This window comes from Synechococcus sp. PCC 7335, from assembly GCF_000155595.1.
Classification (GTDB): Bacteria; Cyanobacteriota; Cyanobacteriia; order Phormidesmidales; family Phormidesmidaceae; genus Phormidesmis.
In genome coordinates this window covers 539,679-595,821 of sequence record NZ_DS989904.1, presented here as the reverse complement: position 1 = coordinate 595,821, position 56,143 = coordinate 539,679, and the positions used below count along the sequence as shown (strand labels likewise).

Annotated in this window: 62 protein-coding genes (2 of these 62 only partly in view); 32 read left to right on the top strand and 30 right to left on the bottom strand. The window is 48.6% G+C overall.

Features of this window, described 5'->3' with window-relative positions:
- The 3 genes in view from S7335_RS02700 to S7335_RS27640 are tightly spaced (at most 54 nt apart) and all read right to left on the bottom strand, a layout consistent with a single transcriptional unit that may run on beyond the window.
- On the bottom strand, positions 1 to 220 hold the start of the coding sequence (locus S7335_RS02700) for an ATP-dependent Clp protease proteolytic subunit (protein ID WP_038015503.1). 455 nt of this gene lie to the left of the window's left edge; the window shows 220 of its 675 coding nt (coding positions 1–220); the start codon lies at positions 218 to 220; the stop codon falls past the left edge of the window.
- A gap of 3 nt (positions 221 to 223) precedes the next feature.
- A complete protein-coding gene (locus tag S7335_RS02695; RefSeq protein WP_006454154.1) occupies positions 224 to 916 on the bottom strand; it encodes an ATP-dependent Clp protease proteolytic subunit in 693 nt (230 codons plus the stop codon).
- A gap of 54 nt (positions 917 to 970) precedes the next feature.
- Positions 971 to 1,144: a hypothetical protein gene (locus S7335_RS27640; RefSeq protein ID WP_157620055.1), complete on the bottom strand. Its 174-nt coding sequence runs from the start codon at positions 1,142 to 1,144 to the stop codon at positions 971 to 973.
- A gap of 93 nt (positions 1,145 to 1,237) precedes the next feature.
- Between S7335_RS27640 and S7335_RS02690 the strand changes: the two genes are divergently transcribed.
- Genes S7335_RS02690 through S7335_RS02675 form a run of 4 tightly spaced genes read left to right on the top strand, consistent with a single transcriptional unit; the run spans position 1,238 to position 5,012 of the window.
- Positions 1,238 to 2,470, top strand: a complete 1,233-nt coding sequence (locus S7335_RS02690; RefSeq protein ID WP_006453693.1) for a VWA domain-containing protein — start codon at positions 1,238 to 1,240, stop codon at positions 2,468 to 2,470.
- A gap of 20 nt (positions 2,471 to 2,490) precedes the next feature.
- Positions 2,491 to 2,907, top strand: coding sequence for a VOC family protein (locus S7335_RS02685; protein WP_006456555.1), 417 nt, complete (start codon positions 2,491 to 2,493; stop codon positions 2,905 to 2,907).
- A gap of 22 nt (positions 2,908 to 2,929) precedes the next feature.
- A complete protein-coding gene (locus S7335_RS02680; RefSeq protein ID WP_006456495.1) occupies positions 2,930 to 3,982 on the top strand; it encodes a dipeptide epimerase in 1,053 nt (350 codons plus the stop codon).
- A complete protein-coding gene (locus S7335_RS02675) occupies positions 3,969 to 5,012 on the top strand; it encodes a DUF1611 domain-containing protein (protein ID WP_006453853.1) in 1,044 nt (347 codons plus the stop codon). The genes S7335_RS02680 and S7335_RS02675 overlap by 14 nt, the downstream gene beginning before the upstream one ends.
- Positions 5,013 to 5,107: 95 nt before the next feature.
- Here S7335_RS02675 and infA read toward each other — a convergent pair whose 3' ends face one another.
- From infA to rplC, 21 genes are all read right to left on the bottom strand, one after another.
- Positions 5,108 to 5,335 carry a translation initiation factor IF-1 gene (infA, locus tag S7335_RS02670; protein ID WP_006455294.1) on the bottom strand — a complete coding sequence of 76 codons (228 nt, stop codon included), beginning with the start codon at positions 5,333 to 5,335 and terminating at the stop codon, positions 5,108 to 5,110.
- Between the two features lie 192 nt (positions 5,336 to 5,527).
- On the bottom strand, positions 5,528 to 6,082 hold the full coding sequence (locus tag S7335_RS02665) for an adenylate kinase (RefSeq protein WP_006455226.1): 555 nt from the start codon (positions 6,080 to 6,082) through the stop codon (positions 5,528 to 5,530).
- Positions 6,082 to 7,395 (bottom strand): preprotein translocase subunit SecY, encoded by a 1,314-nt coding sequence (gene secY, locus S7335_RS02660; protein ID WP_006453956.1) that lies wholly within the window; start codon positions 7,393 to 7,395, stop codon positions 6,082 to 6,084. Before secY ends, S7335_RS02665 begins: the two co-directional genes overlap by 1 nt.
- 226 nt (positions 7,396 to 7,621) lie before the next feature.
- Entirely contained in the window at positions 7,622 to 8,062 is a 441-nt protein-coding gene (rplO, locus tag S7335_RS02655; protein ID WP_006455397.1) for a 50S ribosomal protein L15, read from the bottom strand.
- A 39-nt stretch (positions 8,063 to 8,101) separates the two neighbouring features.
- Entirely contained in the window at positions 8,102 to 8,638 is a 537-nt protein-coding gene (gene rpsE / locus S7335_RS02650; protein ID WP_006457474.1) for a 30S ribosomal protein S5, read from the bottom strand.
- A 13-nt stretch (positions 8,639 to 8,651) separates the two neighbouring features.
- A complete protein-coding gene (gene rplR, locus S7335_RS02645) occupies positions 8,652 to 9,008 on the bottom strand; it encodes a 50S ribosomal protein L18 (protein WP_006454858.1) in 357 nt (118 codons plus the stop codon).
- Between the two features lie 89 nt (positions 9,009 to 9,097).
- Positions 9,098 to 9,634, bottom strand: a complete 537-nt coding sequence (rplF, locus tag S7335_RS02640) for a 50S ribosomal protein L6 (RefSeq protein WP_006456930.1) — start codon at positions 9,632 to 9,634, stop codon at positions 9,098 to 9,100.
- A 42-nt stretch (positions 9,635 to 9,676) separates the two neighbouring features.
- Complete coding sequence (gene rpsH, locus S7335_RS02635; RefSeq protein WP_006455427.1) at positions 9,677 to 10,078, bottom strand: 30S ribosomal protein S8; 402 nt, start codon at positions 10,076 to 10,078, stop codon at positions 9,677 to 9,679.
- Between the two features lie 22 nt (positions 10,079 to 10,100).
- On the bottom strand, positions 10,101 to 10,646 hold the full coding sequence (rplE, locus tag S7335_RS02630) for a 50S ribosomal protein L5 (protein WP_006454631.1): 546 nt from the start codon (positions 10,644 to 10,646) through the stop codon (positions 10,101 to 10,103).
- Positions 10,647 to 10,820: 174 nt separating this feature from the next.
- Positions 10,821 to 11,174, bottom strand: coding sequence for a 50S ribosomal protein L24 (gene rplX, locus S7335_RS02625; protein ID WP_038015498.1), 354 nt, complete (start codon positions 11,172 to 11,174; stop codon positions 10,821 to 10,823).
- Positions 11,175 to 11,540, bottom strand: coding sequence for a 50S ribosomal protein L14 (rplN, locus tag S7335_RS02620; RefSeq protein ID WP_006457367.1), 366 nt, complete (start codon positions 11,538 to 11,540; stop codon positions 11,175 to 11,177).
- 34 nt (positions 11,541 to 11,574) lie between these two features.
- Positions 11,575 to 11,823 carry a 30S ribosomal protein S17 gene (rpsQ, locus tag S7335_RS02615; protein ID WP_006457043.1) on the bottom strand — a complete coding sequence of 83 codons (249 nt, stop codon included), beginning with the start codon at positions 11,821 to 11,823 and terminating at the stop codon, positions 11,575 to 11,577.
- 6 nt (positions 11,824 to 11,829) lie between these two features.
- Complete coding sequence (gene rpmC / locus S7335_RS02610) at positions 11,830 to 12,081, bottom strand: 50S ribosomal protein L29 (RefSeq protein WP_006455452.1); 252 nt, start codon at positions 12,079 to 12,081, stop codon at positions 11,830 to 11,832.
- Positions 12,082 to 12,087: 6 nt separating this feature from the next.
- Entirely contained in the window at positions 12,088 to 12,507 is a 420-nt protein-coding gene (rplP, locus tag S7335_RS02605; RefSeq protein ID WP_038015495.1) for a 50S ribosomal protein L16, read from the bottom strand.
- A gap of 138 nt (positions 12,508 to 12,645) precedes the next feature.
- The gene (rpsC, locus tag S7335_RS02600; RefSeq protein ID WP_006457533.1) at positions 12,646 to 13,377 is read right to left on the bottom strand and encodes a 30S ribosomal protein S3; all 732 of its coding nucleotides are present in this window, start codon (positions 13,375 to 13,377) and stop codon (positions 12,646 to 12,648) included.
- 87 nt (positions 13,378 to 13,464) lie between these two features.
- Positions 13,465 to 13,827 (bottom strand): 50S ribosomal protein L22, encoded by a 363-nt coding sequence (gene rplV, locus S7335_RS02595; protein ID WP_006455538.1) that lies wholly within the window; start codon positions 13,825 to 13,827, stop codon positions 13,465 to 13,467.
- A gap of 26 nt (positions 13,828 to 13,853) precedes the next feature.
- Positions 13,854 to 14,132 carry a 30S ribosomal protein S19 gene (gene rpsS / locus S7335_RS02590; RefSeq protein WP_038015492.1) on the bottom strand — a complete coding sequence of 93 codons (279 nt, stop codon included), beginning with the start codon at positions 14,130 to 14,132 and terminating at the stop codon, positions 13,854 to 13,856.
- Between the two features lie 53 nt (positions 14,133 to 14,185).
- Entirely contained in the window at positions 14,186 to 15,049 is an 864-nt protein-coding gene (gene rplB / locus S7335_RS02585; protein WP_006454128.1) for a 50S ribosomal protein L2, read from the bottom strand.
- A 132-nt stretch (positions 15,050 to 15,181) separates the two neighbouring features.
- On the bottom strand, positions 15,182 to 15,487 hold the full coding sequence (locus S7335_RS02580) for a 50S ribosomal protein L23 (protein ID WP_071776900.1): 306 nt from the start codon (positions 15,485 to 15,487) through the stop codon (positions 15,182 to 15,184).
- Positions 15,480 to 16,112 carry a 50S ribosomal protein L4 gene (rplD, locus tag S7335_RS02575; RefSeq protein ID WP_006453697.1) on the bottom strand — a complete coding sequence of 211 codons (633 nt, stop codon included), beginning with the start codon at positions 16,110 to 16,112 and terminating at the stop codon, positions 15,480 to 15,482. Before rplD ends, S7335_RS02580 begins: the two co-directional genes overlap by 8 nt.
- Before the next feature lie 129 nt (positions 16,113 to 16,241).
- A complete protein-coding gene (gene rplC / locus S7335_RS02570; protein ID WP_006454874.1) occupies positions 16,242 to 16,880 on the bottom strand; it encodes a 50S ribosomal protein L3 in 639 nt (212 codons plus the stop codon).
- A gap of 706 nt (positions 16,881 to 17,586) precedes the next feature.
- Here rplC and ndhN point away from each other — a divergent pair.
- The 16 genes from ndhN to S7335_RS02495 all read left to right on the top strand — a co-directional run bounded on the left by ndhN (position 17,587) and on the right by S7335_RS02495 (position 30,907).
- Positions 17,587 to 18,054: an NAD(P)H-quinone oxidoreductase subunit N gene (gene ndhN / locus S7335_RS02565; protein WP_006457216.1), complete on the top strand. Its 468-nt coding sequence runs from the start codon at positions 17,587 to 17,589 to the stop codon at positions 18,052 to 18,054.
- 138 nt (positions 18,055 to 18,192) lie between these two features.
- A complete protein-coding gene (gene ldpA / locus S7335_RS02560; protein ID WP_038015489.1) occupies positions 18,193 to 19,293 on the top strand; it encodes a circadian clock protein LdpA in 1,101 nt (366 codons plus the stop codon).
- Positions 19,294 to 19,416: 123 nt separating this feature from the next.
- Positions 19,417 to 21,414 (top strand): R3H domain-containing nucleic acid-binding protein, encoded by a 1,998-nt coding sequence (locus tag S7335_RS02555; RefSeq protein ID WP_006455914.1) that lies wholly within the window; start codon positions 19,417 to 19,419, stop codon positions 21,412 to 21,414.
- 155 nt (positions 21,415 to 21,569) lie between these two features.
- Positions 21,570 to 21,974, top strand: coding sequence for a photosystem II protein Psb27 (psb27, locus tag S7335_RS02550; RefSeq protein WP_006457555.1), 405 nt, complete (start codon positions 21,570 to 21,572; stop codon positions 21,972 to 21,974).
- A gap of 310 nt (positions 21,975 to 22,284) precedes the next feature.
- Positions 22,285 to 22,398, top strand: coding sequence for a 50S ribosomal protein L36 (gene rpmJ, locus S7335_RS26580; protein ID WP_071776899.1), 114 nt, complete (start codon positions 22,285 to 22,287; stop codon positions 22,396 to 22,398).
- 218 nt (positions 22,399 to 22,616) lie between these two features.
- The gene (gene rpsM / locus S7335_RS02545) at positions 22,617 to 22,997 is read left to right on the top strand and encodes a 30S ribosomal protein S13 (protein WP_006454555.1); all 381 of its coding nucleotides are present in this window, start codon (positions 22,617 to 22,619) and stop codon (positions 22,995 to 22,997) included.
- Between the two features lie 332 nt (positions 22,998 to 23,329).
- The gene (rpsK, locus tag S7335_RS02540) at positions 23,330 to 23,722 is read left to right on the top strand and encodes a 30S ribosomal protein S11 (protein WP_006455253.1); all 393 of its coding nucleotides are present in this window, start codon (positions 23,330 to 23,332) and stop codon (positions 23,720 to 23,722) included.
- A gap of 173 nt (positions 23,723 to 23,895) precedes the next feature.
- Positions 23,896 to 24,843 (top strand): DNA-directed RNA polymerase subunit alpha, encoded by a 948-nt coding sequence (locus S7335_RS02535; RefSeq protein WP_006456731.1) that lies wholly within the window; start codon positions 23,896 to 23,898, stop codon positions 24,841 to 24,843.
- Positions 24,844 to 24,924: 81 nt separating this feature from the next.
- Entirely contained in the window at positions 24,925 to 25,275 is a 351-nt protein-coding gene (rplQ, locus tag S7335_RS02530) for a 50S ribosomal protein L17 (protein ID WP_006453419.1), read from the top strand.
- Between the two features lie 79 nt (positions 25,276 to 25,354).
- Positions 25,355 to 26,203 carry a tRNA pseudouridine(38-40) synthase TruA gene (gene truA, locus S7335_RS02525; RefSeq protein WP_038016846.1) on the top strand — a complete coding sequence of 283 codons (849 nt, stop codon included), beginning with the start codon at positions 25,355 to 25,357 and terminating at the stop codon, positions 26,201 to 26,203.
- Positions 26,204 to 26,222: 19 nt separating this feature from the next.
- Positions 26,223 to 26,675, top strand: coding sequence for a 50S ribosomal protein L13 (rplM, locus tag S7335_RS02520; protein WP_006455937.1), 453 nt, complete (start codon positions 26,223 to 26,225; stop codon positions 26,673 to 26,675).
- Positions 26,676 to 26,678: 3 nt separating this feature from the next.
- Complete coding sequence (gene rpsI / locus S7335_RS02515; RefSeq protein ID WP_006455840.1) at positions 26,679 to 27,086, top strand: 30S ribosomal protein S9; 408 nt, start codon at positions 26,679 to 26,681, stop codon at positions 27,084 to 27,086.
- A 40-nt stretch (positions 27,087 to 27,126) separates the two neighbouring features.
- A complete protein-coding gene (rpmE, locus tag S7335_RS02510; protein ID WP_006455459.1) occupies positions 27,127 to 27,378 on the top strand; it encodes a 50S ribosomal protein L31 in 252 nt (83 codons plus the stop codon).
- Positions 27,379 to 27,535: 157 nt separating this feature from the next.
- The gene (gene prfA, locus S7335_RS02505; protein ID WP_006456389.1) at positions 27,536 to 28,639 is read left to right on the top strand and encodes a peptide chain release factor 1; all 1,104 of its coding nucleotides are present in this window, start codon (positions 27,536 to 27,538) and stop codon (positions 28,637 to 28,639) included.
- 84 nt (positions 28,640 to 28,723) lie between these two features.
- Positions 28,724 to 29,575: a hypothetical protein gene (locus S7335_RS25625; RefSeq protein WP_006455315.1), complete on the top strand. Its 852-nt coding sequence runs from the start codon at positions 28,724 to 28,726 to the stop codon at positions 29,573 to 29,575.
- Between the two features lie 66 nt (positions 29,576 to 29,641).
- Complete coding sequence (locus S7335_RS02495) at positions 29,642 to 30,907, top strand: exonuclease SbcCD subunit D (protein WP_006456956.1); 1,266 nt, start codon at positions 29,642 to 29,644, stop codon at positions 30,905 to 30,907.
- 173 nt (positions 30,908 to 31,080) lie between these two features.
- Here the strand turns inward: S7335_RS02495 and S7335_RS02490 are convergent, their stop codons facing one another.
- Positions 31,081 to 31,836: a sulfite exporter TauE/SafE family protein gene (locus S7335_RS02490; RefSeq protein WP_038015486.1), complete on the bottom strand. Its 756-nt coding sequence runs from the start codon at positions 31,834 to 31,836 to the stop codon at positions 31,081 to 31,083.
- Between the two features lie 130 nt (positions 31,837 to 31,966).
- Between S7335_RS02490 and S7335_RS02485 the strand changes: the two genes are divergently transcribed.
- Complete coding sequence (locus S7335_RS02485; RefSeq protein ID WP_006453901.1) at positions 31,967 to 34,438, top strand: zinc metalloprotease HtpX; 2,472 nt, start codon at positions 31,967 to 31,969, stop codon at positions 34,436 to 34,438.
- Between the two features lie 981 nt (positions 34,439 to 35,419).
- The gene (locus S7335_RS02480; protein WP_006457309.1) at positions 35,420 to 35,863 is read left to right on the top strand and encodes an RNA-binding protein; all 444 of its coding nucleotides are present in this window, start codon (positions 35,420 to 35,422) and stop codon (positions 35,861 to 35,863) included.
- Between the two features lie 313 nt (positions 35,864 to 36,176).
- Here S7335_RS02480 and crtB read toward each other — a convergent pair whose 3' ends face one another.
- Positions 36,177 to 37,112, bottom strand: coding sequence for a 15-cis-phytoene synthase CrtB (crtB, locus tag S7335_RS02475; RefSeq protein ID WP_006456130.1), 936 nt, complete (start codon positions 37,110 to 37,112; stop codon positions 36,177 to 36,179).
- A gap of 446 nt (positions 37,113 to 37,558) precedes the next feature.
- On the opposite strand from crtB, the gene glyA reads away from it, so the two are divergent.
- Both glyA and S7335_RS02465 read left to right on the top strand, forming a co-directional pair.
- Positions 37,559 to 38,842: a serine hydroxymethyltransferase gene (gene glyA, locus S7335_RS02470; protein WP_006453540.1), complete on the top strand. Its 1,284-nt coding sequence runs from the start codon at positions 37,559 to 37,561 to the stop codon at positions 38,840 to 38,842.
- Between the two features lie 355 nt (positions 38,843 to 39,197).
- Positions 39,198 to 40,256 carry a glycosyltransferase family 4 protein gene (locus S7335_RS02465; RefSeq protein ID WP_038015484.1) on the top strand — a complete coding sequence of 353 codons (1,059 nt, stop codon included), beginning with the start codon at positions 39,198 to 39,200 and terminating at the stop codon, positions 40,254 to 40,256.
- Positions 40,257 to 40,297: 41 nt separating this feature from the next.
- On the opposite strand, the gene S7335_RS02460 is transcribed toward S7335_RS02465, so the two are convergent.
- Positions 40,298 to 41,950, bottom strand: a complete 1,653-nt coding sequence (locus tag S7335_RS02460) for a glycosyltransferase family 39 protein (protein WP_006454169.1) — start codon at positions 41,948 to 41,950, stop codon at positions 40,298 to 40,300.
- Between the two features lie 163 nt (positions 41,951 to 42,113).
- On the opposite strand from S7335_RS02460, the gene S7335_RS02455 reads away from it, so the two are divergent.
- From S7335_RS02455 to S7335_RS02435, 6 genes are all read left to right on the top strand, one after another.
- A complete protein-coding gene (locus tag S7335_RS02455) occupies positions 42,114 to 43,385 on the top strand; it encodes a competence/damage-inducible protein A (protein ID WP_038016840.1) in 1,272 nt (423 codons plus the stop codon).
- A gap of 415 nt (positions 43,386 to 43,800) precedes the next feature.
- Positions 43,801 to 43,941, top strand: coding sequence for a hypothetical protein (locus S7335_RS28340; RefSeq protein WP_006454982.1), 141 nt, complete (start codon positions 43,801 to 43,803; stop codon positions 43,939 to 43,941).
- Positions 43,942 to 44,083: 142 nt separating this feature from the next.
- On the top strand, positions 44,084 to 44,542 hold the full coding sequence (aroQ, locus tag S7335_RS02450; RefSeq protein WP_071776950.1) for a type II 3-dehydroquinate dehydratase: 459 nt from the start codon (positions 44,084 to 44,086) through the stop codon (positions 44,540 to 44,542).
- 65 nt (positions 44,543 to 44,607) lie between these two features.
- Positions 44,608 to 45,213: a tRNA-(ms[2]io[6]A)-hydroxylase gene (locus S7335_RS02445; RefSeq protein ID WP_006454977.1), complete on the top strand. Its 606-nt coding sequence runs from the start codon at positions 44,608 to 44,610 to the stop codon at positions 45,211 to 45,213.
- Positions 45,214 to 45,227: 14 nt separating this feature from the next.
- The gene (locus tag S7335_RS02440) at positions 45,228 to 45,743 is read left to right on the top strand and encodes a GNAT family N-acetyltransferase (RefSeq protein ID WP_006455042.1); all 516 of its coding nucleotides are present in this window, start codon (positions 45,228 to 45,230) and stop codon (positions 45,741 to 45,743) included.
- A 141-nt stretch (positions 45,744 to 45,884) separates the two neighbouring features.
- Positions 45,885 to 47,366, top strand: a complete 1,482-nt coding sequence (locus S7335_RS02435; protein WP_006454278.1) for an ATP-binding protein — start codon at positions 45,885 to 45,887, stop codon at positions 47,364 to 47,366.
- On the opposite strand, the gene S7335_RS02430 is transcribed toward S7335_RS02435, so the two are convergent.
- Positions 47,342 to 49,702 (bottom strand): ATP-dependent helicase, encoded by a 2,361-nt coding sequence (locus S7335_RS02430; protein ID WP_006456599.1) that lies wholly within the window; start codon positions 49,700 to 49,702, stop codon positions 47,342 to 47,344. The two genes, S7335_RS02435 and S7335_RS02430, sit on opposite strands and share 25 nt — an antisense overlap.
- A gap of 108 nt (positions 49,703 to 49,810) precedes the next feature.
- On the bottom strand, positions 49,811 to 51,436 hold the full coding sequence (locus S7335_RS02425) for an MFS transporter (protein ID WP_006454304.1): 1,626 nt from the start codon (positions 51,434 to 51,436) through the stop codon (positions 49,811 to 49,813).
- Between the two features lie 499 nt (positions 51,437 to 51,935).
- Between S7335_RS02425 and S7335_RS25620 the strand changes: the two genes are divergently transcribed.
- Positions 51,936 to 54,335 (top strand): CHAT domain-containing protein, encoded by a 2,400-nt coding sequence (locus tag S7335_RS25620; protein ID WP_006455810.1) that lies wholly within the window; start codon positions 51,936 to 51,938, stop codon positions 54,333 to 54,335.
- Between the two features lie 473 nt (positions 54,336 to 54,808).
- Here the strand turns inward: S7335_RS25620 and S7335_RS02415 are convergent, their stop codons facing one another.
- Entirely contained in the window at positions 54,809 to 55,138 is a 330-nt protein-coding gene (locus tag S7335_RS02415; protein WP_006455411.1) for a DUF4282 domain-containing protein, read from the bottom strand.
- 124 nt (positions 55,139 to 55,262) lie between these two features.
- On the opposite strand from S7335_RS02415, the gene S7335_RS02410 reads away from it, so the two are divergent.
- Positions 55,263 to 56,143: the 5' portion of an FAD-binding oxidoreductase gene (locus S7335_RS02410; protein WP_006456754.1), read on the top strand. The gene runs 541 nt beyond the window's last position; 881 of the gene's 1,422 nt are visible here — the first part of the coding sequence; it begins with the start codon at positions 55,263 to 55,265; its stop codon lies off the right edge, out of view.

Sequence of the window (56,143 nt, the reverse complement as noted above, 5' to 3'; positions counted from 1 at the left end):
GATCACCGAGCGAGTTGATATAGAGATAGATTGGCTTGCTTTGATCTTCAGAATCCAAGTACAGCAGCGCCGAGACTAAAGAGTTCGCTACCCCATCTGTCAGCGGCGAATTGAGAAATAGAATGCGCTCTTGACTCATCCGGGTAAAAATGTTCACCCACTGCCAGGAGCGACTGCCCGGTAAATTGTAGGGAACTCGCATGATTCTATCTACGGGCATGATCTAAACAACCCCCGCAGGAATCGCTGTCGGCAGCTCTTTCGTACTGCTTAGTACACGGTCGATTAGGCCATAGTCCTTAGCCTCTTCTGGAGTCAGATAAAACATCCGATCGGTATCTTTATCTAGCTTTTCAGTAGATTGTCCAGTGTTAGCAGATAGGATATCAAGCTGAGCAGCTTTGTTGGCTAGCACTTCCTCGGCTCGAATCTGGATATCTGTTGCTTGTCCTTGCGCGCCAGAACGGGTCTGATTAAGGACAATGGTGGCATGAGGTAGGCTCGCTCTAGACCCTTTTGCGCCTGATGAGAGAATCATCGCGGCTGTACCCATTGCCTGACCTAGGCAGATAGTGTGTACAGGTGGCTTGATATATTTGAGCGTGTCGCAAATAGCAAAAGCTTCAGTTTCAAAGCCAACAGCATCACCGGTGTACCAGGAGGTCCCGGTTGAGTTTATGTAAAAGTAAATGGGCTTTTCAGGGTCGTCAAATTCTAAATACAGTAGCTGCGCAATAATCAGCTTGGTAACGTCTACACCCATTTGACGCTTGAAATCATCAGAAGAAACTAGCGGCGTACCCAAGTAGACGATGCGCTCTTTTAGCAGCAGCGATTGTAGATCAGGTGGGGGTGTCCGATAGGCTGCACTTCCTCCACCGTAGGGAGCTTGAACGGCCTTGATAGAAGAACTCATAGGAACTTGCGCTTGCAGTAACTTTTACTTTTCGACATCTAAAATATCTGCATACTATAGTAGCTCGCTAGTGGGCGGGGTGCGGTGGCACTGATTTGCGCGTTTAAGGCGGATAACCCTACCTTTGGCAGGATGAATCAGGAGCGATAGAAGGCTGAGTCTAGTAAGTGGAGTGAGTAGCCAATCAGATGGCGGAGTACCGTTGGCGATCGCCCACACCCAATTCACTGATTCCGAAATATCGAAGCTAGAAGTTGATGCTATTTGAGTTATTTGGTCAATTCTGAGGATGAGCGACGTGTCGGTTAGGAGAGTAAAACAATGAAGGTAGATTTTCAGTGTGCGCTGAGTGATGCTCATCTTTCAATTGATCAAGCGAGCAGTCAGCGTCAGCTGTCGGTCTCTGTGGCAGCCAAAGGCGGAGGCGTTTCTGCGCCGCTGAATGTCTGTTTTGTCCTGGACCGCAGCGGGTCGATGATGGGAACTCCTTTGCAAACGGTCAAGCAAGCCGCGAGCCGAATTGTCGATCGATTAAGCAATCGAGATCGCATTTCCATTATTGCCTTCGATCACAAAGCCGAGGTCTTAATCTCCAACGAGCTAGCAAGCGATCCGCAGGCTATCAAAAGGCGAATCAATAGCCTGCGAGCAGGGGGCGGCACCTGCATTGACGATGGCCTAAAAGCCGGTATCGAACAGCTCGCTTCAGGCAAAGAGGGCTATATCTCTCAGCTGCTGCTGCTAACTGATGGTGAGAATGAGCACGGCGATAATTCTAGAGCAATTAAGCTGGCTGACGTGGCGATTGGCTACAACTTGACAGTCAATACGCTGGGCTTTGGCGATCACTGGAACCAAGATGTTTTAGAGCAAATCGCGGATGCAGGGGGCGGGTCGCTTAGCTATATCGAACATGCTGAAGAGGCGATCGCCACTTTTGGCCGTCTGTTCACTCGAATGCAGTCTGTTAGCCTGACCAACGCCTTCTTGAATTTGGAGCTTTTGTCTGGTACCCGTCTAGCAGATCTAAAACCCGTTGCTCAAGTTGCGCCTGAAACCGTAGAACTGAGCGCTAATACTCAAGCGGACCTCGCTGTGATTAGAATTGGCGATCTGATGATCGATGAACCGAGAGTAATTCTGCTAACAATGTATATTCCTCAGTTAGCAGAAGGATCGGCGCCGATTGCCAAAGTTCAAGTGACCTATGACGATCCAGCCTTCGACTTAACCGCTCAGGCGACGGAGACACAAACAGTTAGCGTCCTAGCTCAATCTGCCTACACCCCTGCTACAAACCCAGACGTGCAGCGGCATATTCTGGCGCTGGCCAAATACAGACAGACCCAAATCGCAGAAGACAAGTTGAAATCGGGCGATCGCACAGGCGCAGTCACGATGCTTCAGTCAGCGGCGAACACGGCTATTCAGATGGGTGACAAAAACGCGGCTACCGTGCTGCAAAGGAACGCGACTCAGCTGCAGGAAGGAAAGGATTTATCGGAGAGCGATCGTAAGAAAACTCGCATTGCTTCCAAAACTCAGCTTCAGTAATCTCCAATAATTGCACTCCAATGATTGCAACTCCAATGATTGCAATAGAGCAGCTAGACCATCTAGTTCTGACCGTTGCCGACATCAGCATCACCTGTCAGTTTTACCAGTCAGTGCTTGGCTGTAAAGTCATTCACTTTACAACCGGCAGCGGTGATAATCGATGCGCTCTTAGTATCGGTAACCATCAGAAGATTAATCTGCATTCTGCTGGAAGTCCGCTTCAGCCTGCTGCTCGCTATCCTCAGCCTGGCTCTGCTGATCTGTGCTTTTTGACCCAGACGCCACTTTCCCAAGTTGTGGAACATCTGCAATCTTGTTCAATTTCAATCATTTCAGGCCCCATTCGGCGAACAGGAACGCTTGGTCCTATTCTATCTGTATACATTCGCGACCCAGACGATAACCTGATCGAGATCGCAAATGTCATAGAATAGCGCTCCTTACCCAGCTTCAGAAATGCAAATTCAGCTTGAGCCATTTTCAGTACACAAGCGTGTACCGCTCACTATCAGCCGGGGAACAAACGCGGGATCAACCAACCTTTGGGTCAAAGTCAGTGCCGAGGGAGTAGAAGGTTGGGGCGAAGCTTCTCCTTTTTCAATTGGCGACAAGACTCAAACGACTGAGGCTATCACTCATGACCTTCAGACGCTATCAGCTAAGTTGTCAGGGTTTCATCCGCTGCAGCGGCAGCAGATTGAGTCGACATGCGATGATTTGGCAGTTTGTTCGGCGGCTAGAGCAGCAGTGGATGTAGCGCTACATGACTGGTTGGGGAAAAAGACCAATCTCCCGCTATGGCAACTGTGGGGACTAGACCCAAGTTTCATCACCCCTACCGCTGTTACCGTTGGTATCAGTTCTCCAGAAGATGCCGCAAAGCGCCTGCGCCAGTGGTGCGAGCAGCAAACCGTTGCCTCTGTCAAAGTCAAACTAGGATCTCCAGCCGGTATCGCTGCAGATCAAGCGATGTTTGAGGCCCTTTTACCTGAAGTGCCTCAAGGTGCAAAAATCAGTATCGATGCCAATGGTGGCTGGCGTTTGACGGATGCGTTAACAATGTCTAGCTGGCTGGCTGATCGCGCAGTGATCTATCTAGAGCAGCCGTTACCAGTTGCCCATGACGGTCTTCTCCCGGCCTTGAAAGCTCAATCACCGCTGCCGATCTTTATTGATGAAAGCTGCTTTGACAGTGCCGATATTCATCGTTTGGCACACTGCATTGACGGCATAAATATTAAGCTAATGAAGTCCGGTGGCCTAAGTGAAGCTCGGCGGATGATTCATACCGCAAAAGCCTGTGGGCTTCAGGTGATGTTTGGCTGTTATTCAGATAGTGCGATCTCGAATACTGCCCTCTCTCATCTGGCACCGCTAGCCAATCACCTCGATCTTGACAGCCATTTTAATCTTAAAGACGACCCGTTCTCTGGCGCCCAGCTAAACAACGGCGTTCTCATGCCCAATTCGCGACCTGGACTAGGACTCTCTCGCCATGCTTACTGCTGATGATCGCATTGCTATCTTGCTGCATAATGGCCTCGCAGGCAGTAAGGGCAAAACAGGCGTTTCCTTACTGCGCTATAGCCGCAACGAAATCGTTGCTGTCATCGATGAAACGGCCGTAAGTCAATCGGTTAAAGAGCTAACTGGCGTCGATCGTCAGGTTCCTGTGGTTGCCTCTGTTCAAGCCGCTTTGGCTCTTAACCCTACCGTTCTAGCGATTGGACTAGCGCCTTCTGGGGGCAGATTACCTGATCCTTGGTACGCAGAAGTCAAGCAGGCTGTAAGCGCCGGACTCTCTGTAATGAATGGCTTGCATACTCAGATGAATGCAGACCGTGAAATTTCATCGCAGATTCGGCCTGGCCGGTGGGTGTGGGATATTCGCCAAGAGCCAGAAGGATTAGAGGTCGGCAGTGGAAAAGCGAGACTGTTGGAGTGCGATCGCGTTCTCACGGTCGGTACAGATATGTCGGTCGGTAAAATGTCTACTAGTCTCGAACTTACCCGTGCTGCTAGCGCTAAGGGATTGCGCGCTAAACTCATCGCCACTGGTCAAACAGGGCTAATGCTAGGTGAAGCCGGTGTTGCTTTGGATGCTATCCGAGTAGACTATGCCGCTGGAGCGGTCGAACAAGCCGTCATTCGTAATTCTCAAGAGCAGGATATTCTTTTCATCGAAGGGCAAGGGTCGCTGTTGAATCCTGGCTCTACAGCGACGCTACCTCTTATGAGAGGAGCTCAACCAACTGCCTTAATTCTGGTTCACAAAGCTGGTATGACCCATATTCAGCACTTTCCAGATTTCAAGATTCCCTCGCTTTCGCAAGTCATCGCCTTGTACGAGAGCGCTGTCTGGGCAGGCGGTACTTTTGCAAAGACGCCAGTTGCCGGGATTGCTCTGAACACTTTCGGACTAGGTGAGACAGCAGCTTTGGATGTGATTAAAGAAGTTTCTGACGAAACTGGACTACCCTGCGCTGACGTTGTTCGATTTGGTGGGACGGACTTACTCGATAGCGTTGTTGAGCGATAAGACTCTCTTTAGAGCAATTCTTTAAAGCTAAATAAGAATCTCTTCCTCTTTGTATATCTCTAAACTGTATAGCCCTAAACTGTATAGCCCTAAACTTATCTAGGTTTCTTTAGTCGGTAGGTGATTCGCCCCTTTGTTAGATCATAAGGCGTGAGTTCTACCTTGACGCGATCGCCCGGCAGAATTTTGATATAGTTTCGACGAATCTTTCCAGAGATATGGGCTAAGACATTGAACCCATTATCTAAGTCGACTCGAAACATAGCGTTAGGCAACGATTCAGTAATCGTCCCTTCCATTTCAATTAGATCTTGTTTAGACAAACCAACAGTTCCTCAGTGAATGAATTGTCAGCATAAACTGACTATATTTATGCCACAAGCGTAGCAAATTCCAATAGAAACATAGAATACAACCTACAGAGTATGGCTAATATTTCTTCGCTAACCCCTTTCTTTCGAAGGCATTACTAGTTAGCTCCAGATATTAGTGAACTCTAAATGGTCAGCAGATGATCAGCTTTCTACGATCTTCGTTAGCTCATCAGTTACTAGACTTAGCTCCTGGTTCCCGTTAACTGACTGTAGTTGATTCCTACCGTCGTATAGCGCAATCAAGGGTTCGGTTTGCTCTCGATAAACTTCTAAACGATTTCGAATGACGTCTTCTTTATCGTCGACCCGCCCTCGGTCTAGCAAACGCTCCACAAGCACGTCGTCTGGGACTTCTAGATTGATAACAACATCACAGCTCTGACCAATTTCTTCTAGTAGCGCATTCAAAAATTCTGCCTGTTCCACATTGCGCGGAAAACCATCCAATAGCCAGCCGTTGGCTGTATCTTCTTTGCTCAAACGCTCTCGAATCAGGCCCAAGATCAAGTCGTCTGGTACTAATTCACCTGCTTTCATGAACCCTTCAGCCTTCAGCCCTAGGTCAGTTTTCTCCTTGACTGCGGCCCGCAAGATATCACCGGTTGATATGTGAGGAACGTCGTAACTTTGGCAAAGCATCTGTGCCTGAGTGCCTTTGCCGGCACCCGGTGGCCCTAAGAAAATTAAACGTGTCATTACTGCTTCACCATTCCTTCGTAACGCTGAGAAATCACATAGGTCTGAATTTGCTTAGCGGTGTCAATAGCCACGCCCACTAGAATCAACAAAGAAGTCGCACCAAACCCTTGAAATGTCTGTACCCTGGTTGCACTCTCAACTAAGCTCGGGACTACAGCCACGAGTCCTAAAAAGATTGCCCCCAAAAAAGTCAATCGATTCAAAACCTTACTAATGTAGTTAGTTGTTGCTCTGCCCGGCCGGATACCTGGAATGCTAGCGCCCATCTTCTTCAAGTTTCTAGACATATCTTCAGGATTGACTACCAAAGACGCATAGAAGTAGCTAAAGAAAACAATCATCACTAGATACACCAAGATGTATAGCGGAGAGGTGGCTCTAAAGTTAGCGTTCATGAATCTCGCAAACGCTTCACTTGGAATATATTGAACCAGTGAAATTGGAATAATCAGCATTGAAGAGGCAAAGATAATTGGCATAACCCCACCTTGGTTCAATCTTAGGGGCAAGTAATTGCTCTTCTCTAGGTATAGCTTTCGGCCTACCTGACGTCTGGCTGAAACGATAGGAATTCGACGCGTACCTTCTTGTACGAAAACGATGCCAATAATCGTTGCAATGAAAACTAAGAATAAGATGACAATGCCGCCGATTGTGGAGCGATCGCCAGTCTGGGCAAGATCTACCGTCTCGCCGAGTACCCGAGGTAGCGAAGAGACAATGTTCAAAAAGATCAGCAGTGAGGCACCGTTCCCTAGGCCACGTTCAGTAATCAGTTCACCTACCCACATGACGAACATCGAACCTGCTGTCAGGGCAATTACCGTCTCAATTACAAATGGCACGCCAAAGTCATAGGCAAAGTCCCTGAGCAGAAAACACGAAAGCATAGTGCTTTGCACAATGGTCCAGCCAAAGGCAACATAGCGTGTCACCTGCGAAATTTTTCTGCGGCCAGCTTCGCCTTCGTTTTTCTGTAGATCCTCAAGCGCCGGGATGGCTGCTGTTAGCAGCTGCATAATAATCGATGCGTTGATGAAGGGCAAAATCCCCAAGGCGAAAATACCCACCAGAGATAATCCACCGCCGCCAATGATATCTAGAAACCCCAGAACACCTCCGGCTCCGCCACCCTGAACAAAATTAGAGAATGCCGCTCGATCAATACCGGGCACTGGAATATAAATGCCTAGTCTAACTAGAACCAAAAGACCGATAGTAACGAGCAAACGACTGCGCAACCCTGCGGCTTGCGCCATTTGCAAAAACGTTTCTTGAGCGCTAGGCGACCTGCCTTGACTGACAACCATAGTTTTAAAGAGCGAAAGAAAGTAGCTGGAGATCGGTAAGAATGTGAGCTTGCGTATCTCTTATTTGAATCAACTGGTTAAAGCAACACGCGCTCAATAAAGTCTCTCTATATTTAGTATCTCTATCTAATAATAAAGGGAGCAGGGTGTAACAGCGAATAGATAGCCAGCATTTAAGCTAACTATTCACGCCGTCCGTTCCTACTCCCTCAAGGATTTTGGCGAGCTAAACAATCTCGCAGCTACCACCTGCAGCCTCAATCTTTGCCTTCGCAGACTTGGTGAAGGCGGCTGCTTTCACGTTCAGTGCGGTCGAAATCTCACCATCACCCAATACCTTTAGCGGCCCGTCATTAGAAGTAATGACGCCAGCTTCCATTAGAGACGCTAGGGTGACTTCACCTGTGGGCAAGTCAGCCAGTCCCTTCACGTTGATAATGGTGAACACATCCTGGTTCACAGTTGTAAAGTGTTTTAGCTTAGGAACTCGGCGATACAGTGGCATCTGACCACCTTCAAAGCCAGGTCGAGTACCGCTACCGGAACGAGACTTTTGGCCGCGCATCCCAAAACCACAGCTAGCTCCCTGGCCCGCCGAAATACCTCTTCCCTTGCGATTGCGGCGCTTTTTCGAGCCCGCTTTAGGCCTTGCATCATCTAGTCTCATTTCATAGTCTCCAGGTTAATGTCCGTTTGAGAAAGGCGGCTAGGCATATAGCTTTTCAACAGGAATTCCACGCTCTTCGGCAACACCGGATAGAGTTCTAAGGGAGCTGATAGCAGCGGCTGCGGCTCTAGCGTTGTTTAAAGGATTATCAGAGCCTAGTTGCTTGGCTAGAATATTGCGAACGCCTGCAAGTTCTAACACGATGCGGACGGCGCCACCGGCAATTACACCCGTACCTGGTGCTGCTGGGCGCATAAAAACGCGAGCTCCCCCAGCCCGACCCGTCATCGGATGAGGAATAGAGTAAGCCTTATTTAAGGGCACCTCTACCAAATGCTTTTTACCATCGGCAACGCCTTTTTTCACTGCGCCAATAACGTCGCTGGCTTTACCCACACCAACACCGACTTGACCTTTCTCATTGCCGACAACCACGATGGCTCGGAAGCTAAGTTTTTTACCACCTTTGACGACCTTCGTGACCCGCCTAATTTGAACGACGCGCTCTTTCCACTCAGAATCTTTCTCTCGGTTCTTATTTTTTTTGTTGCGACGATTGTCTCTGTTATCTGCCATGTTTTTAGCCTATTTAGAATTTCAGCCCTGCTTCACGGGCCGCATCAGCCAAAGCAGCCACTCGACCATGATAGAGCTTACCGCCTCGGTCAAAGACTACTTGAGAAATATCCTTAGCGATCGCCCGCTCTGCAATTAACTTGCCAACTGTACTTGCAGCGTCTTTGTTTGACCCAGAGGAGGTACCAGCATCTTTATCTAGAGTCGATGCTGATGCTAGTGTCTGATGCTCCGTATCATCAATGATCTGTGCGTAGATATGCTGATTGGATCGAAAGATAGCAAGTCTTGGACGCTCAGATGTTCCTTTTACCCGGCGACGAACGCGCGAGTGGCGACGGCGGGTAGATTCTCGACGTGTTGTTTTCATGGGATGGGTGCTTTATCTTTTAGCGACTACCTTTTGCCTGTACCGGGCTGCTGATTATCAAAATTTGTCTGTAATTTTTACTTACCAGGTTATTTACCAGCCTTGCCAGCTTTGCGCCTGATCTGTTCGCCTGCATATCGAACCCCTTTGCCTTTGTAGGGTTCGGGTGGACGTGCGGCACGCACTTTTGCTGCTGTATTCCCAACGATCTCCTTATCGATTCCAGTGACGGTAACGTTTGTGTTCTTCTCAACTGCAAACGTAATCCCGCTAGGTGGATCGAATTCAATCGGGTGGCTATAGCCAAGTGCCATTACTAGCTTCTGCCCTTGAAGGGAAGCTCTGTATCCTACCCCTTGAATCTCTAGCTTTTTCTCGTAGCCTTTTGAAACGCCTTCCACCATATTGGCAACCAAGGTACGAACTAAGCCATGCCGCTGTCTAGCGTTACGAGATTCGTTTACACGAGTGACCACCACCTCTTCGCCGGTTTGTTCAATCGCAATCTCAGGCGGAAACTCGCGAGAGAGCTCACCTTTAGAACCCTTAGCGGTTAACATCTGGCCGTCAATCGTGACTGTCACTCCTTTTGGGATTGGCACAGGTTGTTTGCCAATTCTAGACATTTCAATTCTCCTGTTTAGAGGGGTGCATGTGTGGGTAAAGAATTAATAGATATAGCAAAGAACTTCTCCACCAATCCCCTGGCGGCGGGCGTCGCGATCGGTCATGACGCCACTAGAGGTTGAGATGATAGCAATGCCAATGCCGCCAAGAACTCTAGGCAGTTCTTTTCGGTTAGAATATACTCGCAAACCGGGTTTGCTCACCCGTGAAAGCTTGGTAATAATAGGCTGACGAGTTTTACCTTTGTACTTCAAGGTAATAGTGATCTTGCGATCAATACCTTCGCCGCCATCTAGTGAGTCGGCAATGAAACCTTCTTCTTTCAGTACAGTGGCAATACTGCGAGTCATTTTGGTCGATGGAATATCGACAGTTTGATGCCGCGCAAGGGTAGCATTCCGAATGCGCGTCAGCATATCTGAAATCGTGTCGTTAGACGCCATAATCCTCTTTTTTGCTTCTGCTTCAGTTATCTCGGAAGGGCATGCCCAGTTCCTTGAGAAGGGCACGCCCTTCTTCATCGGAAGTCGCGGTAGTGACAATAGTGATGTCCATACCGCGAATCTGGTCAACGCTGTCGTAGTCAACCTCTGGGAAGATAAGCTGCTCTCGCAGACCCAGGGTGTAGTTGCCTCTGCCATCAAAGCTGCGAGGGCTAACGCCTCTAAAGTCTCTAATCCGTGGCAAAGTCAAATTGATCAATCGGTTGGTAAAGGCGTACATACGATCCGCGCGTAGGGTAACCTTGACGCCTACTGGCATGCCTTCGCGAATCTTAAAGCCAGCGATCGCTTTCTTTGCCCGCGTGACCACAGGACGCTGTCCAGTAATCACTGCTAGTTCATTAATAGACGACTCCAATGCTTTCGCATTTTGAGAGGCTTCGCCCAGACCACGGTTGACGGTGACTTTAGCAAGCTTAGGAACCTGATGGGGATTAGTGTATCCAAACTGCTCTTTCAGTTTGGGTACTGCTTTATCCAGATAGAGTGTTTTTAGTGAATCGGCCATTGTGTCCTTTTGAAAATGTGTCCCTGGGCTTGGTCAGGGCATCGAGCTGAGATGAGTTTGGAAAACGTGACGATTAAGTTGGCTCTAAAACTTTGGTGGGCAACTTTGGTAGGCGTTATTCAAGGCAGAATTGTTCAAAACAGTATTGCTGAACTTAGCTGCGTTGTTTCCTACCTAGTTTTCTAGAACCTCGCCTGTCTTTTTCAGTGTACGAACCTTCCGACCATCATCGTTGATAGTGTAGGCTACGCGGCTAGCTACCTTTTGCTTGGTGGAATACAGCATGACATTAGAGCTATGAATCGGAAACTCTTTAGTAAGAATTTGACCTGACTCACCTTCTGCTTGGGGCTTTACGTGCTTGGTACGCATATTGGCACCCTGTACGATCACCTGAGAAGTTTTGGCGTTGACAGCGACTACTTCGCCGACTTTACCTTTGTCTTTACCCGCAATTACTTGAACCGTATCACCGGTACGAACGTGCATCTTAAAACGCTTTCCGGCATTCTTATTTTTGATCACCATCTAAAGTACCTCCGGTGCTAGCGAGACAATTTTGGTAAAGCTTTTATCACGGAGTTCGCGAGCAACCGGACCAAACACGCGAGTTCCTCTGGGGTTACCGTCTTGGTTAATTAAAACAGCGGCATTGTCATCGAATCGAATGCTCATGCCGCTGGCCCGGCGAATACCTTTGCGGGTACGAACAACAACAGCCTTGACTACATCAGACTTCTTTACACCCATATTTGGCAGAGCGTCTTTGACCACCGCGACAATAATATCGCCTACGCCTGCGTACTGTTTACGACCGCCTAAAACGCGGATGCACATGAGCTTACGAGCGCCACTGTTGTCCGCCACGTTTAAAAAAGTTTCTTGCTGAATCATGGAATTATCCTCATTGCTTTGATTGAAGTTCTGCCTATAAATCAGAAGAACTGAGGATGTCAGCCACAACCCACCTTTTGTGGCGGCTCATGGGGCGAGTTTCGCTGATTTTGACGCGATCGCCTTCTTTACAGGTGTTGTTCTCATCGTGAGCCTTATAGCGCTGGGTCCGCACCATAATCTTGTCGTATTTTTTGTGCTGAACGCGGCTTTCTACCGCGACCACCACAGTCTTGTCCATTTTGTTACTGACTACTAAGCCAACTCTCTCTTTCGCTGCCATGATCTGCTATGCCTCTTCTACCATTTGAGCTGCTGCTTGTTCGGTTGCCGCAGAGCCTGTTAGCCGTCGTTCATTTTCGATGGTCATAAGCTGAGCCAGCTTTCGACGGTTGTGTTTAAACTGATGAAATCCAGTTTCTAGCTGACGCGTTGCCTTCTTAAATCGCAGGTCAAATAGCTCACGCTTAGTCTCCGCAATTGCAGCCGTAAGCTCTTCGTCACTCAGTGCTCGTAGTTCTTTAATCTTGATAAGTGCCACTTTTGCTTACCCCTCCTCACCTTCTTTAACAACGAACTTAGTCTTGAAGGGCAATTTGAAGGAGGCCAGACGCATCGCTTCTCTGGCAACTTCCTCCGAGACACCAGCAATCTCAAAAACAATCCGACCCGGCTTAATAACAGCCACCCAAAACTCAGGATTACCCTTACCTGAACCCATACGGGTCTCTGCTGCGCGCATTGTGACTGATTTATCCGGAAATACGCGAATCCAAATTTTACCGCCGCGCTTGATGTAACGAGTCATTGCTCGTCTAGCAGCTTCAATCTGACGAGAAGTCATCCAGCAGCACTCGGTAGCCTGCAGGGCAAATTGACCAAAGTTGATCTCATTACCTCGGTAAGCCATGCCTCGCATCTTGCCGCGATGCTGCTTTCTAAATTTTGTTCTTCTTGGGCTTAACATGGTGGGTCACAGTGGGAAAAGTAGCGGAAAGATTAGAGACAGTAGCCGTGGATTATCAGAACTTAAAGACGCATCAATAAAAAATGTCTTTCACTATCTTGGATTCTTTCTATCAATGGAAGGAAAGAAAAAGCAGCGTTATGAATCGTTAGAGCGATCTTCAAACTGCTGACGGCGACGGGGCTGACGGCGACGAGGCTGAGCCCTAGATTCTTCGGGCTGGCTCTCTTGCCCAGGAATGACTTCGCCTTTGAACACCCAGGTTTTCACACCTAGAATTCCATAGGTTGTCTGAGCGGTACGATAGGCATAGTCGATGTTGGCTCTAAGCGTATGGAGCGGTACTCTACCTTCACGTGTCCACTCAGTACGCGCGATTTCAGCTCCGTTCAATCGACCGCTAACTTGAATCTTGATGCCCTCAACGCCAGCTCTTTGAGCCCTTTGAATGGCCTGTCGAACCACCCGGCGAAAGGAGACTCGTCTTTCCAACTGCTGAGTGATGTACTCGCAAATTAATCCTGCGTCGGCATCAACTTTAGAAACTTCTACGACGTTGATGCGAATCTGGCGGCTATCATCTTTTATCTGCTTTTGCAGCCCAGATCGCAGTGATTCAATCCCAGCTCCACCCCTGCCTACAACCACACCAGGACGAGCAGTGCGAACTTCTAGATCAATTTGATCCGCTTTCCGCTCGATATGTACATCAGAGATCCCAGCATTTGCAAGATTTTTAATGACATACTCTCGGATGTTGTGATCTTCTTCGAGAAGCTCTGGATAACGGTTTTTATCGGCATACCAGCGGGAGCGATGCTCCTGAGTGATGCCAAGGCGAAGACCGATAGGGTGAATCTTCTGTCCCACTGATGTACTCCTTAAAAAACGGGTGAAAAGGTCTAAAAATTAAACGGTTTGAACGAGATAGAGTAGACAGACGAAAGCTCGTATCGCTTATGCTTCAGTGCCAGGGGCAACTGCGATCGCAATATGACAGGTTGGCTTCCGAATCTGATAGGCCCGGCCCTGAGCGCGAGGTCTAAATCGCTTCAGTACAGGGCCTTGATCCGCATATGCCTCACTGATGTAAAGGCTGACAGGATCGAGTCCGTTGTTGTGCTCGGCGTTCGCAACTGCTGAGCGCAACACTTTAAGAATAGGCTCACAAGACTTATAGGGCATGAACTCGAGCATGATTAGCGCTTCGCGGTACGAGCGACCTCGAATTTGATCGAGAACACGGCGAACCTTACGAGGTGACATGCGAACGAACTTAGCCGTTGCCTTTACCTGAGAATCTGAGTCAATATCAATCATTTGTAGTGTTTATCTCCAAAAGGACTCTATCGCCGAGCTTTTTTGTCGCTCTTGGCGTGGCCCCGAAAAGTTCGAGTCGGTGCAAACTCACCTAGCTTGTGCCCCACCATCTGCTCATTGATGAATACGGGCACATGCTGACGGCCATTGTGTACAGCTACAGTATGTCCAATAAACTGGGGAATAATTGTCGAAGAACGAGACCAGGTCTTGACAACCTGCTTCTCATTTCTTGCATTGAGCTTTTCGATTTTGGTGAGAAGGTGATCTGCCACAAATGGCCCCTTCTTGAGGGAACGAGACATGCTATTTACCTAAGAGATAAGACGATTAATAATACTTGGCGTTTATCAAGTGTTTATGCGTTACGACCACCGCGACCGCGCTTGGATGATCGTCGTCGCCGTCGCACAATCATCGCATCGCTGCCTTTCTTCTTCTTCCGAGTTTTGTAGCCTAGCGCGGGCTTTCCCCAAGGTGTCACAGGTCCACTACGACCAATGGGTGCACGGCCTTCACCCCCACCGTGTGGGTGGTCTACCGGGTTCATCACACTACCGCGAACCTCGGGCCGGCGGCCTGCCCAACGCTTGCGACCTGCTTTTCCCAAAGATAAGTTGCGATGTTCTACGTTGCCAACCTGTCCGATAGTGGCATAGCATTCACGGCGAATCATCCGCACCTCACTAGAAGGGAGCTTGAGGGTGACATAGCCACCTTCCTTGGCGACTAGCTGTGCGCCCGCACCGGCCGCACGAACCACCTGACCGCCTCGTCCTGGGACTAGTTCCACATTGTGAACAGTTGTTCCTAATGGAATACGATGTAGCGGCAGTGCATTACCCACCTCAAAAGGGGCATCTTCGCCAGAAACGATAGTTGCTCCAACCTCTAGTCCAATCGGATGTAGAATGTAGCGTTTTTCTCCATCTTCATAGTGAAGCAGAGATATCCGGGCGTTGCGGTTGGGGTCATATTCAATCGTTGCAACCTTAGCTGGAACGTTGAATTTATTACGCCTGAAATCAATCTCCCGATATAGACGCTTGTGGCCACCGCCGCGGTGACGACAGGTAATAACACCCCGGTTATTGCGCCCTTTAGGCCGATGAACTGAATATGTAAGAGACTTCTCAGGTTTGTCAGCAGTGACAGTAGAAAAGTCTGAAACGGTACGCTCGCGCGTTCCGGGTGTGAGTGGTCGATAAGAGCGAATGCCCATGGCTGTAATTTGCGCTGTTGGCGATGACGTTATCTGTTTGGTTGTCTACTGGTCTTTAGTCGTATCTTTGGTCGTAAGGTCTTAGCTAGCTAAACCAGTGCGCTTGTTAGCCGCTGTCCATACGTCTGAAATCTATACGTCTGGAAATAGCGTAATAGTGTCGTCTGGCGCGAGGGTAACAGTTGCCCGCTTGTAGGCAGCACGATGGCCAATAAACTGACCGACTCGGCGTTTCTTACGCGGTGGATTTTGAGTACTGATTCCAACAACGCTGACGTCAAAGAGCTGCTCAATAGCATCCTTGATCTGGGGCTTTGTTGCTTTGGGAGCAACTTCAAAAGTGTACTGGTTGTTTTCGAGTGCAATGGTAGCTTTCTCTGTAATCAGCGGCTTGCGAATAATATCTGGCATCTCGCGCGCTTCGTATCGTTTACTCACCGTATACCTCCTGAATCTTTTCGAGGGCAGACTCTGTCACTACTAAACTGTCTGCGTGCAGAATGTCGTAGATGTTTAGGTTGGTTGCATCGATCATTCGAACATTTGGCACGTTGCGTAGCGAAAGGTAGACGTTGTCGTTTCTTTCGCTGAAGACCATGAGAACTTTGGCAGACGCGTCAATTTCCCACCTAGTTAGAGCAGCCAAAGCTTCTTTAGTTTTAGGTTGGGTTAACTCTGCGGCGAAATCTTTGACTACGGTCATTTCGTTGGCACGACTTTGAAACGCGGTTCGAAGGGCAAGGCGTCGCTCCTTGCGATTCATTTTGGTTGTGTAATCGCGAGGTTTAGGACCAAATATCACACCGCCGCCTCTCCATAGCGGAGAGCGAATAGAACCAGCACGGGCCCGGCCTGTTCCCTTCTGTCTCCAAGGCTTTCGACCGCCTCCGCGGACTTCGGCGCGAGTTTTAGTAGAAGCAGTCCCTTGACGACCGTTGTTAATTTGTCTAACCAGCGCCCGGTGAACAATGTGCGAAGCGTTTTCTTCGCTGGCAACTTTTAGCTCTAGGCTTACTGAGCCCGCTTCTTCGCCCTGCCAATTTTTAACTACACAATCAACCATGATGTTCCTTTGAGCCTTTCGAGTCCTGCGACTTGCGATTTTGCGTCTATTGCCCTGTGATTTTGATTTTGTATGCTACTGACCAATAGCCTAGTGGCTTATACTTCTTGCTTCCTAGCCTTGACCAACCTAGCCTTGACCAACAATGTTTGCAGGTGTGATATTGAGCAAAGTACCAGCTTTACCAGGTACACCCCCTTTCACTAGCAGTAGGTTGCGATCGCTATCCACTCTGACGACGCTCAGCTTGCGAATAGTGACTTTCTCGCTTCCCATGCGGCCAGCCATTTTCTTACCGGGATATACGCGTCCAGGGGTGGTACCTGCCCCAGTCGAACCTGGGGCTCTGTGGTTCTTAGAACCGTGAGACATCGGTCCCCGGCGAAAGTTATTGCGCTTTTGGTTTCCCGCAAATCCTTTACCGATACTAATGCCACTAACGTCAATCGTCTGACCGGCTTCAAATCGATCTGCTGCCAGGGCTTGGCCTAACTCAAATTCACCGGTATCACTGACGCGATACTCGCGTAGGTGACGAAGGGGAGAAGCACCTGATTTCTTCAAATGACCAAGCTTTGGCCGATTTAATGCTTTCTCTTTGACTTCTCCATAGCCAATCTGTACAGACGAGTAGCCGTCTGTCTTCTCTGTCTTTATCTGCGTAACAACGCAGGGGCCAGCTTGAATGACAGTCACTGGAATTGCGTTTCCAGTTTCATCAAACACCTGGGTCATACCAAGTTTGGTACCAAGAATACCGACAGACACTAATCCCGTCTCCGCTTCACGTTGACACAACACAACCAGGCATTAGCAGCGCACAATCAGGCACAGACATCTGAAGTCACAGAAGATCAAATACCGAACTATCTATGCTCTGCTCAACCACACTGGAAAACAGTCGATAGGGCTCCTTGCTAAAGACTTTACTTAAAGTCTAGGAATCTTTAGCCTGCCTTATCTTTTCGCCTTGGACTGGGAGGATTTAGTACAGCTATAAGCAATGTACAAAGACCTTATTCCTTGAAGGTGCTATCAGTACAAATTACTTCGTCTGCAGTAGCTTTCCTCTAGTATCCGTTTTTAGGCGACAGCTTCTAACTATACACGCTTTTAGTGCAATGTTCAGCACTTCTCGAGAAAATAGTTTGTCGAGGATGAGGAAAAAGACCTCGATGCTTTGCGAATTTTCTCACTAAGCGATTTGAACTAAGCGATTCGTATGACCACCCAACATCCTGCCTACGCCTATGCAAGCCTTGTCGCTATTGGATTTGATTATTCGGTATTTATCTCTACGTCAAAGCATCTGTATATGACTAGCTGTATGTGTGACTTGTGGCCACTACTTGCATGAAAATATGCGCAAGTTGCATGAAAATATGCGCAAGACAGTCAGCGGAGAGTGCATTTTCTAGAACTCTAGTTATGACGTAATATGTTCTGTAACTTAACTTCCTCTACCTTCATCCCTATGGCACTGATCGCATTTAACAAATTTACGAGCGACCTTGAAAAGGCTGGTGCGTTGGGTGTGCGGATGCCATTAGAGGGAGGGCATGAGGGTCGCTATCGTCGGCGTGTCCGGTCTGCTGGCTATGAATGCGTCTACATGACGGCTAGAGGGATGGGCGATCTATCCGCCTTCTTGCTAGATGTGCACGGTGTGCGACCTCCGCACTTGGGTAAAAAGAATATGGATGATTCGGCAACAGGCGATCGCTACTATCTACCGCCTGTTGTCAATTATCGTTTGCAGTCCATCTCTCCTAAGTCAAAGGGACTACTGCTTTGGCTAATCGAAGGACACATTCTTTCCAATCAAGAAATTGAGTTTCTCGTGGCGCTACCCTCTCTCGAGCCACGGGTGAAAGTGGTTCTAGAAATCGGTGGTGAACGCCGGATGAGCTGGTTCCCTTTAAAAGAGGCTGTAGCTGCCTAGATCGTCGGCTTAAAGGGCAACTCTAGTAAGGTTAGTAGTGAAGTTAGCTCAATTGCGTATAGCTATGTTTGCTAATAGCTGCTGATAGCTATGTCTGATAAGCTAACGGCGCAATGTTCTTAGAGCCCGGTTCCGCCTATTCTTACTCCTGTTGAGTCATTACTCCATAGCTGCTGGTTCAAGTTGATCTGTGGCGCTAGCTACCAAGACTTGCCAGCAGTCAGGAACTTAGCACTAGCCTATGCTTTGGCTGGTGCTGACTGTATTGATATGGCCGCTGATCCGGCTGTTGTCTCGGCGGCTAAAGAAGGGTTAGCGATTGCTAAGAGACTGGCTGAAAGTGCTGATGGCCAATGGCAAAGACCTGGTTACCGCTCGCCTCTGGTGATGGTAAGTATGAGCGCAGGAGAGGACCCGCACTTTCGAAAGGCTTGGTTTGATGCGAATATTTGTCCGACCGACTGTAGCCGACCTTGCGAAAAGATCTGCCCAGCAGCGGCGATCGCGTTCGAGCCTAAAGAGTCTGGTGTCATCAGCGATCGCTGCTACGGGTGTGGGCGATGTCTGCCCGTCTGTCCGTACGGACTGATCGAAGCTAAATCGCAGCCAACCTCTTTAGATGCGATCGCCCAAGAAGTCCTTACCCAGGCTGACGCTCTAGAAATTCATACTCATGTTGGGCAGCAGCATGCTTTCGCTAATCTTTGGCGAGCTATCAAGCCCTGGACTGAGCATCTTCAACTGATTTCTATTAGCTGCCCTGACGGAGAGAATCTAATCTCTTATCTAAAGGAGTTGCAACAGATCATAGGCGCTGACCCTAATTCTGCTTCCGAAAATTCTGATACTAAGACTATTTTGATTTGGCAAACGGACGGTCGACCAATGAGTGGAGATATTGGCCGGGGTACAACTCACGCTGCCATTCGACTGGCACAGAAGGTATTAGCAGCAGAGCTATCAGGCTATGTGCAACCAGCCGGTGGGACTAATCAGTACACCGTCACTAAGCTGCGTGCATTAGGTCTGTTGCCGTCGCTAGACACAAACCTTGTAGCTACGCATACTGTTTCTGGAATCGCCTACGGCAGCTTTGCCCGGCGTTTATTAATGTCAGTTTTAGAGCAAAACCATTATCTTGAAGAAGTGCCCCATGCACTGCAGACAGCTGTAACACTTGCTGAATCTCTGGTCACGCCCTTGAAGCAAGTGGCTATTGGTCGATCCCAAGCTCAATAGTTTGATGTCTTAGATAATACATATTGTCAGTTGATTGACTGGTGGAATGTATTTGGCTGATTAAAGGCATCAAGGATGCTCGCTCAGCTGCTGCGTTTGTCTCTCGTTTGAAAACACTCCTATATGGCAAGTCTTAACGAAAATTTGTCTGAAAGTAGCGCTTCAGTAGAGCCTGCTGAACTATCCGTCCGTGAGCCTGCCACTAGTAAGCTCTCAAAATCAGCTTATTCGAAGCCTCAAGCTGTAACCGATGACCTGCCTCAGCTATTGGAAATCTTGCCTGCATACATCCGAGATCAATTAGAGAGTCACTCTCGGCGCGATCATCTCATCGAAGTTGTTCTAGACTTGGGCCGCCAGCCTGAAGCTCGATTCCCAGACGCTGTACAGTATCTCTCTGAGGCGCCAGTTTCTAAAGCTGACTTGCAGCACTGCATTGATCGTGTAGGACATTTTGGCGGCGACAATCGAGCTGGTCTAGAAGAAACCCTCCATCGCATCAGTGCTATGCGCAATCGCAAAGGCGATGTGATTGGGTTGACTTGCCGGGTCGGCAGAGCTGTGTTCGGCACGATCACGATGATTCGCGATCTCGTTGAGACTGGCAATTCAATTTTGATGCTGGGCCGCCCAGGCGTGGGAAAAACAACTGCTCTTCGAGAGATTGCCCGGGTTCTAGCGGACGATCTAATGAAGCGGGTGGTTATCATTGATACGTCTAATGAGATCGCTGGAGACGGCGATATTCCTCATCCTGCTATTGGCCGGGCTCGGCGAATGCAGGTATCTCATCCCGAAAAGCAGCATCAGGTGATGATTGAGGCAGTAGAAAATCACATGCCAGAAGTGATTGTAATCGATGAAATTGGTACAGAACTAGAAGCGTTGGCCGCGCGAACAATTGCGGAGCGAGGTGTACAGCTAGTAGGGACTGCTCATGGGAATCGCCTCGAAAACCTAATCAAAAATCCAACGCTTTCTGACTTAGTAGGCGGTATCCAGTCGGTCACTCTAGGAGATGATGAAGCTCGCCGTCGGGGTAGTCAGAAGAGTGTGCTAGAGCGCAAAGCACCGCCCACGTTTGATATTGCCGTAGAGATGCTAGAGAGACAGCGCTGGGTTGTGCACGAGGATGTCTCAAGTACAGTGGACTTTATCTTGAGAGGACAAGTGCCTGGGCAGCAGGTCAGATCGATCAACGCTGAAGACCAGGTAGTAATCACTAACGAGATGCCAAGCGAATCTTCTTTGGCAACAGCGGCGTTGAAATCAGATCGGCGTGGCAGACTGAAATCTGGTAGTCTCCGGGCTCAGCCTAGCCCTAGTGGCTGGCGAACAACTGGCAAGATGTCGCCAGTAGGGACAACGCGAGTTGAGCCATTGGGCTCTGATGTCTTTGGTAAGTCAAGCTACCTGTCGCCTACTACCAATCCTTCAATCAGCGATAAGCCCCTGACCAACAATCGGCCTTTGACTAATGACTGGAGCGTTGAGCAAATGAATGCTCAACGCCGATTTCAGTCTCTGTTGGACGATTCTTTGCACCAACTGCCTATTCCCTCAGATCGGTTGGCTCAGGTAGTGGGAGATGATTTCTACGAGGTCGGCGAAGATGATGTTACTCGCGTCTACGCATATGGAATTAGCCGGCAGCAGTTAGACCATGTGGTGCGAACATTGGATTTGCCGGTGAAGTTCACCAAAGAGCTGGCATCGGCTGATGCAGTACTAGCCCTACGATCGCACATTCGTAATCATTCTAAGCTCAAGCAAGTTGCCAAAGCGCGCCAGCTGCCGGTGTATACAGTCAAATCAAATAGTATCCCGCAGATCACGCGATCGCTCCGTCGGCTGCTCGATCTAGACGATGATGGCGAAATGGCTGAAGGGGTTAATCTCGATCTGTTTGCCCAGAATGGTGCAGATGACGAGCTAGAAGCATTAGAAGAAGCCAGACTAGCCGTCGAACAGATTGTGATCCCTAAGAGTCAACCCGTTGAGCTATTGCCGCGATCACCCAAAATTCGCAAAATGCAGCATGAATTAGCTGAGCACTATCGCTTGAAATCACTAAGCTTTGGAGATGAGCCTAATCGTCGCTTAAGAATCTATCCAGCTTGATCCCGATCTCCTGCTCGAGCGATTTCTAACCTCTATCCTAGGGACTATCATCACCGCACCCGTCAGAGTAGGATGTTACATAATGTTCACTTTTTCAGCGGGTGTGGCCTGCTTGCGTGACCTCGCTGTAATTGCTCATCCCCACGAATAACCCTATGAGAAACTTACTGTCTCGAATACTTGCCTTGATGCTAGTCGCTGTGATTGGCTTGACTGGTTGTAGCGCAGTAGGATCTACCGATGGCCTGACTGGTAACTATACCGAAGATACCACCGCGCTGATCGAAACGCTTAGAGAATCTATTGCCTTACCCAAAGATGCTCCTAACCAAGCACAGCTTCAAGACGAAGCTAAAGCTAAGATCAATGGCTTTGCTTCTCGCTATCGCCGCAACGGTTCTGTCTCCAATCTAAGTTCATTCGCCACTATGCGCACCGCCTTAAATGCCCTCGCAGGACACTATAGTTCTTATCCTAACCGCCCTGTTCCGCAGAAGTTGCAAGACAGGCTAGAGCAGGAGTTTCGTCAGGTAGAAGCGGCACTTCGTAGAGGTGCGTGAGAAGCCCAGTTCACCGCATTTTTTCACAACACCTGACTCACAACACCCAACTCAATTATCTTTAGTGGAAGGCACCTAGCCAGTTAGTTTTTAGGCTAAGGTGTCTTCGGCTTTTTATGGTTTTTTATTCAGATGTCTTCAATTCAGAAACAATGTTCTCAACCCGAAAGCCGGTGCCCTACTTCGTAGCTTGATATGAGTTGAGCATAGTTGAAAAGCCCCCTTTATCCCTAGAAGTCTGAGATTGTGTTGTCGGATGCTGATTTCTCTGATAGGATTGCAAATCTGTAGTAAATAAGAAAAATAGGACATGAAAGTCCGCGCATCTGTTCGAAAAATGTGTGAGAAATGCCGAGTTATCCGCCGTCGAGGCCGGGTAATGGTCATTTGCTCCAACCCTAAGCACAAACAGCGTCAAGGTTGAAATTAGTGTGAAATAGCCAGCATCGCCGTAAGCTTTAGATCGGCTCGGCGAATTTAGCTGAAGTAGCCAAATGGAATCTATTGGTGACCAGTACGACTACTGGAGCAGCCAATAGATTTTCGAGTGATAATTAAAGTTTACTTTGCTGAGATACAACGATTTGTCGGTGTTTTTCTGTACTGAGATTGCCGGCATGTAAATAGAGGGAGAAATAATCGGTGGCACGGATTGCGGGCGTTGACCTGCCAAGAGACAAGCGAATTGAAATCGGCTTGACCTACATCTATGGTGTGGGCCTTAGTCGTTCTCAAGAAATTCTCGAAAAAACGGGTGTAGATCCCAATATTCGAGTCAAAGATTTAGCTGATGCAGATGTCATCAAGTTAAGAGAAACCGTTGAAGGCGACTATCTGATCGAAGGAGATCTTCGTCGTCAGGTAAATATGAACATCAAGCGATTGATGGACATTGGTTGCTATCGAGGTCGGCGTCACCGTATGGGTCTGCCCGTTCGAGGTCAGCGCACACGTACCAATAGTCGCACTCGGCGTTCTGGTAAGCGCACGATTGCTGGCAAGAAGAAGCCACCGCGTAAGTAACGGTAGCAAGTTTGGGACATAGCTGCTGCGATATGCGCGCACTGAAACGGTCTATGCACTGAAACGGTCCATACAGATGTCTTGTAGACAACTTAGCTTCAGTCCGTATTTTCGAGTGTCCTTGTAGAGGAATGCCCCGCTAGCTTGGAAAAGCGAGCATTCAGGTTTTGTATCATCATGCTGATTCGCTTATGCCTCACCAGCTTTACAGCTAAACAGCAAAGTAGATAGCCATTAGACCTAGCTATTAGATCATTAGCCCTTCTGCAAGTTCACTAGCAAACCTCCTGATTCAAATCATTCAGTCCAAAGAACACCTCACCTAGTTAAACATGGCAAAACCTATTCGTAAGACAGGCCCCCGTAAGCAGAAGAAAAATATTCCTAACGGGGTTGCCCATATTCAATCCACTTTTAATAACACCATTGTGACCATCACTGATGCGAGCGGTAACGCGGTTTCTTGGGCGTCAGCAGGATCTAGTGGCTTCAAGGGCGCAAAGAAAGGAACCCCTTTCGCAGCGCAAACAGCGGCTGATGGTGCAGCACGGCGAGCAATCGATCAAGGTATGCGCCAGTGTGAAGTGCAGGTGAGCGGTCCTGGATCTGGTCGTGAAACAGCGATTAGAGCCCTGCAAGGAGCTGGTTTAGAGATCACTTTGATCCGTGATGTTACGCCTATTCCACACAACGGCTGTCGTCCACCCAAGCGTCGTCGCGTGTAGGTTGCGTGTTCATTGTCAAGAGGGACGTATGCCAATAGGACGTAAAAACCGCTTCAAATAGGGCAAAGTGTTTAAGCCCAGCGGATTTAAGAACCATAGAGACTACTATGTGTAGCCCCAGGGGCTGTTTGTTTAGGCCAAGTGCGGCTATTTGAATTCACCAGAGGTTATGAATGGCACAGTTTCAAGTTAATTGTGTAGAGTCTATTATTGAAGACGATCAAAGTCAGTTTAGCCGATTTGTAATTGAACCCCTAGGCCGTAGTCAAGGAACGACTGTCGGTAATGCTCTGCGGCGCGTATTACTCTCTAATCTAGAAGGAACAGCAGTTACCTCAGTAAGAATTGCTGGTGCCAGCCATGAATTTTCAACGATTCCAGGCGTCCGAGAAGATGTCTTGGATATCTTGCTAAACATGAAAGAGACTGTGCTAAAGAGCTACTCAGCTCAGCCTCAAATTGGTCGCTTGGTAGTCCAAGGCCCAGCTAAGGTCACAGCTGCTAACTTTGATTTGCCTTCTGAGGTCGAGCTGATAAGCACAGATCGCTATATCGCTTCTGTTGCCGCTGGCCACAAGCTAGAGATGGAATTTCGGATCGAGCGGGGTAAAGGCTACAAAGCGATTGATCGCAGCCGCGAGGAGACTGGTGGCGTAGAGTTTATGCAGATCGATGCTGTCTTTATGCCTGTGCGTAAGGTGAATTACAGCGTCGAAAACTTCATCGATCCTGAGGGATTTCCTAAGGACCGTTTGGTGATGGAGATTTGGACGAATGGCAGTTTGACCGCTCAGCAGGCGATGAGCGAAGCGGCAGCTTTGCTTGTGGACATGTTCAACCCGCTCAAGGATGTCACGCTTGAGCCGAAACGGGATGAAGATACCAAGGAAGAAGACCCAACGTATCAAATTCCTATTGAGGAGCTGCAGCTCTCGGTGCGTGCATACAACTGTCTAAAGCGAGCGCAGATCAATGCTGTTTCTGACCTGCTGGACTACAGCCAGGAAGACCTGCTAGAGATTAAAAACTTTGGTCAGAAGTCGGCTGAAGAAGTCGTCGAGGCGCTTCAAATCCATCTAGGTATCATGCTGCCTTTGGAAAAGCCAGTCAAGACGGTTTAGATAACTTTAATGGGGCGCTTTGATAGAGCCCCATTGTTGTGTAATTTTTCATAATTCATAGTTTAGAAGAGGATAAGACAGATGCGACATGGTCGCCGTGTAGCAAAGCTGGGTAAGGCTGCTGACCAGCGTAAGGCATTGTTGCGATCGCTCACCACAGAGCTCATTCGCAATGGCCGCATCAAAACAACTGAGGTGCGAGCTAAAGCGGTTCGTTCTGAAGCAGAGCGGATGGTCACCTTAGCCAAAGACGGTTCTCTATCTGCGCGTCGCAGGGCACTAGGCTACATATATGACAAGCAGCTGGTGCATGCCTTGTTTGAGCAGGCTCCCGATCGGTACGCCGATCGCGACGGTGGCTATACTCGCATCGTACGAACAGTTAGCCGTCGAGGCGACAACGCTCGTATGGCAATCATTGAGCTAACCTGATTGAAGTTTGCCGATTGAACAGGCTTGAATGATGGATGCATCTGATAGCCGCGATTCGAAAGTTGCTCGGCAGCTACAAATGCTGCCAATAGAAAAAAGGGCTGCGCAGCGAGTCGCCTTGGTGATTCAGTACAAAGGGACCCATTTCCACGGATGGCAACGACAGAAAAATGCAAAACGGACTGTTCAAGCTGAGATAGAAAGCGTAATTGCGTCCGTTCTGGGTAGAAAGCCAGCGTTAGTGGGCGCGGGGAGAACAGATGCAGGTGTCCACGCCGCCGCTCAAGTCGCTCATTTCGCCGCGCCTATCGTTATCCCAGCAGAGCGATGGGCCATTATCCTTAATGATCGCTTAGGTGACGATATTGTCGTTAGAGCTTCGACAAGGGTAGCAAGCGACTGGCATGCTCAATTTTCTGCTAACTGGCGACGCTATCGATACACCTTCTACACAAGCAAGTACCCCAACCTATTCGTTCAGCCTTATGTCTGGCACTATTATCGCCAGCGATTGGATGAAAACCTAATGCTAGCTGCATTGCAGCCTATGATGGGCTATCATAACTTGCTAGCGTTTCACCGTACAGGTTCTGATCGTACGCACTCTTGGGTAGAGCTACAGGATGTGCAATGCACCCGCTCAGGAGACTTTGTTCGGATAGAGCTTCAAGCAAAAGGTTTTTTGTATGGAATGGTTCGCCTGATAATGGGCTTGATCGTCCAAGTAGGTGAACGGCGACTCTCTCCAAAAGAATTTACGGCTATTTGGCAAAAGCGACGCCGTGATTTGGTAAAATATAGTGCTCCACCTCAGGGCTTATGTCTTTTGCGAGTCGGGTACTCGACTTTTCCCTTTGAGCAAGGGGCTTGGGTAGATACTCAGCCTCAATTTCAGCTCCCTTCTAACTTTCCACTTACAACGATTTAGAACGCCCACGGTACACATTATGTCCACGAAAACTACCCTTACTCCTGTTAAAGAAATCGAGCGCGATTGGTATGTGGTAGATGCCGCTGATCAGCGCTTAGGGCGATTAGCTACTGAGGTTGCGCAAGTACTTCGTGGCAAGAAGAAGCCAAACTATGCACCCCATATGGACACTGGTGATTTTGTTGTCGTCGTCAATGCAGACAAGGTTGTGGTGACTGGGAAGAAGAGTGAGCAAAAGCTGTATCGTCGCCACTCCGGTCGCCCCGGTGGAATGAAAACTGAAACCTTTAATCAACTGCAAGCTCGTATTCCAGAGCGTATCGTTGAAAAAGCTGTCAAAGGAATGCTGCCTAAGAATGCGCTGGGTCGTAAGCTATTCACAAAGCTGAAAGTCTATGCTGGCCCTGACCATCCCCATACCGCTCAAAGCCCTCAAACTTTAACTGTCAACACTACTGGAGCTAATTAACCCATGCCAGACCAATCTGATCGCGCTGTATACTGGGGTACTGGTCGCCGCAAGTCCTCAGTCGCAAGGGTTCGCCTGGTCCCTGGCAATGGCACCTTGACTATTAACAAGAAGGCTGGCGAAGACTATCTGCAAGCTAATGCTGCTTATCTCACGGCTGCTAAAGCACCTTTAGAGACATTGGGCCTAGAAGGTGAATATGACATCCTCGTCAACGTACGTGGTGGCGGCCTTACTGGTCAAGCCGACTCTATTAAGCTAGGAGTTGCCCGCGCACTTTGCATGTTAGATCCAGATAACCGGATGCCTCTAAAGACTGAGGGCTATCTTACCCGCGATCCTCGTCAGAAGGAACGGAAGAAGTATGGCCTAAAGAAGGCGCGCAAAGCAGGTCAGTTCTCGAAGCGTTAATTTCTACTTCACTTCTAACAAACAACATTTTTCTAGAACAATGCCAAAAGCTGATATCCATCCTAAGTGGTACCCCGAAGCAAAAGTATTTTGCAACGGCAAAGAAGTCATGACGGTAGGCTCTACTAAGCCTGAGCTGAACATCGATGTATGGTCTGGTAACCACCCTTTCTATACTGGTACTCAAAAGATTATTGATACCGAAGGTCGAGTGGAACGATTCTTGCGTAAGTACGGAATGTCTAGCGAATCCGAGGCTACAGAAACAACTGAAGGCGACGCTGAAGCTTAGCGTTCTTAAGTTTTTATATTTCCGAGCGATCGCACCTCAGCTATGTCCTGAGTCTAGATTGCTCGGATATTTTTTTGCAACTTAGTCTCTAGCCCTAATTTTTGCTCAGTCTACTCTAGAATCACCTCTAAAATCACTCCGTTTGACGACTAACGCTATGGCTGAATCTTATTTATTACAAAAGTTAGAGTCGGTAGAGGAGACGTTTGGAGAACTCACCCGACGAATGGCCGACCCGGATGTTGCCAAAGATCCAGATGAGTTTCAAAAGATCGCCAAGATGCGAGCCTCGCTTGAAGAAACTGTACAAACCTACCATCAGTGGCAAGAGACTGACGGAGAACTTGCGGGTGCTAGAGAAGTTTACAAAGAAGCTGCCAGCGATTCTGAGATGAAGGAGATGGCAGCGATGGAAGTCACTGAGCTAGAGGAGTCTTTGGCAGCTTTGGAAAAGCGGCTGAAGATTTTATTACTGCCCCGCGATCCCAACGACGATAAGAACATCATGTTAGAGATTCGTGCCGGTACTGGTGGTGATGAAGCCGGTATCTGGGCAGGGGATTTGCTGCGATTATACAGCCGATATGCCGAAGGCCAGGGCTGGAAAGCGAATCTACTCAGCGAGTCACGGGCTGATATGGGTGGCGTGAAGGAAGCCATTGTGGAGATTCAGGGGAATCAGGTCTACAGCAAGCTGAAGTTTGAGTCGGGTGTGCATCGGGTGCAGCGCGTGCCGTTGACAGAGTCGGGCGGACGAGTGCATACCTCTACAGCGACCGTGGCAGTGATGCCGGAGGTAGATGATGTAGAGATTCATATCGATCCGAAAGAGATCGTGATGACGACAGCGCGCTCTGGCGGTGCGGGTGGTCAGAATGTGAACAAGGTAGAGACGGCGGTTGATTTAATTCATAAGCCGACTGGGATTCGGGTGTTTTGTACGGAAGAGCGATCGCAGCTGCAAAACAGAGAACGTGCTATGCAAATCTTGCGAGCCAAGCTGTACGAAATGAAGCTACAAGAGCAAAAAGACGAAATCAGCTCCATGCGAAAGTCTCAAGTCGGCTCTGGTTCTCGCTCTGAGAAAATTCGCACCTACAACTACAAAGACAATCGAGTGACTGACCACCGACTCAATCAGAACTTTTCGCTGCCTGCTGTGTTAGAAGGCGATATTGAAACTGTCGTTCAAACCTGTATTTCGCAAGATCAGCAAGAGCGCCTGGAAGAATTAGCGGCTTCTACGACTGAAGCCGTGTAGTAGATCTTCTGAGAGATACGCGCGAAGGGCTTTCTGCTACGATATTCATAGTACAAACATGCTATTTGATCTAAGTGCTGGCCGATGAGCTCTTCTCCATCAAAGATATTCGACGGTAAGCTGTCAGTTCACTATGGCCAAGCGTACGTGTTCGCGGGTGATATTGGTGAGTGGGATGGTGATATAGCTGATTGCCTGATTAACCAAGAAAATGGCCTTTGTGGTACGGCCACTCCTAGAATAATTTTCCTTCACACGGGTCTGCATACGGGAGACGTTTGGCTAAGTGTTGAAGTTTTAAATGCGCAGCCGAATGACACAGCTGACTGGGAAGATGTTGTAGAAGCACCTTTTTATGTTGATGAAATTGCGGCGAACGAAGGGGTTCATTTGCAAGACTGGTATGGTGAGTGTGTTTGTTGCATTCCGCTTGTGTCTGGCCCGTATCGTGTGCGTTACTGTGCTCGAAGTATGGATGAAGGACGCAATGTCGATACGCTCGTAGATGAGGAGCCGGTTGATTTCTATAAGTTATCATTCTGGCCAGCAGAGCTAGCTCCAGATGAAATCATCAAGCAACGCTCTTCCGATGCGGCCTATTGGCACCAAACGGCAAAGGTTTGGACAGCCCGTGAGCAGAACGTAGTATGGCCGGAGTTTCTTCGGCCAGAGTTTGCTAGCCTATCTGTAGAAGAGATTGCCACTGAAGTCATGAAGTCTCAGCCTGATCGTATATTTCAGGTCGAAGATATTGTTTGTAGCGCTTTGACTAAAGCGCTGGAAGAATCTGACTTGAGAGCAGCGTGCCGTCAGTTTCGCCAACCGTTGATTGAGGGGCAGAGAGTGGGAAAGTGGTACGGACGTTATATTTATAGCGATAAATTCTATAGTCTCTCGTCGGACGCTCTTACTAATTCTCCTTGTGTAAAGGAGTAGTGGTTGGAGTAGAGACCCACGAAATACGAAAAGCACGATTTATAGATGTTTTGATCAACCGCGCCTATGGCTAAGTTTTTGCATGTGTCCGATATTCATCTCGGGTTTGATCGCTACGACAGCAAACCAAGAACCCTAGATTTTTTCTACTCGTTCAAGGACGTTCTAGAGAAATATGCGGTGGGCGAGCGGGTAGATTTTGTGATCATCGGCGGCGATCTGTTTGAGCATCGCAATATCAAGCCGGCGATCTTGAATCAGGCACAACTCTGCTTTCAAGTCTTGAAGGATGCCAGTATTCCGGTGCTGGCAATCGAGGGTAATCACGATAATGCGCCCTATGGAACGAAGTCTAGCTGGCTACGCTACTTGTCCGATTGGGGATTGCTAAAGCTGCTGGAGCCTGGGGATGTGAACTCGGGTGAGCCCTTTTATTCACCTTGGGATGAAGAGCGGCAGCGGGGTGGATACATTGATTTAGACTGCGGCGTTCGGGTGCTGGGCTCTAGCTGGTATGGGGCAGCGGCGCCAAGGGCAATTGAGCAGATTGCAGCGGCGATGGATGAGCTGCCAGAGGCTGAGGGGCCGTCTGTATTGCTATTTCACCATGGACTAGAAGGGCAGATTGCCAGATATTCTGGGGCTTTGCGCTATAGCGAAGTGCTGCCGCTGAAGAAGGCAGGTGTGGATTATTTGGCGCTAGGTCACATTCACAAGAACTACTGCGAGGAGAATTGGATCTTCAATCCAGGCTCAATAGAGGCGAATAACGTTGAGGAAAGCCAGTTTGAGCGGGGGGCCTATCTAGTCGAGATTGACCAAGAAGGAACGATTAGGGCAGAGCTGAAGACGGATTATCATCAGCGGCCAATTGTCCGATTGCAGCAGAAGCTGCGCAGTCAAGATGCGATTGAATCGGTGGAAGAAGGCGCGATCGCTATCATCGAAAAAGCGATCAATTCGAAACAAATCATTCCCGATCAGCAACCCATCATAGAGCTACGCATTACTGGCACTGTGGGCTTTGATCGTCTCGAACTAGACACCAGTCAACTACAAAGGCAGCTTCAAGAACGCTGTAACGCGCTAATATTTTTGCTGCGCTATGACGTAGAAGAAGACGGCTATATCTCTCATGTATCAGAAGATGCTAGCCGTTCACAGGTAGAACAAGAAGTTTTTATCGATTTGCTCTGCGCCAATAGTCGCTACAAGAAGCAGGCCGAAACGCTAGCCCACGGCTTGATCGATTTGAAAACGAGACAGATGGAAGGTGAGAGTGAAGACAGTCTTTACTCACTGGTTGAAACCATTCTGGACTCGGACAGTTAGCAGCTGCCCTAATGCCATATGAAACTTGCTAGTCAATTTGCGCGCTGCCAGAAAATAGTTTTCGTTGATGGATCTATCTGTCTTAAGCGACTCAACAGCTGGGATAGTAGGTTGAGCCCGGTGCATTTTGTTGAGGTTTTGGGAGTGATGGGGCGGTGCTAACGTACAAATCCCTAATGAATAAAGAACGCCCGCTGTTGCCAGAGCATCCATACGCCACTTAATCCAACGAAGCTGACCGCAGCTACTTGAAACTGCTCTGGACTCATTTTTTCTAGAACCTTGTGCCCTAGCCAATTTGCCGGAAGGGCCGCACAGCCAACTACTAAGCCATAGCCGATAAGCGCAGGTGAGAAGACGCCTAAGACTGAGTAAGCAATAATCTTGATTGTGTGCGTGAGCGTGAATCCGGCTGAGCGAGTAGCAATCATCCGCTCCTTTTCTAATCCATAGTTGAGGTAGGCAGGGTTTAGCAGCGGCCCGGTACTGCCGACTAAGCCAGAAACAATTGCACTGAAAAATCCTAAAGGTAAAAAGTGCCATGCTCTGATGCTGATAGCGGGCATTTGTATACGGTGACTAAGCAAAGAGTGAACCATCATATAGACAAGGGCGATCGCAATAAAAAACTGCAGCCCTTCCGCCCGTATTTTTGTGAAGGCGTAAGCACCCACCAGAGAACCAGCTGTCACACCGGGCAATTGCCAAAGCGTTAGTTTCCAGTCGATATGCTGCCACAACAGAACGCTCCGCTGGACATTGCCTATGATGCTACCAATAGTCAGTACAGGGGCGACTGAAGCAGCTCCCAACAGCAGAGTCACTAATGGAATCAAAATCAGTGAACTGCCACCGCCTACCAACATGCTGGTGAACCAGGCCGTAAAACTGATAGACGAGAGCAGAACTAAGAGTAAGACGTCGGACATTAAGACTAGAAGAAACTAAGTTTGTGAAGGATTGTTAACCGTTTCTTAATAGTAAGCGGTAGTGGTGTGGCATGGCACGGAAGTTAGATTTTCTGAGAACCTGCGTACCCTTACGCCAGAGTTCCTATTCATGACAGCTTTTATGCCAGCGTCTGCAACGGATTTAGAAAAAGTATTTCAGATGGGTATCGCTGCTTATCAAAAGGGCGACTACGAGCAGGCTACTTCTTTGTTTGTTCGACTTACAAAGATGGGAAGTCGGACCTATTACACGAAAGCAAACCTAGGTTTAGTGCGAGTCTACATCGCTCAGAAGCAATGGACTAAAGCTAAAGCACTATGTCAAAGGATTATACAAACAACGTCGATGCCTGCAGCGCGAAAGTGGTCAGAGTTGGCATTGATCAATATTAATCGTCAGATTGATCGCCAGCTGGCCATTCAAATGGCTACGTCAGATGATGCTTCTAAGCCTGAGTGCTCTAGCTGTGAGCTCAAAAGTGGCTTTCAACCGATTGCCTCTGATTCACAAGCTGTCAACTCAAACTCTTCAGCGGTAGAAGGCGCTGTTGGCCCGACTAGTTCTACGAAGATGCCGCCTAGCCCGCTTGATGAAACAATAGAACCCACTGTTTCTTCAGCGACTGTTGTTGAAGCACCTAATGTTGAAGCACCTAACGCCGAAACACCTAATCGAGTTTCGATGTTCCATTATGCCTATCTCAACAACGAAATAATGCAGGAGGTAGACCAGACAGAAGTAACAGGCGAGCTAAATCCTACAAAAGACTGTCTATGGATTTATGCTGGTCGGCTAGATAAAGGGCGATCGCTAGGACGGATTAAGCAATCACAGCTATGGATAGCTCAACTTGGAAGTGCGATCGCTCTCTACTTTCTCCTACGCTTTCTTATTCATAGAGCTGCAGCACTCCTTAATAGCTGTCTATCATTCCTCGACGAGAGACTACCATTCGGCGTCTGGCAGCTGCCTGACCTCTTTGAGGAGATCACTTGGCCTTTGCTCATTGTTTTGTTCGCGATTACGATTGCTTCTCCATGGCTATGGGATCTCTATTTACGTTGCTACGCAGATAGTCAACCGCTATTGGTTAGTCAGCTACGCACTTACTCGCCCGAAGCTGCTCGCCTAATCAGTCAATACTGTCGGCAGCGTCGGTGGAAGCTGCCGCGCTTGTGGAAGCTGCCGACAACTATTCCGCTGATTTTCTCTTACGGTTGGCTACCTCGCAATGCGAGGTTAGTCGTCTCAGACGGATTGCTCTCTACCCTAGAAAAAGATGAGCTTGCCACTTTATTTGCCTACGAGCTATCTCATTGGAAAAGCGGGCACTGGCCGCTACTCACCGTTCACGCTCTGCTACTGCAGATCCTTCATCAGACGTATTGGCAGCTAGCCCTGTGGGGAAACAAACGCGGCCTGTTGCTAAGGTGGGTAGCCGGGACGATTGCCAATGTGAGCTATGCACTCTTTTGGCTAGTGCGTGTGCCAGGGCTATGGTTAGCTAGGGTACGAACTTATTATGGCGATCGCTTTGCTACCGAAATTACTGGTAATCCTAATGGTCTAATTAGAGCACTTACCAAACTCTCTTTTGGTTTAGCTGATGCTATAGAGCAGCAAGGCTATACGCCAAGTTGGATCGAAAGCCTATCTTTACTGATGCCTGTTTGTGCCGATCTCTTTAGGCAGCACCTATATGGTCATCTTCCTCTAGCTGACTTATTTGCCTGGGATACCAAAAACCCATTACGAAACTGGATGGGCTTTTTGAATTCGCAGCCACCGCTAGGCGATCGCCTATGCACACTCACCGCCTATGCCAAACACTGGAAACTCACACCAGAGATCTCGTTCGACAATTCCTATCGCAAACGGCATGCACTATCAAAGCAAGCGTGGAAAAGACTTTTCAAGCAGGGAACGCCATACTGCGGGCTAGTATTAGGGCTAGTCACGGGCATAGTGCTTTGGGGAATTGGCGCGATCGCCTATGCGCTTAAATGGCCGGTACTCGATTGGATGTATCAAGACACTGGTCTTTTCCAATGCTGTTTGCTAATAGGAACTGGAGTAGGCATCCTCCTGCGGATTAATCGTTTCTTCCCAGACTTACCTTCTTCTAGAGAGCTTTCTTCAATAGCCTCTGGCCATTCATCCGCGGGTTGTTCCCTTTCTAGCCATCCCGTATCCAATTGGATATCTCACCCTAAGCTTTTGCCCATAGATAGTCTGCCAGTCAGGCTTACCGGCACTTTGCGAAGTAGGCCCGGCCTGGCTAACTGGCTTGGCCAAGACCTTTGTATACAGACATCTTGCGGCTTAGTCAAACTCCATTTTTTTTCTTCAATCGGACCCTTAGGTAACCTCCTGAACAGACCAAAATCTTTCTGGATGACCAAAGGCGAGTCGGTACAGGTTACAGGCTGGTTTCGCCGAGGTATTCAGCCCTGGGTCGATATTCATCAGATTAGGTTAAGCAATAATAGGATGCTTCAGGCTGCCCATCCAATCTATTCACTTCTCCTTGCCACCACCACTACTGGATTAGGACTGTGGCTTTTACTACAAGGTCATTAGCTACAAAGTAGTGCCACACCCATGCAGAAGCGAAGCTTTTGATAAAGCTGTGTTACCACGGCGTACGTCGATCAGACGACACCAATATAAAGAAATGTTGCGAACACTAGGCAAAGAGTGCTACATTCGTTCGCAAGAGCTTGTTTTGTCTATTGACTAGGTGAGTAAGCGGTCTAGAGATCGCGCACATCTGGTGTTAGGCACGGGTTCTCCTACTCTCAACACAGCAACTAGGCCAGTCGTTTATTTAACGGCTGGCTGTTTATTGTCTACCCACCCAAGTAATCGCGCAGAGTGCAGATAGCTATATATTGCAATTGACCAAACCTGACCTAGATGGAGTTAGCTCTTTAGCTTCTAGCGAAATAAGCATTGAGACTACTTTTATTCTATTTCTGAGAACGAAATGCTCATGAAAATAGAGGCGTTCTGCCGTAAGCCCTTATCTCACCGAGGCTGTAAGTTATCTTGATAAATTGGTTCGGTACCTGACATCGTGATATTTTAATAATGGCTAAGTAAGAAACTAGCTACGTAGCTTACATGCTAGCTCTACTCTTGATCAGGCAACTGTTTGGAAAATCAGCTGTCAAAAAACCAAAGGATGAGCAGCAGAATTTACGCTATGGCTGCATCGAGAACAGGAGCTTGGCTACTTCTGTTGAGTTGTAATTGCATTCTAGATAGAGGCTGGTCTTTTCATATTGCGTTTAGGCGGTTTTTTAGGCTTTCGCAGCAGTCAAAGCGAAGGTTTCTTTAGGAGCTTTGAGCGGTTGACTCAGAGAGATAGCTGCTCTTTTGGAAACAAACAGTGTGATAAAAAGGGTCTCCCATGTTTCTGCTGGCCCCATGTTTGTACTAGCTAAGTGTACTGACGACCCTGCTTTGCGGTGGTTCGACCCTGCTTTGCGGTGGTTGTAAAGCTTATCTATTGAATGAAAGTTTTTTAAAAAGTTAAAAGAGTTAGAGGGTTATACTCACATGTCAGTTCGTTTGTACTTTGGCAACTTGCCACGGAGCCTTGAGCGCGAAGAATTCGAGGCTATTTTCACTGAAGATAGTGACAATCTGGTTTCAGTTAAGCTGATCTCAGATCGTAAGACCGGTAAATGTCGCGGATTCGGCTTTGTGACGGCTAAAGACGATACGACAGCAGATGCGCTTGTTGAGAAGTACAACGGGTTTACTTTGCAAGATGCCACCTTGAAAGTGGAAAAGGCAATGCCACGCACAGAAAAAGAAACCGAAGGTTCTCGCGGTGAGAATAGCCCTCAGCGTCGTCAGAAGAAAAGCGGTGGCAAACGCGGTGGTAACAACGTCGTGGTGGCGGAAAGTCAAACTGCTGATGCTGGCCCTGATCCTCGTTGGGCACAGGACTTAGCTAAGCTCAAAGAAATGCTAGCCGCACAGACAACTGCTTCTTAAGCACCCGCTATAGCTTTAGCAAGTTCATTAGTGGTGGCTTTGATTTGCAGTGCTCTTTAGGCTTGTTCGATAGCCATATAGGCACTGCGAGTCGTTCAGCTTGCTGTTTCTCTTGGTGGGTCACCTGCTGGTGGTTCATCCACGCTGCTGCGCTGCAATAAGGTGAAATAGTACGAGATAGCTGCTATGTAGCTCTTAAGCGACTATATAGCTAACTCTATAGTAAGGAATAGCTGATTTTATAGTAAAGACAGACTGTACGCATGACAGCGCTGTCTTTTCTTCGTAGCAACTTGTTATCTTACTTGTCTTCTCAAGAGATCTGCGATCGCACCAGCGCCTGAGGTAGGTAGAGTAGCTTGCGAGCCTTAGAGACGTATGCACGGCGATTAAAGACGTCGTAATCATTCTCGACGATAACGTCCAAAATTTTTCTGTATAGCATTAAGGCCGTCCACACAGGCCAGCGAGCATCTGGATGTAGACGGCTGATTCCACTTTCTGCCTCTTGATAGTACTTAAGTGCTCTTTGGATCTGAAATCGCATGAGCGCTCGCCATCGATCATCTATCACCCCTTTCAAGAGATCTTCTTGGGTGTAGTCAAATAGTTCTAAATCTTCTAGCGGCAAGTAGATGCGGCCCCTTCTGGCGTCTTCGCCTACGTCTCTAAGAATGTTGGTTAGCTGGTTTGCTATTCCCAACGAAACGGCTTCGGGAATAGGAGGACTTGCTGGATTCGAACACATCCAAGGCGAGGCATTAATCTCAGTATCCATCCCCATTACTACGGTCGACATCAGACCGACTGTGCCTGCTACTCGATAGCAGTAAAGCTTTAGTTCTTCAAAAGTTGTGTAGCGAGAGCGATAGAGATCCATTCTCTGGCCATCGATCATATCTCGAAAAGGCTGAATGTCTAGTTCGTAGCGCTCTAGAGTGTCAACCATAGCGACGTCTAAGTTATCTTTCGCATGGCCAGAGAACAGACTTTCTAACGTAGATTCCCAGTGGTCTAAAGTGCTTTCTGTTGTAAACTTCGCCTGCGGTCCGTCTACCAGTTCATCGGTTCGACGGCACCAAACATAGATCGCCCAGATCGCCCTGCGCTTGGCTTCAGGCATGAGCAACGTTCCCATATAGAACGTCTTGGAGCACTCAGCCGTGATTTGACGACATTGTTCGTAGGACTCTTGGAGCGATACAAACTTAGGCGTAAGGGTCGTTGAAGGATGGGTCAGCTGCAGCATCAATGCCTCAAACTGGAAAATGAACAATAGTCGTTGGACGAGTCAGCCCAAAGCGTCCTGCGATTGCGATCGCCAGCAGGGAATCGTTGTTTCCAAAACGTGGCTAGGCAATGCATAATCTTCTTATTATATGTTTCAAAGCGTTACATTTTGAGGCGAACCTCAATTTCTCTTGTAGCAATGGCGTTTTGAGCTGCAAATAGAGACAAGACACAGTAGCCCTTTGTCCTTTTGGGAATTTGTTAAGTAATCTATTGAATCTATCTACCCACTTTTATTCTCTTTCCTTATAGAATTTCTTCGAGATTTGTTGATGGCTCGATGTTTGCGGCGAGCTATCATAAAAATCTTATCAAGGTGACTAGCTGAATCGTTTTAATACAACTGCGTGAGTGTATTCATGTCAGGCTTGCATACAAAAAATAGAGTGGATTGAAGGGAAATTGATGAGACAGTCTAACGTAGACTTTTTGCAGCAGAGCGACCCAGAACTGGCCGCGATTATTGATAGAGAATTGAACCGTCAGCAGACTCATCTAGAGCTGATTGCTAGTGAGAATTTCACCTCTCCAGCGGTAATGGCAGCTCAGGGCTCTGTGCTGACAAATAAGTACGCTGAAGGACTGCCAAACAAACGTTACTACGGTGGTTGCGAGTTTGTTGATCAAGCGGAGCATCTAGCTATTGAGCGAGTAAAGGCTCTGTTCGGGGCCGCTCATGCAAATGTTCAGCCTCACTCTGGCGCACAAGCGAACTTTGCCGTGTTTTTAGCTCTGCTAGAGCCAGGTGATACGATTCTAGGGATGGATTTGTCTCACGGTGGTCATCTGACGCATGGCTCGCCCGTGAATTACTCGGGTAAATGGTTCAACGTAGTTCAGTACGGCGTGAATCGGGAGAGCGAACAGCTGGATTTTGATGAAATTCGTCAAATAGCCGTAGAACACCAGCCTAAGCTGATCATCTGTGGGTATTCAGCCTATCCTCGGACGATACACTTTGAAAAGTTTAGGGCGATCGCCGATGAAGTTGGTGCGTATCTGATGGCTGATATTGCCCATATTGCTGGGCTAGTCGCAACCGGTCATCATCCCAATCCACTACCTCATTGTGATGTAGTCACCACGACCACTCACAAAACGCTACGTGGACCTCGCGGCGGGTTGATCATGACTCGCGATGCGGACTTAGGTAAAAAGTTCGATAAAGCTGTCTTCCCAGGTAGTCAAGGCGGGCCATTAGAACATGTGATCGCGGCTAAAGCGGTTGCCTTTGGCGAGGCGCTACAGCCCGAGTTTAAGACCTATTGTGGGCAGGTGATCAAAAATGCTCAGACGTTAGCTGCGCAGCTGCAAAAGCGGGGTATCAAGGTGGTTTCTGATGGTACAGACAATCATTTGGTGCTAGTAGATCTTCGTTCTATAGGAATGACCGGCAAGATCGCAGATGCTTTGGTCAGCGAGGTGAATATTACAGCTAACAAAAATACGGTTCCTTTTGATCCAGAGTCTCCATTTGTTACTAGCGGACTGCGTTTAGGTACGCCTGCAATGACGACGCGAGGCATGGGCGAGGTGGAGTTTGAAGAGATTGCCGACATCATTGCTGATAGGCTGCTGAGCCCTGATGATAGCAATGTGGAATCAGACTGCCAGCAGCGAGTAGCGGATTTGTGTGATCGCTTTCCGCTGTATCCTCATCTGCGATCGCCCGAGCCAGCTTTGGTTTAAGTGTTACTAATATCTAGCGATACTGATACCGGCGATACTCAATATCTGAAGTGTTAGTAATTCTAAGCTTGGACATTACTATTTAGTCCAGGCACATATTAGTCCAGGCACAAACTGTCTAATGCAAGCACAATCTACCAAACCGACTTTGGGGAAGATCTAGAAAATTAGAGGCTTTCTTACGGTCGCTCAAAGATCAATACGATGATAAATTGACAGGTGAATTCGCTGATTTTTGTTTTGTTAGATAATGGTGTCGCTAATCGCCCATCCTTTCACCAGCGGCTTTGTTTTAAGCATCTACCCTTGAAAAGTACTTATCTTTGAACTCTGCCCACCCTACCTCCTCCTTCCGATGGGATTCTCGTTTTACCATCTGCTTGCTTTTGTTCTTTCTGCTGTCGTTGTTTTATGCCTAACACCGCTTGTTAGAAAGGCCGGTCTTGCCAGCGGTAGAGTGGATTTGCCTGGGGCTCGAAAAGTCCACAGTCAGCCGATGGTGCGCTTAGGTGGTGTCTCTATTTTTGTCGGCGTTTTGGTGGCATTGCTGTCGGTGTGGGGCGCGGGTGGTTTCCTTGGTAGCGACGGTGAGCCGCTAGTACGCGTTGCTGAATATTCGGTTTGGGGGGTCACATTAGGCGGCCTAGCCTTCTTCTTGATCGGCTTGATTGATGACTTGTTTGGTCTATCACCGATTAGCCGTTTGATTATGCAGTCTGCAGTGGCCTCAGTTGCTTGGTGGGTAGGCGTTGATATTCGCTTTCTGACGATTCCTTTTATTGGGATCACTCAACTGCCAGCTTGGTTGAGTCTGGTAGTTACCATATTCTGGTTGGTTGGTATGGCCAATGCGATTAATTGGATCGATGGCTTGGATGGCTTAGCGGCCGGTGTCTCTGGGATTGCTGCTGTCGTGATGATGGTTGTGAGTCTGTATATGGGGCAGCCTGCAGCGGCATTGATTGCAGCGGCCTTAGCGGGTGGTTCCTTGGCTTTCTTACGCTACAACTTCAATCCGGCTCAGATATTTATGGGCGATGGCGGTGCTTATTTTATTGGCTTTACGTTAGCAGGTGTAGGTGTTATTGGGCTGGTAAAAGGGGTGACGACCGTAGCGGTACTGTTGCCTTCTCTAACGTTAGCAGTGCCAATTTTGGATATGTCTGCTGTGATTTTGCTACGGTTACGGCAGGGACTGTCTCCCTTTGTTGCGGACAAGCGTCATTTGCACCACCGTCTGCTCAATGCTGGATTCTCTCATCGGTTCACAGTGATGTTTATCTATGTGCTGGCGCTGTGGGTGGGTAGTTTGGCAATGGCATTTTCTGGTTTAAGAGCAGGCATTCCCTTTGTATTCGCGTCGACGGCGCTGCTGAGTTATACGGGCTGGAAAGCAGTGCGGTTGGCAAAGTAGCCATTTATGAAAAATTAAATATGGAAAACTAATCGTTTGCTTTAGCTGCCTCTCTTGTTAGGTCCATAGGGAAACGGGTAGGGCTGGCGTAGGTTTCTAGCGCTGTATAGATAAAAAGTTTCCGAGATTTCGCCGCCGCGTTTGGTGGCGATTTGTGTAAGTAGAGTGAGGCTAGAAAAGTAAGGGGCGATCGCCTCTACTTCTTCCCTACGAGAATTCCTGTCTAAACTGACGAACAGGGCGTCCTTGCCTATCCACTGTTCTGGCTCGGACCAGAAGGCGTGTCCTCGCGGATCGCTAGTAAAGCTGCTAACTGGCAAATGAGCGTCTTTTGGCATCGCGAGGGCGAGATAGCCGCTTAGCCAATATTCTGCTGTAAGGACAAAATCAACACTTGTGATCGCTTCTCTAAATTCGTCAGAGCTACTCAATAGTCGGCGTAGCTGCATCGCATCTATGAGTTCTGTAGAGGGGTCATGCTCGATTGAGACAATGCCCCCTAGGAGGGCATACTCACTCGGCTTTTGCAGCGTGCCTAGCGTGATATGAGTCAGCGCAAACATCAGCAATATGCCTATCGTCCAGGCTGAAGTCATCAGCCAGCAGCGTACTTTTGTCTGCGTCCAATTTGAGGCCGCGTAAGCAAGCAAAATTACGAGGCTCCAGAGCCCAGGTGCAGGCCAAGCGGGAAAAGTGTGAGTGGCTCCCCCTATCAGTGTGAATCCGAAAGCAACAGGTAATCCACTCCAGAGGAGAAAGCTGACTTTGCTATTGGTTATCTGCTCTTGGATGGCCAACTTACTAGTGTGAAGGGCTGCCTTACGAAAAGATAACTGGCTAAGTAGCGCTTTTATGATCGCCCACCACAGTGGGAGTGCCATACTAGGGAACACATAGCCAATCTGAGCAAGTACAGTACCCAGCAATAGACTCAACGAATAGCTGTTGCTGCTATCTCCATATTCTAAGAAGCGATCGCCGAGCTGAAACTGAAATGAAATCCAATCGTGACTAGCATTCCAATACAGCAGCGGAAACAGCGTGACCCCAAAAGCTAAGCAGCCGTAGGCTAACCATTTTGATTTAAAGACGGCTCTATGGGGCCGACTAGTCAAGCAGAAACCCACCAAGCTGAGCCCAAGGAGAAAACCGTGATATTTGCTCAGACAAGCTAGTCCAATGGCGATCGCAATGAGCACAATCTTGGCGCTAGGGCAGTAGCTGCCAGGATGATTCGAAGAGTCGTTTGCAAAGAACTCGCAAGCGCAAAGACTAAGCGCCAGGCTCCAGAAAAAAATCAGGGCGTTGTCTGGCGCGGTGAGAATACCGAAGCTAAGAGTAAAAAGCGGAGTAAGCGAGGCAATGACACAGCTAATCAGTCCCACCCGGGCGCCAAACAGCCATTTCCCGGTTGTATAGAGCAACCATAGGCTCGCTGTGAACAGGCCCAGCGCGCCAAGTCTTAGTGTGAACGGTGTGGCAGCACCTGTTATCCAGATACCTAAGCCTGTTGTGATTGCGACTGCAGGCGGGTGATCGAAGTAGCTCCAATCCAGGTTTTGGGTGTAGAGAAAGTAATAGGCTTCATCGAAGCCAACTGGCAAAAAATAGGCGATGATGCTGCGAAAGAGTAGTCCGCCTAGTAGTAGCTGCTCCAGGCGGGTGAGCGGATTAATCCAATGACGTGTACTCACACGCGATATCCTCTCTGCTGACGACACCAACTGTCGCTAGAACAGTTCTATACTGCGGGCTGTGTAGCATGCGGTAGAGGTTCTTCTTTGGGGATGCATTCGCGCGCTTGCTATACATTTGATGTTAGCTGCCTCTAGATCTGCAGATTTTTCGATAGATGCCATGAACGAAAGCGCTGAAATTATTTGTGTGGGAACAGAGCTACTGCTCGGCGATATTCTGAATAGTAATGTTCAGTATTTAGCTCAGCAGCTAGCGAGTCTGGGAATCGCTCATCACTATCAAACGGTAGTAGGCGATAATCCCACCCGGATTAAACAGGCCGTCGCGATCGCCTGTGACCGCGCTCGTTTGATTATTCTGACGGGTGGTCTCGGTCCTACCCCAGACGATCTCACCCTAGCCTCTCTAGCCGAGTTCTTTGACACTCCCTTAGTAGAACGGGCAGAAATTGTTGCTGATCTAGAAAAGAAATTTGCTAAACGTGGTCAGACACTAACTAAAATCAGTCGGCGACAGGCTTTGTTACCACAGGACGCAGAAGTGTTACCTAATCCTGTAGGCTCAGCACCTGGAGTGATCTGGGAACCTAGATCAGGTCTGACGATAATGACATTTCCAGGTGTGCCTTGGGAAATGAAGCCAATGTGGCAAGCGACTGCTGTCCCCTACTTGCGATCTAGTCACTGGGCAGAGGGCGTGATTCATAGCCGGATCTTACGGTTCTGGGGAATTGGCGAATCGGCTTTGGCTCAAAAAGTGGAGCCCTTCTTGGCAATAGATAACCCGACGGTAGCTCCATATGCACTAGGCGGTGAAGTCATTCTACGAATTTCTGCTAGGGCAGAGTCAGTAGTAGCGGCGAACCAATTGATCGATCCAATCGTTACAAAGATTCAAGAGATGACAGGTACACTCTGCTACGGCCAGGATAACGAGACCCTGGCAGATGTAGTAGGCCAGCTCTTGAAGGCGCGCTCTGAGACCTTAAGCGTAGCTGAATCCTGCACTGGAGGAGGCCTAGGTAGCTTGATCACCGCCATTCCAGGTAGCTCTAGCTACTTTTGGGGCGGTGTGATTTCTTATGACAATCAAATAAAGCAGCAACTGCTAGGTGTAGACGAGACGGTATTAGCTCGCTGCGGTGCGGTCAGCCCAGAAGTGGCAGCGGCCATGGCTTTTGGGGTGCGCGATCGCCTAGGTACTGACTGGGCACTAAGCATTACGGGTATCGCTGGTCCGGGCGGCGGTAGTATCGAAAAGCCGGTGGGGTTGGTCTACATCGCTCTAGCCTCTGCCCAGGGAATCAAGACCGAAAAATATTTATTTGGCTCAGAGACGTCGCGCGATCTCATTCGACAGAAGAGTACATCTAGTGCCTTAAACCTCCTGAGGTTGAGCCTGATGCAGCCACCACCGGATTCAACACGCTAGATGAGCGATCTATCTATAGTTTGATTCTGACTTTACTTTGATAGCCCTGGTAAAAAAACAAGGGCTTAAACATTTGATGGTTACTCAGACCAGGTGCAGATGCATAGCATTCACAAGAGAACCTTTCAATATGGCTATAGTGATGTTTTCGAATCACACATCTAAAGAAAAAAGGAAGATTACGTAAATTACGCTGACGGTTTTCTTGATCATTGCTCAGGATTAGTTATCATAAGTACACAGACAAGGACGATCCCGTTATCGTTGGCTAGCCTTTTCCCAGAAAACGGCTTTGCACGGCGGTAGCTTTATTTTTATAGAAGTGGGGCGTGCTGATATCTGTTTTCTCATGCATCTGTGACCTAAGTCGCAGTTGATGGAATTAATAAGAAGATGAGAGGGAGCGATCTAGCTCATGGACTATATCGATCAGGCACTTGACAAGCTCAGAGAATGGGTAGACAAAGTTATAGATGCTTTGTTTGGGCCCCAAGCTCAGCCTGAGCATGAGCCGATTCCGATCCCTGTAGATGATCGCAGACCTAGATGCCGCTAGTTAAGGTAGGGGATCAAAACTAAAGCAATGAGGCGGGAAAGGTAGAACTATTTACTAGTGAAACCTAAGCTACCCAGTCTTTGTCTAATGAAAGGATCCTACAAGCGGTAAAAGCTTTATATTTTCACAGTGCTAGGTGTCAGTGCTCAATATTTTGGTATTGAATGGTCCCAACCTTAATATGTTGGGAAAAAGAGAGCCTAAAATCTATGGCTCTCAGACCTTAGAGGATATCAATTCCGAGCTTGCTCAAGTTGCAGAGATATTAGGTGTAGCGCTAGTTTTTTTTCAATCAAATCATGAAGGTGCCTTGGTGGACGCGGTTCAGGCTGCTCTGAATGTCCAGCAAGGCATTTTGATTAATCCAGGTGCCTACACCCACACTAGTGTGGCAATTCGAGATGCGATCGCTGCTGTTGCTTTACCCACAGTCGAAGTTCACCTGAGTAATATTCACCAGCGCGAAGGGTTCCGTCATCGTTCATACATTGCGCCAGTAGCCATTGGTCAAATTAGCGGGTTTGGCTCAGATAGCTATCGACTGGGGTTGGAAGGATTAGTTAAGTATCTACAAAAAATGAAGCCCGATAAACGTAGTTAGAATAGGCTGGTTTCGTCCTAACTGTTCTAACCCTTAATCTGCTTCATCTTAATAGTAAAGCTTCTATGGTCGCTGCTAGTTTAGTTCAGCCTAAAATCAAGTTCTTGAAGACGCCTACTTCCCAAGCCTGGCTTGATCAAGCACTTGCCGATATGGATACGATTTTACTTGACCATGCCCAATGCGAGCGTAAGGCAGCAGGAACAGCGATTCAGATGATGTCACGCTATCCATCGAGTGTGGAACTAGTGCGGGAGTTGACTGCGATCGCTCAAGAAGAACTTAGTCACTACGATCAGGTTAACAACTGGTTAGAAAAGCGGGGTATTCCTCTGCAGCCGGTATCACCGCCGCCCTATGGCGCGGGTCTCAAGAAGTGCGTTCGTAGACAAGAGCCAGAGCGCATGCTTGATCTATTACTGGTATCAGCCTTGATTGAAGCTCGTAGCCACGAACGACTAGGGCTTCTAGCTGAGCATTGCTCCGATCTGCAGCTAGCGAAGTTTTATCGTTCCTTGATGGCCTCGGAGGCCCGGCACTATGGCAGTTACTGGCTACTGGCAACGACTTACTTTAATCTTGAGCTGGTGAATGAGCGCTTAGCTGAGTTAGCTGAAGCGGAAAGCGAGATTTTGAGTACCCTCTATCCAAAGCCCCGAGTACATAGCTGACGGATACATAGCTGATGGGAGCTGATGAGATAGCGCTAATGGATGTGAAGTTCAAAGATTTCAGGATTCGAGACTGGACGGCGAGTGATCGTGACGAAGCTGCTAACGTTGTGAAGACGGTACTTGAGGAATATGGTCTAGGCTGGGAAGTCAACTGCAGTGGCTGTAGCGATCAAGATGCGGTAGAAGTCGAAAAGTACTATCAGCAGACAGGTGGAGAGTTCTGGGTAGTGGAGCGTGATCGTAAGATCGTCGGCACAGGTGGCTACTATCCGATAGAACAAGATCATACAGCGGTTGAGATTCGCAAAATGTACCTATTACCCAACGCTAGAGGGTATGGTCTTGGTCGTTTCTTGTTATCGCAACTAGAGCAGGCTGCGAACAAAGCAGGGTTTCTAGAAGCTTGGGTCGAAACCGCTACAGCACTGAAAGCAGCCGTTCGACTATACGAAAGAAATGGCTATCAGCCAGAAAGCAAGGTAGATACCGAACGATGTGATAGGGCCTATCGGAAAAGGCTTTCATAGCTCTCTTAGCTATTATTATCCCTGCCTCGGGTAGCAGCAGGTCCAGCTGATGTGAAATTGTATATCCTATGGTGCTTCGTATCTTATGGTAGGAGAGAAATTGCTAGAACAGAGCCAGAACAGAGATAGAGGACTAGCTTCGTGAGTTTGATTGATGCCTCTCCCACCAAGAATTTCTTTGTAGATATGCTCACTAGAGATATAGACCTAAAAGACGCCATCTTGGACCTGTTAGATAACTGTATAGACGGCATTCAGCGGACAACGAGGGGAAGGGAACCGACAGAGAGACCCTATGAGGGCTTTTGGGCAAACATTGAACTGTCTGATACTTCTTTCTTAATCGAGGACAATTGTGGTGGCATTCCGCTAGAAGTAGCCGAGCGCTACGCTTTTCGGATGGGCAAGCCAAAGGGAATTGATGACGATGACGACATCTTTACTATCGGCACCTACGGCATTGGCATGAAGCGGGCTATTTTTAAGATAGGGCGTTCTGCGGAGATATTTTCTCAGACTGATGCAGATGCGTTTAAGGTACTAATTCAGCCAGACTGGCTGATCAGTGACGATAGCTGGGATCTGCCAGTAGAAACAATTGATCGCACTGATGATGAGGCAGGCACCTCAATTGAGGTTTTGGAACTGCGTGACGAGGCGGCTAGACAGCTAGGGTCCAAATCTTTTCAGGACGATTTAGCCAGTGAGATTGAGGGCCTGTACAGCTACATCTTGACCAAGGGGTTTGAGATTTTAGTCAACGGTGAGCAGATTGAGCCGAGATCGATGATGCTGCAATGGGAAGGGCTCAACAAAGTGAAGAATCGGGACAAAGAGGCGATCGCCCCCTACCTCTATGAAGCCACCCGAGAAAATGTTGAGGTCAAGCTAGCCGTTGGACTACGCCGAAAGCTGCCAACCGCCCAGGAAGTCGATCAAGCCTCTGAACGCAAACGGGCAAAAAGAGACGATGCTGGCTGGACAATTGTCTGTAATGATCGCGTGGTTGTCGCCAGCGACAAAACCATTTTGACAGGCTGGGGAGAAACGGGCATTCCTCGCTATCACCCTCAGTTCATTTCCATTGCGGGCATTGTGGAATTTAGAAGTAAGGACGCTAGACAGCTGCCAATCACTACCACAAAGCGAGGGATTGATGCCTCTTCTGAGCTGTATTTGTATGTCAAAGAGCGCATGCGAGAGGGCTTAAGACTGTTTACTTCGCATACCAACAAATGGAAGCAGGTGACCAAGGCTGAGAAAGCGGCTAAGAAAGCAGAGCAGTCTCAGGAGAAGCCTAAAAGAACCCGCACCAAACTAGAAACCCCAGCGGCGATGTTTGATCAGGTGAAGGCTATTGACGAGCGTTCGGCGATAGCTAACACGCCAAAAGTTTGGAAATCAGTGAAGTCCGACCAGTTTGAGGTAGAGCGGCGATACATCCCGAACTTACCCTCACCGCCCGTAGTCGATCAGGCTAAACGGATCAGTTTTTCTAAGCCGCTAGAAGACATTCAAACAGTAGGAGAATTTCTGCTAGGCGACCGGGACTGTTCTCCTTCGGCAGTAGGCGAAGCCTGTTTTCAGACGGTATTGGATCAGGCAACGGCAGAAGAGGTCTGAGCTAGGGCTGTAATTACAGGGCTCATCTCTGCGTCCTGTAAGCTACTAGGTTTGCTCCAAGTGAAAGGAGCTTGTTTAGCAGCTGATATCCACAGCAGCTTTTTTGCCCGGGTCATGGCGACATAGAGTAGGCGAAATTCTTCAGCTCGTTTCAGGTTAGTGGCCTGCTGCCAAGCGTCTTCAATATTAGGAATCGGAGCGGGTTTACGATCTTGGGCGTAGACGCCATGAGTATAGGTACGAAGCTGGGCGCGAGCAACTTCATCGAGCGAGAACTTACCTAGAAATTGCGTCTGTGGTGGAACCCAAGACTCGCCGGGGATATTGCGCTTGTGCAGAAATGGAAGGCAGACAACATCCCAGTCCAACCCTTTAGCTTTATGCATCGTCATAATTGTGAGCCGACCAGGTTGAGCGTACTGTAGTTCAGCGTTCTCAGCTTCAATGGCACGAAAGCTCTCGCTTCCTAGGAGTTCTTGGAGCGCCCCTAGCATGGCCGAAAGTGTGCTGTCTTCAAGGGTCTGTTGAGCTATACGTGCCGCGAGCTTATCAGCGGTAGCCAGTTCGCTTTGGTTGTATTGCAAGGTCAAGCCAAGAAAGGGGATCAGATGATAGGCAGGAAGTTCGAGTCTGGCACGAATCAACGCCGCGCAGTATCGACGGGCTTTCCGGGCTGCGGAATCATCAGGTGGTTCGTCTAGCGGCCCTGGATAGAGAAATTGCTCGGGATTAGTGGCCAGCGAATTGAGATCTTGGGTGGGGATGAGTTGACGTGAAACGAGAACACGAAGAGCCGCCTTAATGTTGTCTGGAGAATGAGGCCGTTCGATGAACTGTAACAGGGTGAGCATCTCTCTAGGGACATGGTTCTGGCGATCGCGCTCCCCCACGTCGTAAAGTTCAATTCCTGTCTCACCAAAGTCGAATCCGAGCCGCTCAGGGTCCTCTAGAATCTCGCGAACGAACTTTCCCTGCCGACTTTCTCGTACTAGTACAGCCATCGTCAGCTCGCTATTCTCCTGATAGATAGCGCTGATCCGCTTGGCTAGCTGCTGAACACTGTTGATGACTGTCTTGGGCCTAACGATCTCAACGCCACCGCCAATCGGAGCGGGATTGGCATCAGGCTGAGGATCGCCAGGACCAACAGGTAGAATTTCCTGACTGCGGAATGGAGCGCTAGGACTGTGGCGGTTAACCCAGCTTAGAACAAAGTTGGCTGCGGCCATGATGCGATCGCAGCTTCGACCTGCCTGCTCAATCGTCGCTAGCTTCCCACCGGATTCCCCTTGAGCACAAGCATCGCAAAACTGATTGAAAAATACAGGATCTGCGGGTGTGAATGTCGAATTGATCGCCTGATTGGGATCGCCTACTCGGACTAGATTTAATGGCCTGGTCGGATCAGCTGCATCCCCTGCTAAAGCTTCTAGTAGCTGCGTTTGTAAAGGCGAAGAGTCTTGAGCCTCGTCTTCAAAGATGGCGAATATCCGGCTTTGCCATAGCTGACGAATATCGGGCTCTGCTAATGTCTTCAGCGCCGCTAGGATCATATCGTCATAATCGATTAGCCCTTGGCTAGAAAGCAGCGTCTGATAGTGCGCGTAGAGCCCTGCTGCAATTACGACGACAGCATAGTCAACAGCATCCTCTTCGAGCCTAACTGTCATCCTCTGAGCAATCTCCATCAGCGCATCTGGCAACAGCCCTGAGCTTTTCGCCTCGTGAATAACGGTGTAGGCTAGTCCCGGCAAGACTTCCGTACGTAGTACGCTCAATCGTCTGAGCCGTTCAGCTTCTTCACCGTCAAAGCTTTGCCCTTCGAGCAGCTGCTGATACATGGAGGGATTTTCCTCTATCCACCGTTCGACAGCCATTCGAATTAGTCGGTGGCTTTGAGTAGGAGAAACTAGGGTAGTACCGTCTGAATCTAGACTAGGAAGGTTGATATTAGAGATTTCAGGGTGTCGGGTGGCAATGTTTAACGCTAGCCCATGCAAGGTATGAACAACGAAGCTATTCTGTGGCAGACGAAGATCCTTGAGGTGTTTGCGGACCTTTGCTTTGAGGCTAGCCGCGGCGGAGCGAGTAAAGGTAACAAGAACGAGCTGCTTACGCGCGTGCAGCTGATGATGAGCGATCGCGATTGCCGCGCCTGCTGCCATACCGGTGGATTTGCCTGATCCGGGCACTGCTGAAACGGCTAGCGGACCGGAGCGCCATTGCGCTAACGCCCTTTGCCCAGGCCGGAGACTGTCCGTCAAAACCCGGATGTGACGGTCTCTTTCTGCTTTTATTTCAGCAGGGTCAGAGGAGTTAGGCAGCGCAACAACCATAGGGCGAGAGGGTACAAATGACTGTCTGGTGACTGTTTGGGTTAGACATACAAATTGTAGTGAATTACTCGCTTAGCCACTTGCCTAGCCACTCACCTAGTTCATTTTCTAGCGCAGTCGGATTCCTAGGCTTTCTAGCTTGAACCATACAGTTTCTTCCGTCGCTTCGGCTTCTAAAAGAGGCGATAGGGTTTGGCCTATGATACCCAGTAGTCTTTGCAGTTGATTTTGAACTAGCTGTCTGACTGGAAGCGCGCGAGATTCGTGAACAAAGTATAGCGGTACCAGGCTAGCGAACCGAACTAAACCAGAGACGACAAATATCGCTGGTAAGTCAAAGCTAGGTAGTTCTGCAAGAACGCTGCCAACAGTGACTCCTAATGCACCTGTAACTCCGATGACAGCTGCTGCGATCGCAAAGTAATTTGACTGTTTGGCCCTAGGTGCTAGCTCCATCTGAATATTAGATAGACAAAGATCTAGCGCGGCAACCGTTCCCCCCTGCAAGCTGTGCAGCAGTGGCAGAATCAACCATAGCGATAGCACACTATTGTCCGTATAGAGCCAGAGTAAGGGTAGAACAGCCATTAGAAAGCCGTTGATCATCAGTACCGGGCGATTGCCAATTCGATCGGCTATGCGCCCCCATAGCATAATGGTCAAAAAGAATGCGCCATAGATGAGACTGCTGTAGATAGTGACCCAGCGTACGTCGATGTTCAGACTGCTGAGCAAATAGAAATTGAAAAAAGGTGCACTGAGATTGAGTCCGAACGTCCAGATTCCTAGAAAAAGTAGAAGCGTCAGGAAGTTGCGATCGCCCAACACACTTGTCGTCTCTAACAATCTGCTGCTTCTACTCTTGCTGCTTCTACTCTTTACGATGTCCTCTTCCGATTCATTGTTTAATTTGTTTTCTGACTCAGATAGCCGATGGTCGTTGGCTTCTGCTTGTGGATTGACATCGCGCATCCAAAATTGAAAACCCAAACTGCCTAATCCTAGTAGCACCGCTACTATTAAGACAACGCCGTAGCCCTCAATCTCGCCGCCAAGCCAGCCAGAAACTAGCCAACCACCAACCGGAATTGTCAGCAGCGCTGCCAAACTAGCAAGCGATCGCCGTAAGCTAAAGTACCGACCTCGCAATTGAGTGGGTACTAAAACTGCCATCCAGCTCATCCAGGACGCACAGCCAACTGAATCCAAAACATTACTGAGTGCCAATACAACCATCGTCAGTAGGGTCAACTCATGTGCGTCTATCCGACCGTGAGTAAAGGCAAAGATACCTACTGCTGGCAGCAGCCATAGCACCCTAGAAAGGCCATAGATCCAAAGACAATAGCGGTGGCGGCTTGTTGTCTTTTCTGAGAAATATGCCCCGAGTGGCTGTAGCAGATGGGCCACCATTGGGATAGAACTCAGCAGGCCTATCTCAAATGCGCCTGCCCCTAATCCCAGCAGAAAGTTGCTAATTAAAACGCCTCTAACAATGCTCTCAAAGACAGAAGAGAGGGTGCCATCCATTGTTGAGGCCTTAAGACTCTGTTTGATATCCGCTTTTGAAAAGCGGCTGCCATTGGCTAGCGGTGAGTATGTAGATAGTGACTGAAGGTTTTCACCTAGCGCCGATGAGAAGTTTACTGCCTCTGGTGGATCGAAGAGCTGATCTGTCAGGGGCTCCGATTGGGACTGTAATGGATACTGAGGCGTAGCGTATGTTGCAGTCACGATTAATCGGGTGCTGTGCGAAGGAGTCTTCAAAGGAGCGGCTAGTCAAAGAAGCAGCTAGGAGTCAGTAGTCCAAAAATTGAACGTGAACTTATATGTCTCTTCACGGATTTTAAAGCAGTCTTATCAATATATGTAAACTTTGCTCACAAATGTCCCTTAAGATAGCAAGTCATTTTTTCCTCTTCAGATTTACCTAACTTCTGGCTAGAGATGTTTGTCTATGTACGGTATTGACAAATTGATCAGACGCTGGTGGCTTTGAAAAGACGATGTGACTTTTAACTTGTGAGTAGTACTTAGATTGCCACTCCATATTGCCAATGCTTCAAATAGCTCATGCTTTGTATGAAATATCAGTGCTGTTTTGATGTCCTGGTATGCATAGATACAGGGCGTCATCGATAATGCGTAGGTGAAGGCTGGTGCCTGAAGGAAAGGTGTGGCGACAGAACGTTGTCGAAGACATTGGCGTGAGTGTCAAAGGACAAGAGTAGCTGTGATACAGGAATTTGAGCTATCCATTACTACCGTAGGCGACGATCAATACTGGGTACGCACAGAGAAGGTTGCCAGAGGCGTACAGCTAGCTGAAGAAAAGCTGGAATGGCCGGTAGCTTCCTGGATAGAACAGACTAAGGCGCTGATCCACGATCCGCTATTGAGTTTGTTGGAAGGACAGCCGCCGAGCGTAAGCGCCGCTCGATCTGATCTTGTTCATTTCGGTCAGACACTTCATGACGAACTATTCAAAGGTCAGCTACGTGATAGTTGGCTCACTGCTCAAGGCGTCGCTCAAAATCGACAGGCTCTGTTGCGCCTACGCATTGGTATCAAAGATAGCCGTCTTCAGCAGCTACCTTGGGAAGCGCTACACGCAGGCAATCGCCCCTTGACTGCCGGTACTGACGTTGTTTTTTCGCGCTACATTCCCATTCGCCACCAGCTTCATTCTGGCTTGCCAGTTCAACCAACCAAAAAGACTCAGCGACTGCGAATCTTGATGGTTGTTGCTGCGCCCAATGATCAAGAGCGCCTGAAGCTTAGGCAAGAAGCTCACCGCCTTCAGGCGGAGCTTCATCCTCAGATTGCTGATGCAGATGCAGATGGTTTGTCTGTAAACATTCAGTTGACAATATTAGAGCAGCCTGGACGGGCAGAACTGACCCAAGCGCTCGAGCGAGGGAACTATCAGGCGTTGCACTATGCGGGCCACAGCAGCACAGGTACTGCTGGTGGCGATCTGTATTTGGTCAGTCGTCAAACCGGATTGACTGAGAGACTAAGCGGTGAAGATTTGGCTGGCCTACTCGTAAACAACGGCATCAAGCTAGCCGTCTTTAACTCTTGTCAAGGTAGCCATAGTTCTGGCGCTCAAGCAAATGGCTGGCAAGCGCAAAATCTGGTCCAAGCGCTAGTCATCCGAGGAATGCCCGCCGTAATTGCGATGACCGAACGCATTCCTGACCAGGTGGCCATCACTTTTACCCAGCTGCTGTATCGCAATCTGAAAAGAGGTCTGGCTATTGACTTGAGTTTGAATCGAGCTCGGCAGGGGCTAATTTCTGCCTATGGGTCTCATCAGTTTTATTGGGTACTACCAACGCTCTATATGCATCCTCAGTTTGATGGCTGTTTAGTTGATCCGGATCTAATTAAGCCAAAGGAAGCTTTAGAGGAGACTAGCTTGCTCGATGCACATATTGATTCCTTTGAAGATAGGTCACCAAAGGGAAGGATGTTAGAAGGAAATCGCTCTGAGCGCAGAAATCTCCGAGGCTTAGTGGCTAAGCGGATGGAGACGACTACGCGTTCCCAATCCTCTTCTGCAATTAAAGACGCCGCTAATGTAGATGACTCCAATTTACAACCTCAAGAAAACGCGAGTGATTGGCCCGAGGCTTTGCCAGACGAGACAAACGAGAAAGAAATTTCTGCAGCGACACTGTCTGCGCATAGAGAGACACAGAATGGCTTGAGCGAGCCAGCAGGCAGTAAGCTCACTGGCTTTGAGGAAGAATCAAATACCGTCCCTCCTGTGGCAGATTCTCATAGCCCATCAAAAAAACTACCCGAACTAGTTGGCGAACGACGTGATCGCAGCCATACGCTGCATACGAAGATCTTGACGCTCCCTGGGGTGATGGCAATCGCGCTGCTGGTGTTCTTTAGTGTGACAGCAGTAAGCTGGCTGCAAAGGAACCAAGACAATACCTCTCCCGCCCAGCGTGCAGGGGCACCGATACCTACCCGAGTAGATACTGCATTGGCTGAAAATGATCTAGATCAAGCCACAGTTGCTATAAAGTCCTTGATTGATGAAAAGCGATTTTCTGAGGTACTTGCAGCGCTTCAATCTGCTAGCCCAACGCAGCAAAAAGACGCTGTAATTGCTTTTCTAAAGGGGCGATCGCATTGGGAACTCGTCAAGCAGAATAGCGACGATTACTCTGTTGAAGATGCGATGCGCGCTTGGGAAACTGCCTTAGAAAGTGAGTCGGATTGGATGGAGATTGTCATGGCTTTAGGCTTTGCTCAACATGCTCAGGGCCTCAACCAGTCAGCGCTAGACTCCTGGCAGCGAGCGGTTGAGCTAGCTGAGCGACAGGCCACGGCCAAAGGCGCCTATTTCTCTGATAAAACCTTTGGCGAATATGCACTTAATGCCTATGCCGGCATTGCGATCGCGTCGCTATCTCTATCAGAAATAGAAACCGATGCTACTCAAAAAGAATATTTATTAGGACAAGCTAAATCTGCTTACCGACAGGTCCGTGGTCAGGCGCCCGCCGACTTTGATGCAAAAGCACTTAGTGCAAACTGGCTATGGCTAGAAGATACGATTACCGATTGGGAGAACACTAAAACCGCGCTTAGTCAGACTGCTCAAATCGAATGATTCAAGAGTGCATGGGATAGATATTCAGGCGTTGATTGTATTGAGCTGTGAGTTTAGTTCATGACTTCCACAACTACCGTTTTTCCTCACGCTCTCAATTGAAAAAGCGCTATGGTTCGCCTAAACCACAACGCTTCTTGAGCATCACTAATCTACAGCTATCGCATTGTTCGACCTTGAGGTACATACGATGTGATCCAGCAGCGTTCAATATGGCGTAGCTTGCTTTGTCTCCAATACTTTCGAGGATTTACGATCACTGTGTAGTTCGCTTGGCCAATAGGTTGGCTGAGATATTCCCAGATTGGAAACTTGGCGTTGGGATTAACAGGTGTCATGAGTTTAGGAAAAAGCGTGTTTTTAGAAAGCGCGTGAGTAGACTATGAGACCGATGCGACTACTTACCTTCTAATAATTGGCAATTCGTGCCTACTTCTCACTCCGTATAAGTACGTCACTTGATGTTCCAGTGGTTATCCGTTCTCTTGCTCAATACCTCTTTTGCTCAACACATCTTCCGCCAGAACACGTGTACTTTCAGCAGTGCGAATAATAGCAACAAAACTCTCCAACGAAACCCTTAGAAAGATGGCATAGATCAACAGCCCAATCAGTCCAAAAACAAGCATACCTACACCCTCCACGAATCCGGCAACCATGAAGGCAGTAAAGACAGACCACAGCGTAAACAAAGCGCCAATGAGCAATCCTAGAATGTAAAGAACGCCTACAATCTGAGGAGCGATGAATGAAGAGAAGGATAGATCAAACAGCTTCTCAAAAAAACCTTTGTTCGTCTGCACTGTCAGTTTCCTCTGATGCCTCGGTACATGTGCTTCAAGCCTACGGGATGGTTCCTACTGAGTCGACTAAGATTGATGATTCTTTAACCCTTCCCAAATTGCTGTTTCTATCCCTTCGATTCCTATGACTGCCTCAGCGTACGGCTCTTCACAGGCCTCATCTCAAGCAGACTTTGCTAGCCGCTACTCCAATGTCCGTTCGATTGACTGGCAGCAATTTGCTCGATCGCTGAGCCCTATCGAAACGTTGCTAGATCCCATTCAGGTTGGCAAACTTTCGAAAGACTACTACTACTTCAGCCCTGTGTTAGTAGAGCAACTAGGGGATAAAGTGGGCGATTTGGTCTTACGACCTAAGAACGAGGCTGAGGTACTTAGGGCCGCTAAAGCCTGCGTCGATGCCAAAGTGCCCCTGACTGTACGGGGTGCGGGTACGGGAAACTACGGTCAAGCCATTCCGCTGGTGGGTGGCGTCATTTTAGATTTAAGTGCCATGACTGCTGTGAAATCAGTAGCACCCGGGCGGGCCTGTGTAGAGGCCGGCGCCAAGCTAGCTGCAATCGACCGGGTAACTCGCCCTCAGGGTTGGGAAATTAGAATGGCACCTTCGACCTACCGAACCGCGACAATTGGTGGATTTGTTGGTGGTGGTAGTGGCGGTATTGGTTCGGTCATGTATGGTCAGCTAGCAGATCGCGGCAGCGTGCAGGCTGTGAGAGTCGTCACTATGGAAGATTCACCGCGGGTGATTGAACTGCGCGGTGACGCCGTCCAGCAAGTAAGTCACGCTTATGGTACAAACGGCATCATCACCGAACTCGAAATCCCGCTTGGTCCGGCTTACCCTTGGGCTGAGATGATTGTTACCTTCGATGAGTTCATGAGAGCTGCTTGGTTTGGCCAGGCCTTAGGTGATGCGGATGGCATCATTAAGAAGCTAATTAGTATTCATGCCTGGCCCATTCCTAGCTACTTCAATGCGCTCAAAGACTCTCTACCCGATGG

Excerpts from the sequence above, each read along its gene's own strand:
- S7335_RS28340 (WP_006454982.1), top strand. The coding sequence starts at position 43,801 with ATGGACTATATCGATCAGGCACTTGACAAGCTCAGAGAATGGGTAGAC.
- S7335_RS02465 (WP_038015484.1), top strand. The coding sequence starts at position 39,198 with ATGGGATTCTCGTTTTACCATCTGCTTGCTTTTGTTCTTTCTGCTGTC.
- S7335_RS02665 (WP_006455226.1), bottom strand. The coding sequence starts at position 6,082 with ATGACACGTTTAATTTTCTTAGGGCCACCGGGTGCCGGCAAAGGCACT.
- S7335_RS02675 (WP_006453853.1), top strand. The coding sequence starts at position 3,969 with ATGCTTACTGCTGATGATCGCATTGCTATCTTGCTGCATAATGGCCTC.
- rplD (WP_006453697.1), bottom strand. The coding sequence starts at position 16,112 with ATGGTTGATTGTGTAGTTAAAAATTGGCAGGGCGAAGAAGCGGGCTCA.
- S7335_RS02495 (WP_006456956.1), top strand. The coding sequence starts at position 29,642 with ATGGCTAAGTTTTTGCATGTGTCCGATATTCATCTCGGGTTTGATCGC.
- S7335_RS02695 (WP_006454154.1), bottom strand. The coding sequence starts at position 916 with ATGAGTTCTTCTATCAAGGCCGTTCAAGCTCCCTACGGTGGAGGAAGT.
- rplE (WP_006454631.1), bottom strand. The coding sequence starts at position 10,646 with ATGGCCGATTCACTAAAAACACTCTATCTGGATAAAGCAGTACCCAAA.
- S7335_RS02485 (WP_006453901.1), top strand. The coding sequence starts at position 31,967 with ATGACAGCTTTTATGCCAGCGTCTGCAACGGATTTAGAAAAAGTATTT.
- rplR (WP_006454858.1), bottom strand. The coding sequence starts at position 9,008 with ATGAAAACAACACGTCGAGAATCTACCCGCCGTCGCCACTCGCGCGTT.
- S7335_RS02690 (WP_006453693.1), top strand. The coding sequence starts at position 1,238 with ATGAAGGTAGATTTTCAGTGTGCGCTGAGTGATGCTCATCTTTCAATT.
- S7335_RS25625 (WP_006455315.1), top strand. The coding sequence starts at position 28,724 with ATGAGCTCTTCTCCATCAAAGATATTCGACGGTAAGCTGTCAGTTCAC.
- rpsS (WP_038015492.1), bottom strand. The coding sequence starts at position 14,132 with ATGTCTCGTTCCCTCAAGAAGGGGCCATTTGTGGCAGATCACCTTCTC.
- rpsH (WP_006455427.1), bottom strand. The coding sequence starts at position 10,078 with ATGGCGTCTAACGACACGATTTCAGATATGCTGACGCGCATTCGGAAT.
- psb27 (WP_006457555.1), top strand. The coding sequence starts at position 21,570 with ATGAGAAACTTACTGTCTCGAATACTTGCCTTGATGCTAGTCGCTGTG.
- crtB (WP_006456130.1), bottom strand. The coding sequence starts at position 37,112 with ATGCTGCAGCTGACCCATCCTTCAACGACCCTTACGCCTAAGTTTGTA.
- S7335_RS02680 (WP_006456495.1), top strand. The coding sequence starts at position 2,930 with ATGCAAATTCAGCTTGAGCCATTTTCAGTACACAAGCGTGTACCGCTC.
- glyA (WP_006453540.1), top strand. The coding sequence starts at position 37,559 with ATGAGACAGTCTAACGTAGACTTTTTGCAGCAGAGCGACCCAGAACTG.
- truA (WP_038016846.1), top strand. The coding sequence starts at position 25,355 with ATGCTGCCAATAGAAAAAAGGGCTGCGCAGCGAGTCGCCTTGGTGATT.
- S7335_RS02430 (WP_006456599.1), bottom strand. The coding sequence starts at position 49,702 with ATGGTTGTTGCGCTGCCTAACTCCTCTGACCCTGCTGAAATAAAAGCA.
- rplO (WP_006455397.1), bottom strand. The coding sequence starts at position 8,062 with ATGAGACTAGATGATGCAAGGCCTAAAGCGGGCTCGAAAAAGCGCCGC.
- secY (WP_006453956.1), bottom strand. The coding sequence starts at position 7,395 with ATGGTTGTCAGTCAAGGCAGGTCGCCTAGCGCTCAAGAAACGTTTTTG.
- rpsI (WP_006455840.1), top strand. The coding sequence starts at position 26,679 with ATGCCAGACCAATCTGATCGCGCTGTATACTGGGGTACTGGTCGCCGC.
- rpmJ (WP_071776899.1), top strand. The coding sequence starts at position 22,285 with ATGAAAGTCCGCGCATCTGTTCGAAAAATGTGTGAGAAATGCCGAGTT.
- rplX (WP_038015498.1), bottom strand. The coding sequence starts at position 11,174 with ATGGTGATCAAAAATAAGAATGCCGGAAAGCGTTTTAAGATGCACGTT.
- rplB (WP_006454128.1), bottom strand. The coding sequence starts at position 15,049 with ATGGGCATTCGCTCTTATCGACCACTCACACCCGGAACGCGCGAGCGT.
- rplV (WP_006455538.1), bottom strand. The coding sequence starts at position 13,827 with ATGATTGATATTGACTCAGATTCTCAGGTAAAGGCAACGGCTAAGTTC.
- S7335_RS02480 (WP_006457309.1), top strand. The coding sequence starts at position 35,420 with ATGTCAGTTCGTTTGTACTTTGGCAACTTGCCACGGAGCCTTGAGCGC.
- S7335_RS02490 (WP_038015486.1), bottom strand. The coding sequence starts at position 31,836 with ATGTCCGACGTCTTACTCTTAGTTCTGCTCTCGTCTATCAGTTTTACG.
- rplN (WP_006457367.1), bottom strand. The coding sequence starts at position 11,540 with ATGATTCAGCAAGAAACTTTTTTAAACGTGGCGGACAACAGTGGCGCT.
- rpsQ (WP_006457043.1), bottom strand. The coding sequence starts at position 11,823 with ATGGCAGCGAAAGAGAGAGTTGGCTTAGTAGTCAGTAACAAAATGGAC.
- rplM (WP_006455937.1), top strand. The coding sequence starts at position 26,223 with ATGTCCACGAAAACTACCCTTACTCCTGTTAAAGAAATCGAGCGCGAT.
- S7335_RS02455 (WP_038016840.1), top strand. The coding sequence starts at position 42,114 with ATGAACGAAAGCGCTGAAATTATTTGTGTGGGAACAGAGCTACTGCTC.
- rplQ (WP_006453419.1), top strand. The coding sequence starts at position 24,925 with ATGCGACATGGTCGCCGTGTAGCAAAGCTGGGTAAGGCTGCTGACCAG.
- S7335_RS02685 (WP_006456555.1), top strand. The coding sequence starts at position 2,491 with ATGATTGCAACTCCAATGATTGCAATAGAGCAGCTAGACCATCTAGTT.
- rpmE (WP_006455459.1), top strand. The coding sequence starts at position 27,127 with ATGCCAAAAGCTGATATCCATCCTAAGTGGTACCCCGAAGCAAAAGTA.
- prfA (WP_006456389.1), top strand. The coding sequence starts at position 27,536 with ATGGCTGAATCTTATTTATTACAAAAGTTAGAGTCGGTAGAGGAGACG.
- S7335_RS02555 (WP_006455914.1), top strand. The coding sequence starts at position 19,417 with ATGGCAAGTCTTAACGAAAATTTGTCTGAAAGTAGCGCTTCAGTAGAG.
- rpsK (WP_006455253.1), top strand. The coding sequence starts at position 23,330 with ATGGCAAAACCTATTCGTAAGACAGGCCCCCGTAAGCAGAAGAAAAAT.
- rplF (WP_006456930.1), bottom strand. The coding sequence starts at position 9,634 with ATGTCTAGAATTGGCAAACAACCTGTGCCAATCCCAAAAGGAGTGACA.
- ndhN (WP_006457216.1), top strand. The coding sequence starts at position 17,587 with ATGGCACTGATCGCATTTAACAAATTTACGAGCGACCTTGAAAAGGCT.
- S7335_RS02440 (WP_006455042.1), top strand. The coding sequence starts at position 45,228 with ATGGGAGCTGATGAGATAGCGCTAATGGATGTGAAGTTCAAAGATTTC.
- S7335_RS02535 (WP_006456731.1), top strand. The coding sequence starts at position 23,896 with ATGGCACAGTTTCAAGTTAATTGTGTAGAGTCTATTATTGAAGACGAT.
- rplP (WP_038015495.1), bottom strand. The coding sequence starts at position 12,507 with ATGTTAAGCCCAAGAAGAACAAAATTTAGAAAGCAGCATCGCGGCAAG.
- S7335_RS02445 (WP_006454977.1), top strand. The coding sequence starts at position 44,608 with ATGGTCGCTGCTAGTTTAGTTCAGCCTAAAATCAAGTTCTTGAAGACG.
- rpsE (WP_006457474.1), bottom strand. The coding sequence starts at position 8,638 with ATGGCAGATAACAGAGACAATCGTCGCAACAAAAAAAATAAGAACCGA.